The sequence below is a fragment of the Halodesulfovibrio sp. genome, assembly GCF_025210605.1.
GTDB lineage: Bacteria > Desulfobacterota > Desulfovibrionia > Desulfovibrionales > Desulfovibrionaceae > Halodesulfovibrio.
On sequence record NZ_JAOARI010000022.1, the window covers coordinates 1 to 57,671 of the forward strand.

Genomic DNA, 57,671 nt, shown 5'->3' on the forward strand with positions numbered 1-57,671 from the left:
AGAAAAGCGCCTTTCGGCGCTTTTTCTACTTTCCGCAGCGTTTGCAGCAAGTACAAATGGTTCCGCAACCAACTTCTGCGTAAGTTACGTCTACCAAAGCATTCTCAATCTTTTTCCAAGCACTCATTACGTATTTCATTTCGTTTTCCTCCGTTGAGAGAGTAACTATGCTTCGCGGCTTATAAAGTAAAATTCAAAGAATTCACTTTTTTCATGAGTTTTTTTTATATAATGATTTTCTACAATAAAAACAGAAGGAAACAGAGTAGAGCATGAAAAAAACCATCAAAATTCATAAAAAAAGAGACCGCACACCAGTTGCACGGTCTCTTTCTACATTACATACGGGCTTGCCTTACAGCAAAACGAAGCACCCGTCGAACATCTTTATCTAGCTGTTCATCCACAAAACGATGTGTTCCAGCTCATGCAGGGTATTCGCAATAATTGCATTTCCCTCTTCGGTTGGATGAACACCATCAGTCAGGGTATTTAAATACGGCTCATGCTGAGAAAGTTTGGTAAAAATATCTACATACGTAATATTGTAGTCTGCGCACATATCCAAATACGCAGCAGACAATTTGCCGATACGCTCACGGTGCTCAACATTGGTTACAGGAAACGGGCTGACCATTACAATATTCTTTTTACCGTAGGTTTCCACCGCATCTATTAATATAGTACGCGCATTCTCGACAGACTCTTCAATCGTCAGATTCTGCACTCCGGCAGGCGCTGCCATATCAACAACACCAAAGCTGAACATCAGGCGCGGTTTACTCTCTGGAATAAGTCTGGCTTCAACTTCACTTTTCCAACGCTTTGCGATTGCCTGACTTGAATGTTTACGAGCACCTAAATTATAAAACGTAGCAGGAGGAACCGGCACGCCGGACGCCAAGCTTAACTGACCAACCCAACCCTTTAATGACGGGTCGCTTACACCGAGAGTTAAAGAATCGCCAAAAAAGAAAAATGTTTTCATACTCTCTCCTGTTCCATACCTACTTCAAAATGTATGCAATCTCACCAGCAACGACAGTATATCACTTAAATTTTAGAACACACTGTTGCCACTGTTATTAGTATATAAATCCAACAGTCTTTAACCACCGGACACGTATTACAAAGATACGTTTTACGCAGTGGAGACTCTCCGATACTGTAGTTAACGCTATTCCCGATCAATTGTCTAGCTCGATAAGAACAACCATCAATTTTTATTGACCGTTATAGCAACGTTGCGCACTAAATTCTCCCATACAAAAAGAGATCATACTGCAATTCATCAATTCCACAAAAGAATGTACTACTATCGCAAAAAAAGCAGCACGGCATTAGTCACCACTGTAGCAGCTCTTTTTCAGAATATTTTTTACTGTATATCCATACTCAACAGGAAGGGATTTAAGCTATACGAATGCTGCAATAAGTTACACATTTTTCATTAATATTCTTTAACGCATATTTTGAAATATTTATGGAATTCAAACGGTTCTCACATCAGTCACCTCTTGACAGCACACGTCAAAATACTTACCTGAATGAGCGGGATTATATCCCGCCAAATACTCTTTCAGGACATCAAAATGAGCGAACCAACAGAAGAAACTATTAAACGCGTGCGTAACTACGTTGCAAAATATTGCGATAAAACAGGTCTTACAACCCACTCAATGCCAGAAGTAACTGACGCGGTAGTACTCGGACTTGCAAACAACATCGACACGCTGGGTAAACCTCTCTGCCCTTGCCGCTTCTATCCGGACAAGGCAGAAGAAATTAAATCCCGAACATGGCTCTGCCCATGCAAGGACATGAAAAGCTACAAGTACTGTCACTGTATGTTGTTTGTTAACAAAGACGGTATGCCTGTAACCGAACATCTGCCGGAAGACCATGAAGGTATCGCCACTTACGGCATCACAAAAGACCCTGCACCAGAAAAGTACAACCCGCCAAAATAATTTTTTATGCGCCAAGCTAAGAACCCCCAATAGTCATGCAGCTATCGGGGGTTTTGTGTATTTGGTGGATAGAATAAAGAATCCAAAAATGCGTTATTACAAAACGGTGCTTAGAACAAAAAAGAGACTCCCATCACAACGATGGGAGCCTACAAACCATATGATAAGCGGCAGACACTTTTGCCGAAATAACCTGTTCGCTTTGCAACCAAGCGGACTTCGTTGCGAGCAGGGCTATCTAAAACTTGCCGCGTCCATGTTAAGGCGAGCCAAAATTTTCTGAAGTGCTACACGGGATAATCCTGACACACGCGCAGCTTCAGAAATATTTCCTTTAGTGCTTTTAAGCAGGTCAGAAACATACGCTTGCGTAAAATCATCAATAACCTTGTTTTTTGCTTCCTTGTACTGAGTAATCCCTGAAGAATCACTTTCAGGAGCAGCTACAGCCGTCAACGTGCCACTATCTACAAGCCGGACAACATTCATATCGACTGTTTCACCAGAGCAGAACACAGTTAATCGGCGCACATAGTTTTGCAGCTCACGCACATTGCCTTGCCATTGTTTTGTGGAAAGGTACGTCAGCACATCCGGCGCAATTCCCTTCTCCTGCAGCCCCATTTCCGTACAAGATTGTCGTAAAAAATGGTACGTGAGCAACGGGATATCGGTAACTCTCTCCCGAAGAGGTGGGATTGTCACCGTAAGAACATTTAAGCGGTAGTACAGATCTTCACGAAACGACTTATCCTGAATGTGCTTTTCAAGCTCCTGATTGGTCGAGGCAACCACACGGACATTAACATGCTCATTATGGTTTGCACCAACAGGACGCACTTCGCCTTCTTGTAAAACACGCAACAGTTTTGTCTGAACTTGAAAAGAAATATCTCCAATTTCATCCAAGTGCAGGGTTCCACCATCAGTTGTAGCGAACAACCCTTTATGATCTTTATCTGCACCGGTGAATGCGCCTTTCACATGCCCGAAAAGTTCACTTTCAAGCAACTGCTCGGGAATCGCAGGGCAGTTGACGCTTAAAAACGTTTTCTCATTACGGGTACTCAATTGGTGAATCATTCTGGCAACCATTTCTTTACCAGTCCCAGATTCTCCACGCACGAGCACAGTGTAATCAGAGTGTGCTACAGCTTGAATAGAGAGCTTCAACTGCTGCATCGCCGGAGATTCACCGATAAGCTCATCTGATGTACTGAATGAACGCACCTGCTCTTTCAGCAGTCTGTTTTCATTCATCAAGGCAGCGCGTTCCTGACTTTTGGCAACAACCCTGAAAAGCTCTGACGGCTCAACAGGTTTAGTTAAAAAGTCATACGCACCATATTTCACTGCTTGTACGGCTGTTTCAATAGTGCCATGAGCCGTAAGCATTACCATAGAAAGATCAGGGCGCAGTTCCAAAGCAAGAGGTAACAGCTCCATACCTGTCATACCGGGCATGAGCATATCTGTAAGCATGATATCAACATGAGTTGACTTCAATACATCGAGAGCCGCGTTTCCTGTATGAGCAAGTAAAACTTCCATATTCGGAAATTTACGCACAATAAGGCGCTGCAAACCACGCGCAAAATCCTGCTCGTCATCTACCAGCAGAATAGTCTGTTGTACTTCACCTTGTTCCATTACTCTTCTCCAAGGTCACACGAAGTAGCAATTGGAAGCGTAATAACAAATTTTGCTCCGCCGAAATCGGTACTGCTTGTTGCTTCCACTTTACCACCAAGGTCTGTCACCATTCCGTACACAATAGCAAGCCCGAGTCCGGTTCCGGAACCGGGACCTTTTGTTGTAAAGAATGGATCAAAAATTCTATTCATATTTTCCGGCGAAATGCCTTCACCGTTATCTTCGATGCACACCTGCACCGAATCATTTTCATGGACAGCACTCAAGTGAATCTGCCCTTTATTTTCTTCCACAGCATCAATGGCATTAATCACAAGGTTGGACAATATTTGTTCCAATTCCTGCTCACCCATTGCAGCAAGAACATTTTCCGCCATGACAGATGCTGTAAGTTCGACCTTTTTCGCCGCAGCCTGAACGGAAAACACTTCTGCAATACTGTGCACAACCTGAGCTGTATCTGCTGTGCCGGTATGCGATACTTTAGGACGGGCGAAATCAAGCAGATCGCGCAAAACACGCTGAGCATGGCGTGTGTGGCGCAGAATAATATCAATATCCTGCGTTTGTTGTTCTGCTGCTGCATCATCTTTTAACAGTTCAGCATAACAGAGAATAACACCCAGTGGGTTGTTGATTTCATGTGCAAGCCCTGCCGCGAGTTTACCAATGGTTGCCAGCTTTTCATGCTGCTGCATTTGCGCAAGCATCCGCTTTTCGCGTGTTGTTTCACGCACATGAACAACGACTCTGTCAGGAAGATTCCCTCCCTGAATAACAGGATAAATCCCCATAGCAAAGGTACGTGCATCATCAACCACAACTTCATCAACAAACGGAACCTTGCGTGAAAGCGCAAGTTTCATAGAACAGCCGTCCGCAGCATTGTAGTCGGAAAGCATGGTCAAAATATTTCCGCTGGTATCGCGTCCTGCGCTGAACTCAGCAGAAAGGTTACATGCCGCCTTATTCGCTGTAAGCACGTTACAAGATGCATCCATCAGAACAAGAGGATCTGTAATACCTTCAACAATTGTCTGGAGTGTCTGCATCTGCCGCATCATATTGTCAAGCGCTACAAGGTTTTCAGCCGCTGCCCCTAGCTGCCTGCCAAGAGCGCGCATTAATCCATGATCCTGCAACTGCACAAACCGCGGATCATCCCAATAAAGAATGAGAAGCCCTTCCGCGTTCCCCGCGCTAGATTCCACAGAAATAATGATGCGGTTGCTCTCAAATTTGATGCCGCTTTCTGTAATGATATACAACCAGTCTTCAGGAAGCGTTTGTGATTCTGCACCACTCGGCCATGAATAGCTTGTATTGGATGCAAAAGTACAAATATACGTCACAGTTGTTGCCTGAAAACGATTGCCTATTTCCGGCATAGCAAGATTTAGCAACTCTCCTCGAGAACGGCTTTTCTGCATAAGAGAAAGCAAGGTCACAAACAATGCAACGTCTGAACGGCGCTGTAATGCTTCGTGAGTCAACTCCTCTGTACGTTCATCAACCATTGTGCGCAGGTTTTCAGCATATTCTTTCAGCTGAGCACGCGCCATAAACAAATGGTTGTTTAATTCAAGCAGCCCTGTTTCAAGCTCTTCAATCTCATCCTGCTCTTCAATACTATCAAGCAGTTCAATGCCTCCGGTTTCCTCAAGATTTTCACGGAACACGGAAGAAATACGTTTAATATTATCAACAACAAGAACTTTAAACAGCACGTTCGTTGTTGAAAAGAAGACAATTGCGCCGACAACAAAAAATGCGAAATATCCAATAATAGTTTTCTGCAACTGCCCCAAACTTGCCATGACATTAATGCCTACCAAGTCTACGCCGCCAATAGAATTAACATCCTTATCAAAGCCACGTTCACCATACTGCTGAACAACTTCTACAGGCGCATCATTAATATCACCATGGCATCGCATGCAACTTTCAGTGTATGTCACAGGACGAGCCATCACATAGTAGCGCTGTCCGGCAATCTCTTTGTAGCCTTTCCAGATAAGTTCTTTGGGGTGCTCGCGGAAATACGAAATAAATTTACGTTCAAGCGTGTTAGCTTCAGAGTGTGGATTACGCGAATTAATGGATACACGACGGTACAGATACCCGTCATCGCCTTTAAAATGATCCATTACGCTGCGCGAAATATAGGAAGAACTCATTGCTTCAATGACGAAAGTGTTCGGCATCATTTCGAACATTTTAGGGCGCAACACTTTTCGCACGTAATTTTGCACGGCATCCACTTGTGTAAAAGTCAGAGTTGCTTTCGCCTCAACTTCATCTTCCAATACTGTACGCATATGAATGTAGAAGCCGATAGCAAAAATCACCCCAAGCACTAGCGATGCTAACGCAAGTCCACTTAAGAACTGTTTTTGCAAAGAATACGGTTTACGGAAAAGCATAATGCAGGAGTTTCTCCCAAGTAAGTTTGCGATTTTCTTATGAATATATCAGCCTGAGTTGTTTACATACGGGCTGTTATAAACAATAGAAAAAAGCACCGTAGCGCAGAACTTGTAGTGGTACAACCGAATACAAAACAAATTTCCACAGATAAAGGTAAACACATAAAATGTATAAAGACCCCGTAGAGTGTGCACTACGGGGTCACAGACAAAAAACAAGCCAAGTAAAAAAATCTACTTCACTGCTACGTTCATTGAGCGAGGCATATGCTCAAACGTCGAGCGGGCACCTAGGTCGGCTTCGCCGCACACTTCAATATCAGTGTAGTAAAATTCACCTGTTTCAATACCGCTGTCATCAATAAATTTAGCCATGGTAGTAAAATCTTCAGAACTTGCAGTAATGGCAGGACAAATAACGTAGGTAAAAGACCAAAAAATTGCGAGGCCCACAAAAAATTTGGTCCATCTGTAGAAAGCACTTGTCTTATTAATTGTCATCGTCTCATTCCTTACACAGTGGAGAGCACTGGACAGGGTGATTGCTTATAAAGCGGGAGAGAGCCTGCCCTCTCCCGCCTTTGTATGCATTTAGATCTTAGCAGTAATCTCAGGGAATACTACGTAGAACATGATGTACGCCATTGTAAGAGTCAATACCAAGTTGAGGGACTGACCACAAACGTACAGGATAAGCGGCTTGCCGCCTTTGAAGTAGCCTGCAAGCTCGCGGAAGTTAGTAGCAAGACCAATTGCTGCGAAGCTGAGGCAGAAGAACCAACCGCGGAAGATTTTGGAGAAGCCGCGGATTACACCGTGGTCAACCATTGCAAAACCTGCATCGGAACCAAGGCTGGTGTAGATAGTAGAGAAGATTACAGAAGCGATAACGAAGCCGATAACGAATTTAGGGAAGCGGTGCCAGATTTCCATCCAGCCAACTTTCTTGCCTGCTTCAGCTTCAACTTTGGTGCACCAGTAAACAGCTACGCAGAATGCAGTTACACCAATAAGAACGTTCTGAATCATTTTAATGGTAGCAGCAACAAACATAGCTTTCTCAGAGAGGAAAGCACCCGCAGCAGCTACAGCACCAGTTGCGTCAATAGTACCACCCATCCATGCACCACCAAGAACGTGTGGCATTGCAGTTGCTTTAATAACTGCTGGCATCACGATCATCATGATGGAAGTAAACACGAGGGAGAGACCGATGGAGAGAGTAAGTTCTTCTTTTTTAGCGCGACATGCAGCAGCGGTAGCAATAGCAGCAGAGGTACCACATACGGACATATCAGCAGAAATAACCATGTTCAAAGACTTGGAAGGCATCTTGATAACTTTCTGACCAAAAATAAATGTAGAGATCAGAACTACAGGAGTAACAACCCAAGCTACGAAGATACCAGGAACACCAATCGCGATAACTTTGCTGAAGAGAACTTCTGCACCAAGAAGTACGAGACCGGTTTTAATGAAGTATTCAACTTCCAGAGCAGGTTTGATCCACTTAGGAGTACCGATTGTGTTCGCAACAAGCATACCGATAGCGATAGCCCATGCTGCGTAGCCGATACCGTAATGTTTCATGGTTGCCTGGTAACCCATGAGGTACGCAAATACACCAACTGCGAATACTGCGAAGAAACCTTTGAGGAATCCACCAGCATCTTTACCCATAACTTTGATACCCAGAGAGAACATTACTGCCATTACGAGGCAAAGTCCGAGAAGGGATGGGAACAAGTTGTAAGGCTTATGTTTAATTTTCTTTTTAGCTTTTTTGGAAGCCTGACGAGCTTTACGCCATGTAGCGATTTTAGAAATAGCTTCGTCGTTAAGAGCAGCGTTTGTGAAAGTTGCCTGTGCAGCAGCTTCCTGTGCTGTAAGAGCAGCCATTTTAGCAGCTTTTGTTTTAGCAGCAGCAGCTTCATACTTAGGCTTGTATTTAGCATTTAAAGCATCTGCGCCTGCCTGATCCATGTAGAAAGCGTCAAGCGGGTTAGATTTCCATTTCTTAGGCTTGCTAGTCCAAGACTTAATTGTTTTACCAATTGAAGAGCTAGTAGCTTTAAGCTTGCCTTTGCTATCCTGAGCTTCGTAGTAAGCAACAGTCTTAAACGGTGCGTACTCAGCCTGCTCCTGCATAATGGAGTTTGCTTTCGCAATTTTAGCGTCAAGACCTTCTGGAGCATTGTTAAAGTAGATAAGACTACCAACAAGCAAAATTACTGCACCAAGCCAGATAGCCCAGTAATCTTCCTTCAGCCATAAATCGGAAATACTAGATTTCCCTTCGTCAACCACGATATTTTTGTCTTCAGCCATTATGCATTTCCTCCTTTGCAAATCGGCAATTCCTTCCTCGTTACAGTCTACGAGTAGACCTGTAGACTCAGCATTCTAATAGCAAGGACAATGCCACTTTTTTCACAAATAAGAAAAATAGCTATTTCAATATATTACAAAAACTCACAGAATATTCACGCAATTCACATAAACAAAAAGTGCATACTTAAGTTTACACTAAAGTATGCACCTAAAATCAACACATCCTTGATAACTGCCTAAAATCAACACATTACGCCGTTGTAAACAAAACTTTACAGCACACTAAAATGTGGTCTTCCTCAAGTATGCGCCTGCTAAAAAAAGCATAACTGTTTGGAATAATTACTTGTGACGCATATAAAAGACCCGCAATTGACCTATCGGAAAGTTTAACAGTGCTTTTACGAGCCTGTCATTTGCGGCGGGTCTGGTACTTCCGGTGTAAGATTAAAATCAACTTTCGAGGCTTTAATACCATGGCGATTGAAGATCTTGATAATTCTGGAGCGGACTTCATGTCCTAGTTGCCATGCTGAAGGCGGATTATCTGCCCATGCAACCACCCAACACTTAAAGTAGCGCTCATCCATACTGATTACCCAAAATTGCGGGTCTTCATAATCGATAAAGTTATCGCAGCATACAACTTCACGCTTTACGAGCCTTTCAATTTCATCCAGATCACAATCATATGAAACAAAAAACTCAACATGTACCCACTGGTAGCGGTCTGCTTTGGTGTAGTTGATTACTTTTTGAGAGAGCATCATGCTATTGGGAAAAATTACCCTCTTCCAGTTCCACAATTTAAGCACCGTATGAATAGTCGTGATATCTTCGATTGTTCCATAATGACCATCAACTACGACCGTGTCGTTAATACGGAAAGGCTGCGAAAAGGAAATAACCATTCCTGCAATTGTGTTCTCAATTAATGGGCGCGCCATCATACCCACAACCACACCGATGGATGCAGCAAACACCGATATATATGTTGCAGGGATACTACCGACATACGGAAAGACAAGGACAATGACCCATGCAAATATTAAAAAGAACAGAGCGATGCGGCGGATGATAGTAAACCGGTGCTCAATAGATTGCAGCGCTTTTTTACGCGCACGCCGGTTAGGACGATCCACAGGCGTGTCCGTATTCTTTGCAAGGAATTTATCTAGATTGGAAATACGCTCCTGACGTTGCGACTCTGTGTCGTCAATTTTTTTCTTAGCCCATACAATAGTGAGCACACCGAAAAATGCTGTCAGCATAGTAGCCAAGGGTAATTCTTGTAAATATAATAGTAGTTCTTCACGCATACAGCACCTTACTGTCAGGCAAAAGCATGTGCAACCTCTTTCCAGTGGTACATAGCCATTGACCTCTTTGCTGCGCTCCACTATTTTTTAGTGCTTATGAGACGCAATATTTTAGTAGTTGATAAAGATAACGGTTCACTGGCTGCCCTTCCAAAACTTCTCCGATCAGCAGGATATGAAGTAATACACGTTCATAACCACAACGAAACACGCTCCGCTCTTGCGCGGGAGCCGTTTTCTGTTGTCATAGCCGGTCTGGAAGAGCACCACGCGCAAAAACAAAATCTGCTCAAGACTATCAAAGCAGACACGCCGGACACGGAAGTCATTCTTGTATCACGAGCAGCTCGTGTTGATGCTGCGGTACGTGCTATGCAAATGGGTGCGTTTCATTTCCTCTCGTTACCAGAAAATCCAGCCGACCTGCTTGTCATCATCGAAAAAGCAATGGAGAAAAACCAGCTTCAGTCCGAAGTGAATGAGCTGCGCCAGATTCTCCAAAAGCAGCAAGCCATGCCTACCCTTATCGGTAAAAGTGCGGCTATGCAGGAGCTGAAAAAAGAAATTGCCCGAATCGCGCCGCTCGATTGCACCGTTTTGATTCAAGGCGAAACGGGGACTGGTAAAGAGATGGTTGCGAAAATGCTCCACAAGTTAAGTGCCCGCGCTAACAATCGCTTTTATGCGACCAATGCTGGTGTCTTTAGTGCAGAGCTTCTGGCAAACGAACTCTTCGGACACGAAAAAGGGGCATTTACAGGTGCTCAGTCCACCAAGGAAGGTATTTTCGAAGCGGCAAGTAAGGGGACTCTTCTTCTTGATGAGATAGGCGAGATGCCAATAAATATGCAAGTTCAGCTGCTGCGAGTCCTGCAAGAGCGCACAATTACCCGCGTCGGCGGAACCTCAGATATATCCATTGATGTGCGTGTGATAGCAGCAACACACCGCAATCTTGAAAAACTCGTAGAAGATAACCAGTTCCGGCAAGATTTATTCTACCGTCTCAATGTATTCACGCTTCGCATTCCTGCATTACGCAAGCGCCCTGACGACATTCCCTTGTTCTGTAATTTCTTTATGCAAAAATATAGTAAAAATTTTAATAAAGAAGTTACCTCACTGTCTGAGAATGCCATGCTGGCTTTGATGCGACATTCATACCCCGGCAACGTTCGTGAACTGGAAAACATTATTGAACGTGCTGTGGTGTTATGTGACGGTGAAACCATCCACCTGAAACACTTGCCGCAAGAATTTTCTAAAGGCAGCGAAAAGTCGCGCCATGTTCCCACTAACAACATACACAGAACTCTCGCCGATGTTGAACAAGAACATATCACTCAAGTTCTGGAATCTGTTGATGGCAGTAAGGCTGCTGCTGCAAAAATTTTGGGAATTGACCGCGCAACGCTGTGGCGCAAATTAAAAAAATTTTGCGCATAACATCTGATAATTACTTTTTATTTTCTGGATGTTGCACAATGCAACACGTTGCATTGTGCAACATCTGCCGTGCATCCCGCCAAATGACAGCCATTTTCAATACCGACCTTCTCTAACGTTGCATTATGCAACACCCCATCCCTTCACCCCACCTATTCCTCTCTAAATATAAATTCAAACATATCAATATATTATAAAAATTCCATCTTTTGGCACGGCATTTGGATATAGAATAGCAACAGTAACTGGTTCATCCGAACCTCCTCCATTTGTCTAAAAGCGAACGTAACTCGTCGGCAACCGGGGTACGTTCATCAGCACATAGTGCTCCTCTCATAAGGTTTCAGTGTCGCTCGGAGGACCCACCTCCTCTTCCACCACCATCCATCATACGACACTGGGACAGAAAAGGCTTCATGATGTCAGCGCGTCATGAAGCCTTTTTTGATTTTCAAATCCCTGTTAAGCAGGTATCATCTTTTCACCACAACATTTTCTAATTTTTTGTATCACTTGTGACGGTAACGGACACAACACAATCCGGAGGCTTCATGTTTTCTGCTGCTACGTATGTTGAACGACGCAAAACGTTATGCGCTCGTCTTACAGAGCGCGGTGAAAAAGGTCTGCTTTTATTCCCGGGGAATTCAGCTTCTCCGATGAACTACACAAATAACGCGTACCCGTTTCGTCAAGATTCCTCATTTCTGTACTTTTTCGGGCACAACCATGAGGGCTTAACTGGTGTAATTGATCTTGATGCAGGCGAGTCATGGTATTTCGATCAAGGCTTTTCAATGGACGACATCATCTGGTCTGGCGCGCTTGCCACACCGGAAGAGCTTGCCGCTCGCTGCGGTGCAGAACGGTACGGCAACGAAGACACGCTTTCTCAGATGATTTCCGATGCACGCAAAAAAGAACGCCCTGTACACGTACTGCCTGTCTATCGTGCTGACACACGTATGCGTCTGGTGCAATTACTTGACTGTGGCATTATGGAAGCAGATACGTTTATCTCCACACCATTTATTGAAGAAGTTGTGAACCTGCGTTCCATCAAATCCATTGAAGAAGTCATGGAGATTGAGCTGGCTTTAGAAACTTCCTACGCCATGTATGCCAACGCACTTTCAGCAGCACGTCCCGGAGCATCTGAACGACAGATTGTATCTGTTCTTCACTCCACCCTTGCGCTTGCTGGCACTTCTCCATCTTTTACTCCAATATGCACAGGTCGTGGTCAAATTCTCCATAATCACGAATACAGCCATATGCTTCACTCTGGAGACTTGCTGCTCATTGACTCCGGTGCTGAATCAGCAAACCATTACGCTTCTGACATAACTAGAACATTTCCTGTTTCCGGCACATTTACCGAACAACAACGCGATATATACTCCATAGTACTCGCCGCGCAGGAAGCTGCTATTTCTCAATGTGCACCTGACATTGCATTTTTAGATTGCCACCTCACCGCAGCCACAACCATAGCTTCCGGTCTGAAAGACTTAGGTATCCTTAAGGGTAATGTTGAAGATATTGTAGCAGCAGGAGCACACGCCCTCTTCTTCCCGCATGGGTTGGGGCATATGCTTGGTCTGGATGTACATGACATGGAAGGACTCGGCGAAGACTTTGTTGGCTACGATGATACGATTACCCGTTCTGACCAGTTCGGACTTCGTGGTCTGCGGCTTGGTCGCAAATTACAGCATGGATTTGTCATCACAGTCGAACCGGGCTGCTACTTTATCCCTGCTCTTATGGAGCAATGGAAAGCAGAAGGCACTTGTAAAGAGTTCATCAACTTTGATGTAGCAAGCCAGTTCAGCGAATTTGGCGGTATCAGAATTGAGGACGATATTTACATCACACGCGAAGGGCACAGAGTACTCGGACAACAGATTCCTAAAACAATTGCAGGAATCGAAGGACGCATGCACGCAAGTTCACAACGATTATATCAACGTGGTTAACGCCCAACAATCATAGGCTTTTTCTCAAACACTGCGGTACAGTTTTCTCCAAACAACAAAGAGATTGTGTCAGCATGCTGACCTGTCGATACCTTTATAGGAGAATTCTGTATGAGCAAGTCTGACAAAGAAGCCCGTCGTCAAAAAGTTATTGATGTACTGAACAAAGCACGCAGCATGGAACTGCACGCCATTACCCAGTACATGAATCAACATTACGGGTTGGACGACATGGACTACGGGGAGCTTGCAAAGCAAGTCAAACTTATTGCTTTGGATGAAATGCGCCACGCAGAAATGTTTGCTGAACGCATTAAAGAGCTTGGCGGAGAACCGACGGCTGACCTGTGCTGCCCAGTGGAACGAAAACAAGCAGTGGAACGCATCTTTCCTTTTGATGCACACCAAGAAGACGACACCATTGAGCAATACAACCAATTCCTGATTGTCTGTCGAGAAAACGGTGACAGCGGAAGCCAAAAAATATTTGAGACTATTATCGAAGAAGAGCAAATGCATTACAACTACTTCGACTCTATCTCAAACCATATTGAAAAGCTCGGCGATGTGTTCTTAAGTAAAATTGCCGGAACTCCTGCTTCCACAGGACTCGCTCATCAAGGCTATGCAGTCACCGAAGGTGGCGAATAATTTTCCATTCGATATCTTACAAATAAAAAAGGCTGCCCATAACTCTATGGGCAGCCTTTTTTATTTGAAAATTACACCGTAGCATGAAGCCAGCGCAGGGTAAGCTACTTGCTTTCAATTACCGCGTATGCACTGTGGTTATGGATAGACTCAAAACTTTCCACTTCCACTCTGTACCAATCAATTTTTTCATGATCGCTCAATTGCTGCGCAACAGCACGGACAACATCTTCTACAAATGTAGGGTTTGCAAAAGCATATTCTGTCACATACTTTTCATCTTCACGTTTCAGCAATGAATACACTGGTGATGAACCTGCGTTATTCGCAATTTCAATAAATTCTTCAATCCACGCAAAGCCGTTCATATTGATCTGAAGCCGAATTTCAGCACGCTGGCTATGAGCGCCTTCATCAGAAATAGCTTTTGAACATGGGCACACTGTCATAACTGGTACACACGCTTCAAGCATGCAACTCATTTCATTTTCTTCAAGCGCACCTGTAAGAGTTACCTCGTAATTCATACGGCTTTTACGCTTAGTAGCTGGAGACGACAGCGTCATAAAATACGGGAACGTAAATGATATAAAAGCATTACGAGCGCTCAACCGTTCCTGAATCTGCATGAGCAATTCTTTTAAACTGTTGTAGTCTAACTTTTCGCCAAAGCTTTCAAGCGACTCAACAAAACGACTCATGTGCGTGCCTTTAAATGCTGCCGGTAAATCAACCCCGACTTCTACATCAGCAACGGTATGCTGCGCGCCATTTTCACGATCACGCACAGAAAGAGGAACCCGAAGATTCTTAACCCCTACACTGTCGATAGGAATAGCCACCTCAGACGTACTCATCTGAATATCTTGCAGCTTTTTAGGCAATGTCTTGTCCTGTTGTCGTTAAGTTTAATTTACCGTGCTTAACTCCTTTTGTGGAGGTAAGCTTTTGAGCTAAGGTGCGAATCTTAGCTCCACTTCCTTTTAGAACAAGAACTTCCAGACAATTGTCATGATCCAGATGAACATGCATGGAAGTAATAATCATGTCATGAGCATCATGCTGAATCTCTGTAAGTCGCTGTGCAAGATCACTTTTATGGTGGTCATACACAAGCGTCAGCGTTCCAGCTAACTCTTTATCATCCTGCTCCCATTCCTGCTGCACAAGAGTATTACGAATCAAATCGCGTATAGCCTCAGAGCGGGTCTGATAACAGCGGTCATCACATAAATCATCAAACTTTTCTAACAGTTCAGAATCAAGGGATACGCCGAAGCGAATTGTACGTCCCATATCACCTCCAGACTTCCCGAAATTCTAGCGGGACAGTTCCCAAAGATTAACAGTCACTTTTGATGGCTGCTCATAGATTGCAGATGTTTTCTCGGTGCGCAACTTTCGGGATTTCCATCCCCTTTTATCAAGCTGCGCTTTAAATTCGTTGTACACATTTCTATTAGGTTCTGCCACCCATGCACAGCCGCCAGAAACAAGGCAATGGTCAAGAAAAGAAAGCACCGGTTCAACAAAACGTGTCTCGTACATAATGTCGCCGCCCCACATAACATCGACTGACTTAGGACGCACTGCGGGAAAACGCCAGTCCATAAGGGTCCACTGCGGTTGTACAACATTATTGAGTGCCGCATTCTTTCTGGCAAAACGCAGCGCTTCAAATTCATAGTCCATTGCGACGACATGCGCACCAAGCCACGATGCTATAATGGCGGTCAAACCAAGCCCACACCCAATATCCAGACAGTTTTTTCCAACTATCATTTCTTTGTGTGCAAACAAATGTTCGCCGAGCACCAGACTAGAAGGCCATAACTCTGTCCAGTACGGCAGGCGCTCATCGTCATCAAAATCATCATCCACCATGGATTCCCATAGTGTTTCCAGATCAGCGGCTCTATCAAGCGTCCAGTCTCTGCCGCACAGAGAGACTTCCAAACGCGGTGTATATTCAGAAAGTTGGTTCATTAATTGAAACTACCATTGATTTTTGCAGAAAAACATTCAATATCGCACCTTGTTTCATCCGTCCACCAAAGAGACATGACTCTTAGTGCAGATATATGCAATTCGCGCTATACTAGCCTGACTTGTAGGCTTTGCACTTCCTCGGTACTATATCTTTCAACATGTTACTCAAAACAAGTACCCTTGCATCAGCAAGGTACCTCACAACATATGCACTGGCTGCAATACCGCAGACAGAAAATGGTAAGGAAACAATATGCAATCATCACCACTTACAGGATTGCACAGACAAGTATGGATTGCCCTGCTTGCTGCGCTCATTGCTGTTGGAGCACTTATACAAATCCCCATCGGTCCTGTGCCGGTAACCCTGCAAACCTTTTTTATTGTATTGGCAGGATTTATTCTTGGACCTGTAAATGGTGCAGCGACCATGCTTTTGTACATACTCGCCGGAGCCATCGGGCTACCTATTTTTGCAGGTGGCAAAGCAGGCTTTGCTATTCTGTTCGGTCCTACTGGCGGGTACCTGATTGGATTTGTGGGAACAGCCTACATTGCAGGGATGGGAAAGCATAGCAAAAACGACATTATGCCTCTGGTCTGGGGGCTTCTCGGCTTAGCCTTTGTGTACCTTGTTGGTTTTGTACGATTAAAATTCGTTCTGGATATTTCATTTACAAAAGCAGCGGCTATCGGGATAGCACCTTTCATATGGGGTGATCTTGTCAAAGTTGCAGCGGCTGCAATTGCGCTACGTTTTCTACGTAAGCAAAGGTTACTGCCCGAATGATAACAGCGGAAAACCTTTCTTTCACATATCGGGGGAACACAGCTCCTGCGCTGAACAATATCTCTTTTTCTATCCCTAAAGGAGAGCTTGTTTGTCTCTGCGGTACAAACGGCAGTGGTAAATCAACGCTATTTTCCCTTCTTGCCGGACTACAGACTCCTTCTGCGGGAGAACTGGCTGTTGATGCTATCAGTGCTAAAGGTAACGAAAAACAGCTGAGAGAGCGAAGTGCACTTGTTCTACAAGATGCAGATTTGCAGATCATCGGTGCAACTGTTGCTGAAGATATGATGCTTGCATTTCCACCAAACGATACGGAAGCTGAAGCAACCTGCCAGACAATGGCAGAACGCTTTTCCTTGCTTACTCATTGGGATTCAGCAGTACATGCTCTTTCGTACGGACAAAAACGCAAACTTTGTTTAGCCGTGTCGCTCCTTTCGACACCTTCATTGCTATTGCTGGACGAACCGTTTTCCGGTCTCGATTATCCAGCAATGCTCGAAATGCGGTCAATCATGAAGGCAAATAAGGAACAAGGGTTGACGCAAATCGTTTCCGTGCACGACTTAGAGCCGGTTATCGATCTAGCAGATTCTATGATCGTCCTCCATCAAGGCGAACTAAAGGGAACCGGAGCACCGGAAAGTCAGCTTGACTCGCTCTTGCAATACGGTATTCGTCCCCCCTACTCGTGGTTACGTGAGCACACAATTTCCCCTTGGGACTAACGCTAAAAAAGCTGCTGTGAACAATCACAGCAGCTTTTCTTATGTATATGAGCCTTCGCACATACAATATGTGCGAATAAATCTAATTCATTTTTCCATCTGTCGGCAATGACTTCGCAAGACCTTCCCACAAAATCAAGAGCGCGCCACAACTTTTTCAGCTACACAAAATGAAATTGCGTAATGGGAGATGCAAGGAGCTTCAAGTCCCTTGCCCGCCGGAGATACTTTCTAAAAAACACCGACATAACTTTTGTGTCTAAAATGACTCTTCGAAAATAGCAGTAACTTCTGCTTCAGAAGTTTCAACCGGCGTACAGGCAAACAGTACACCCATTGTTTCCATGGCATTCTTTGCCATTTTTGCGCAGTCTTCTTTCTTTACACCGTACTCTGACAGCGAAAGCTTACCCATGCCAATATTGTTGATAAGCCTATCAAGCGCATCAACAAAGGCGAATGGACGTTTATCTTCCGGCAATGCGTCAACATCTACTTCCATAAAATATGCTAGATCAACCATGCGCTCCGGCATATGCGGTGTGATATGTTTGAAATACGCGCGTGAAAGCATAATCAAACCAGCACCATGAGGAATTTCTGGATAGAATGCAGAAAGCGCATGTTCCATAGAATGCAAAGACATACAAGAAGACAAGGACTGACACACACCTGCGGCTGTGGATGCCCATGAAACCATAGTACGAGCTTCTATGTTCTGCCCTTCCGCTACGATTTCCGGCAAGAAACTATAAATCAAATGTACTGCCTGCTGCGAAAGCAAATCACTAGTTGGCTGACGCTGCGCAGAAAGGTATGTTTCTACTGAATGGAAAAAGGCATCCATACCTGTAAATGCAGTAACTTTAGGTGGCACAGTCAGCGTAAACCAAGGGTCGATAATAGAAACAGTTGGGTATGTTGAATCGTTACCCCAACCAATCTTTTCATTGGTTTCACTATTGGTAATAACTGTCCACGGGTCTGCTTCGGTTCCTGTGCCAGCAGTCGTCGGGATAGCAACAATTGGTAACGCAGGGTTTGCAGGAATTTTTTTACCGCCTGTGCCTGCCTGCATGTAATCCCAATAGTTCCCTTCGTTATTTGCCATGAGCGCAATTGACTTTGCAGAATCAATAGAACTGCCGCCACCAAGTCCGATAACAAAATCGCACTCATGTTGCCTCGCAAGCTTTGCGCCTTCCGTAACATGGTCTAAAATCGGATTTTCCTGAATTTTATTGTAGACCACGCTTTCAATATTATTATGATTCAGCATGTTCTGCACAAATGTCAGGTAGCTGTGGCGAATCATGGAGCCGCCGGAACTGATAACAATAAACGCTTTTTTACCGGGAACATTTGCCGGATCAGCCAACTCTTTCAATTTACCGCTACCGAAGATCAATTTGGTCGGCATATGAAACATAAAATCAAGCATATTCTGACTCCTTGCGACGTTACGCAGAGTTGCGACTACATATAACGACTCGACGCCGTTTGAGATTATTAACAGTGTCCCCGAATTTCAGCTTTCGAGAACCTTCAGCACAGGGCTTGCTGATATAAACCGCAATGCTCTGTACATCACTTCACAAAAAAATACTCCGCGGGGCTACCTGCTCACTGATTTTCAATTGGAATCGTCAGAAGCAGGTGTCGCTGTTCGCAAACAACTTCCTGCAACCAACGCCGTAAAAGTAAAAAGCGATGGGAACACGTCCCATCGCTTAGTCATATTATTTAGCTTCCAAAAAAGCAGAAAATGCTTTCATCGTTGCATACAAATCAGCTTTGCTTGCCAACTCAAACGGGCTGTGCATTGCCAGCAGCCCCGGTCCGAAATCAACAATATTCATGCCGTACATGGCAAGGTACATTGCAACAGTACCGCCACCACCATGGTCAACCTTGCCAAGTTCTGCCATCTGCCACGGCACACCGGCGGTATTCATAACACCACGCAGCCAGCCTAAATATTCAGGGTGCGCATCGTTGGCTTCGTACTTGCCACGATGACCAGTAAACTTGCAGAAACAAGGACCGTATCCGAGAGTAGCTGAGTTTAATTTCTCATGCACTTCCTGATAATCAGGGTCCAATGCACCGTGTACATCGGAAGAAAGAGCGCGGGTTGCAAGCATTACCTGACGGAAACGAACATCTGGGTTCCATGCTTCAATAATATCTTCAATGCAGTATTCAAAGAAACGGGACTTCGCGCCTGTGGAGCCTTCTGAACCGATTTCTTCTTTATCCCACAGTACAATAACCTGAGCGTAGTCTGACGCTTCAGTTTCGAGCAATGCTTCCAACGCAGTAAAGCAGCAGATACGATCATCCTGACCATAGCCACCGATGATAGATTCATCCAACCCAACCATACGGGCAGAACCAGCAGGAACAGCCTGTAATTCAGAAGAGTATAAATCTTCCTCGTTGATGCCGTATTTCTCGTGCAGAATATTTAATACACGCTGCTTAATTTTATCTTTTGGAGCATCCTTACTTTCTTCGTCTTCCACTTCTACCGGACGATGCGCGAGGATAATATTTAATCGTTCTGCTTCGAATGCTTCTGAAAGAACTTTTTTAGACTGATCCTGTGCCAGATGCGGAAGAAGGTCTGCAATTGTGAACACTGGATCAGATGCATCTTCACCGATATTCACGATAACTTTTTCACCGTTTTCTTTTACCACAACACCATGCAGTGCAAGAGGACGAGAGAGCCACTGGTACTTACGAATTCCACCGTAGTAATGTGTTTTTGCTTGTGCAACACCACAAGTTTCATACAGTGGATGCTGCTTGAAATCGATACGAGGGGTATCGGCATGTGCGCCAATAAGATGTACGCCTTCTGCGAGTGATTTTTCACCCTTGCGGGCTACGAACAGTGTCTTATCCTGAAGGACGGTGTAATACTTTCCAGTAGAAATATCAGTTGAAAAACCTGCTGCTCCAAGACGCTGAACCGCATAAGCAATGGTCTCACGCTCAGTTTTGCACGTTGAAAGAAACTCCACGTATCGCGCAGCAAGAGAATCCATTGCAGCCAGATCGCTATCACTATTATATACTTCCCAGCAGCTTTTAGGCTCGCAGGATAAGGAATTTGAACTCATACTCTATATCTCCAATGCACACAGTTCGTGCAATTTTATTACTCATCAATATTAAGAGCTTGCTGAAGTGCGTCGATGACCAGACTGAATTCTTTATCGCTCAGCGTGCGAGGGTCTAAACAAAAAGCCTGATGCTCAATTCTGCCTACTAAAGGTGGTGTTGTATCAAGCAGCGCCTTTTTCAGCGCTGTTTCAGAAATTGCAGACGGAGTAATTGCAACCAGTGCTGTAGGCAAGTCACGTTCTGGAAAAGAGCCGCCGCCAACACGGGAATTACCATCCAGCACAGAGACTGACACCTGATTACCACACGCCTTTTTAATACGATTTGCAAGGCGACGCGCACGTTGTTTCAATGTTGGCAACTCTGCAAACATCATCGCGAGTGTTGGAATTTCTGTACGGGCAAGTTCCGGCTCACGATACAAACGCATTGTGGCTTCCAGAGCAGCAAGTGTCATTTTGTCGATACGTAATGCACGGTTCATCGGATTACGTTTAATCATATCGATATATTTCTTTTTACCGACAATAATGCCTGCCTGTGGTCCCCCAAGCACTTTATCGCCTGAGAATGTAACCACATCTGCACCTGCTCCCACAACATGCTGTACAGTCGGTTCTTCACCAATTCGCAGAGAAGAAAAATCTGTAAAGCTGCCGCTACCAAGGTCTTCAATCACTGGAAGGTCATGTTTTTTGCCAAGAGCAACCATTTCTTCCAGCGTTACCTCTTTATGAAATCCAACAATGCGGTAATTTGAAGTATGTACGCGCAGCAATGCACCAGTTTCCTCAGTAATTGCCTGCTCATAGTCTTTCAAATGCGTACGGTTTGTTGCACCGACTTCCCGCAACTTCGCTCCGCTTTTTTCCATAACTTCTGGAATACGGAAACTGCCGCCAATCTCGACAAGCTGTCCTCGAGAAACAGGGACTTCCTTACCTTTGCATAGCGTATCTAACACAATCAGCACTGCGGCGGCGTTGTTATTGACCACAAGTCCGGCTTCTGCACCGCAAACTTTGCATAACAACTCTTCAACATGACTGTAACGGCTGCCGCGTTCACCAGTGGTAAGATCAAATTCCAAGTTGGAATAATGCGCGCACGCCTCGGTAACAGCTTCGACAGCCTTTTCTGCTAAAAGGGAGCGCCCAAGGTTCGTATGTACAACAACGCCTGTGCCATTCAGCACTCTTCTAAAGTGAGGGCGAGACTGAGCACGAATGTACGCCTGCATTCGGGGCAAAATTATTTCCAGAGCAAGCTGCTCCGGCTCTGTAATTACGTTCGCCCGAATTTCTTCACGGCATACATCTAAAAAGCCGTTTACATGTTCTCGAACTATAGAACGAGGGATTTCGATAAATTCACCCGAAGAATTCAACGCATCGAGTACTTTATCTACTGATGGCAAAGCGCGGAAAAGAATAGACACGCACGGCTCCTTAGCGCTGTAAAAATTCTGGATACAGAGCAAAAAACTCTGCAAGCAAGTAGAGAGAACCGCATAAAAGCACAGGGGCATCACCTACAAGTTCTTTGCTGCGGGTTAAGGCTTCCTGCAACGATTCACAGACCTGTGCACGATCATCAAAATGAGTGGCGAGACGTTCTGCCGGTTCAGCTCTATCCATTTCAGTAAATTGAGGAAGGAGAATAGCACCTTCTGTAAGCCCCTGCACTTTGGGCACAAGAGTTTGAATATCTTTGTTTTCCATACAACCAAAGATAACTACAGCTGGTTTTATCGCCTGTTCCTGCAATGTATCTGCAAGCACCGCAAAAGCAGGGACGTTATGAGCGCCATCAAGGTACAGTTCCGGCAACATGTCAGTAGCGGCTATATGTTGGAATCGTCCAGCAATCCATGCATCAGCTACACCGATCTCTTTTACATCGTCCCAATCCATAATATCCGCAGGAGACCAGCCATATTTTTCAACAAGCTTTCTGAATGCTGCAAGCGCGAGCAAGGCATTTTCTTTTTGGTGCTTTCCTGTCAAGCCGATGCGGGTCGTCGAAGGCAAGGTCACAGTACCTTCTGATGTTACAAGAGCTGCTCCAACTTTTTGCGCTTCGTCTTTCAGCACAGTCATGACACTTTTTTCCTGAACGTGGGTAATTGCAGGAAGGTCTTTTCGCATTGCCCCAGCTTTATCACGGGCAATATCTTCTACTGTTGCACCAAGGACATCTGCATGATCCAGTCCGATAGGAGTATACACTACTAAATCGCGCTCAATAGCTGTTGTAGCATCATGCGTCCCACCCAAGCCAGCTTCGAAGATGCCTAAATCAACCTCATAGTCCGCAAAAAAGAATACTGCCATGACTGTAAGCAGTTCAAAATAGGTGAGCTCCTTGCCACCGCATTCCATAACATCGTTGGCAACATCGCACCATTCTTCTTCATCCAACATTTCACCGTTGATGAGAATACGTTCACGCGGAGTGATAAAGTGCGGGGAAGTATATAGCCCGACAGTTAAGCCTGTCGCTTGTCCAAAAGCAGAAAGAAACGAGCTGGTGCTGCCCTTTCCATTTGTCCCGATAACCTGAGCAACAGGATAGTCCGGTCGTTTTAGTTCTGCTTCATTCAGCACAGCATCAATTCTGCTGTGTGCTAAATCCATGTGAAAAAGACCAAGCTTCTGTAAATGCGCTTCAAAGTCTTCATACGTTGCAAAAAAATTTCGTTCTGTTTCGCTCATGCAGTCGCCTTAGAGTATGATTACTTACAGGTCAATGCTTTTACAGCACCACCCTTCGCTATACCAATCAGTTTGTGGCACAATTTGTACAGGGCGTATTTTGCAGCAACTTTGATTACTCTGCAAAGTAATTTTGCATTGTTATTATTATCTATTTACAACCACGTTTTTAATATGTTGCGTTGGTTATCTTCAAAAAACAATTTTTTTCTCTAAAAACGCAACAAATTACATTAGAAGACTTGACCATATTTCACTGTTCAGATAAACATCAGCCCTCAACGCGCGCCAGTAGCTCAGTTGGATAGAGCAACGGCCTTCTAAGCCGTCGGCCGAGAGTTCGAATCTTTCCTGGCGCGCCATTTGATACCAAGGGTTTAGCGGTAATTCCGTTAAACCCTTTTTTCGTGGCAGATAAGTTATGGGTAAGTACCTAAGGCATTATACTAGAATCTACCATGAGGGCTCACCTCTTATACTAACCAATATTAAGCCTTTTTAAACTTTCCATTATCTATACAGAAGTCATGACACGTACTCCCATTTGAGATCTGAAGCACAAATACAAAAGCCCGACAAACGCATGTTTGTCGGGCTTACTACTAAAGTAAACTAACCCTCTTGCTGTAACTATTTATTATCAATCCAGCTATAAGTTACTCCTGAAGGTCGTCAATAATTCTGCGAAGATCATTAGTGAGTTCTTCCATGTGGTTCATTGTGGCTCCAGCAGCAGTTGCAGCAGAAGCCATTTCTTCTGCAAGGCGGCTCACATCTTCCACACTTTGGTTTATTTCTTCACTGGTTGCAGATTGCTGTTCTGAAGCTGTTGCAATTGTTCGTGCCATATCCGCAGAACCTTCTATTAACTGCATCATAGAATTAAGCACTGTCCCTGCATCATTCGCTAACACAGTACTACGTTCAACAGCCTCATTTGTTTTATTCATGGCTTCAATATTGTCCTGCGTGCCATGTTGAATCGCCGACACAGCCTCGCCGACTTCTCGTGTTGCCTGCATGGTTTTTTCTGCAAGCTTGCGAACTTCATCAGCAACAACAGCAAACCCTCTGCCAGCATCTCCAGCACGAGCAGCTTCAATGGCAGCATTCAATGCGAGTAAGTTTGTCTGGTCGGCAATGTCGGTAATGACTGTCATAACCTGCCCAATCCCTTGAGCCTGCTCACCAAGCTCACCTAATCGAGATTTCATAATAGCAGATCGCTCATCTACGTCATGAATAGCGGCAATTACATCCTGTACAATTTCTGAACCTTTTTCAGCCTGTTCTCGCGCATTGTTAGAGTGACTTGCTGCATCTGAAGCACTTCGCGCAACTTCTACAACGGCAGCATTCATTTCTTCCATTGCTGTTGCGGTCTCGCTGGTTCGAGCTGCCTGATTTTCTGTACCACGACGGGTTTGACTTATCTGCTCTGCAAGTTCACTTGAAGCAACAGATGCGCCAGAAACAACAGCTTCCAATTGACTTATAGCCTGCATTACACCTTCACGACGAGCACCTTCAGCTTCTTGTTGTGCTCTTTCAACAGCCTCAAGTGCATTCGATGCTGCAAGAGTTTGTTCTTCAGCTTCTTTACTTTTCTGCTCTGCAACTCCAAGTGCCTCCATCAAACTATCTACCATGGCACTTAAAGAATCATTCAATTCGAGAAGTTCACCACTAAATGAACTATTATCGACTTTTACATTATAATCGCCATTTCTAATAGAATTGGCAGCAGCAACCATAACATTGAGTGGCGCCACAATTGATCGGGCAAGAAAATACCCCGCAAAACCAATAAGTATCGCAGCGGCAATGCCCACCATGCCTATCAGCTTTGCAGCCTCTTCAGCACTTTCTAGCACCTCACTTTTATCCATAAAGAATAATAAATTATAGTCCTTACCATTCTCTGTATACACATACACAATTTTTTCAATACCATTCATTTCGATTTCGTAAACGCCTTCACTCTTACCAGCAAGCGAATCCAAGCTAGTTAGAGAAGTCTCACCCAGTTTCTTCATCAAAACATCTTTATTGTCAGGGTAAGCAAGAATAGTACCGTCATCTTCGAGCAGCGCAACGCGCCCAGTGCGTCCCATTTTAATCTGATCCATCAACTCAACAAGCGTGGACAATTTCAAGTCAAAGGCAGTAGCACCAATCACTTCCCCTGCAGTATCGTGCACCCTTGCAACGACACTGGCAACTGGGTAGCCCAATGTAGACATGTACGCTTTTGTAAGTGATACAGCCTTAGTAGATTGTAACGCTTGAATCATCCACGGTCGGTTACGCGGGTCGTACCTAGCTCCTATAGCGTTGTCAGGATAATGAATATAGCTACCATCTTTCATTCCCATAAAAACCACACCATAATGAGAATGAGTTTCTGATAATTCTTTGAAAACAGATGTAATTTCGCGTTGCTCCGTCGTCATATTCTTCTGCGCAATAAACACTTCTTTTGGAGAATCATAGTACGCTTCGAGCTTACCTGCAGAAGCTTTCAGCACTGGATTGCTTACTAACTGCAGCATACTATTTTCCGATGACTTAATAAAAAATGAAAGATAATTGTCTATTAAGTGAGCACTTACTTCTGATTCTTTGCGAAATTCATCCATCGCGCTCTTCTCCAGAATCACATATGATATCACTGCCACGGCTGTAATTGATATCAAACACGAAGCAATTAGCGCCGCTGCAATCTTAGATTTTACTGTTTCAAACATGCGTGTCTCCTCCTCGACTTTCATTGCCTGCACATGAAAAGCACTTGCCAGCTAGCAAGCAGCATTTCTACCTAGACAGTTCCCCTTGGCTACAAGCACAAAACTCCCTTTTCTAGTTAGACTCATATCGGTAATTTTCTTTGAACCATAAACTTCTCAACAAATAAAGTGCAACATTTTCAAACCATTAAGAAAGAAACACCTTTTGTATTACAACTTTCTTTTTTGAAAAAAATTTAGTTCTATATATTCAATATGTTAAAACTTAAAATTTTTTTTTACAATTTTTTCAGCAGGTAAATATTTTTCATTTTTTTCAGATGGAAAAAATAGAATAATGTAAAAAAATCTACACATTACCTAAGTGTTAATCTCACTTTATTAAGTTACCCTCACTAAAATAAACGAAAAAAAGCACCCGATAATCATAAAAATTATCGGGTGCTTCATTTAATTTTGTTCAAAACATTAGCTGCATCTATTCTTGCAATTCATCAATAATACGCCGTAAATCGTTTGTCAGTTCGCGAAGGTGATCCATAGATCGTACTGATTCTGCGGCAGAAGAAGCCATGTCCTCTGCAAGAAGACTCACTTCCTCTACACTTTGATTTATTCCTTCACTCGTTGCAGACTGCTGTGCAGATGCGGTGGCAATTGTTCGCGCCATATCCGCTGAACCTTCTATCAAAGGCACCATTGTTCCCAGCACAGTTCCAGCCTCATTTGCAAGAGTTGTACTATGCTCAACAGCCTCACCTGTTTTGTCCATAGCATCTATATTATCCTGTGTACCGCTTTGAATAGCTGAAACAGCCTCGCCGACTTCTCTGGTTGCTTGCATGGTTTTTTCTGCAAGCTTACGAACTTCATCTGCTACGACAGCAAAGCCTTTGCCAGCTTCCCCAGCCCGAGCAGCTTCAATGGCAGCGTTCAAGGCAAGCAAGTTAGTCTGATCTGCAATATCAGTAATGACAGTCATTACCTGCCCAATCCCTTCTGCCTGCTCCCCAAGTTCGCCCAATCGGGATTTCATAACTGTTGACCGCTGTTCAACATCATTAATAGCTGTAATTACATGCTGAACAATTTCAGCACCCTTTTCAGCTTGCTCACGTGCTTTATCTGAGTGATTAGCAGCATCTTCTGCACTTTTAACAACTTCCGTAACGGCAGAGTTCATTTCTTCCATTGCGGTAGCAGTTTCGCTTGTTCGTGCTGCTTGATTCTCCGTACCGCGTCGAGTTTGATCTATCTGTCCTGCTAGCTCATCAGAAGCAACTGAAGCCCCTGCCACAACCGCTTCAAGCTGATTAATAGCCTGCATTACACCTTCACGACGCGCACTTTCAGCTTCTTCTTGCGCTTTTTGGGCAGCTGCAAGTGCTTCAGAGGCAGCAGCACTCTGCTCTTCAGCCTCGCTTGTTTTTTGAGCAGCAACCCCCAAGGCTTCGGTCAAACTGCTTATCATTGCAGACAGTGCCTCATTCAACTCTAACAACTCACCACTAAATGATTTATCATTTGGTACTTCATCATAATTACCATTTTTAATAGCATGAGCAGTAGAAACCATAACATTTAACGGTGCTACAATATATCGAGCTAACGCATACCCAAACCCACCAAGGAATATCGCGGCAATTATTCCGGCAATACTTATCAAACCGGCGGTATGTCGTGCACTTTCATATATTTCGCTTCTATCCTGAATAAAAATCAATTTGTATTTATACCCTTTTACAGAGTAAATACACACCAACTTATCTATGCCGTTAATAGTGGTATTATACACCCCATCATGTTTACCCGCGAGAGAATCTAAACCGGGGAGCGAAGTGTCACCAAGGCGTTTCATTAAAATATCTTTGTTGTCAGGATAGGCAATAATTGTTCCATCCTCTTCAAGCAAAGAAACTCGCCCAGTACGCCCCATTCGAATTTCACCCATAACACGAACCAGCATAGAAAGGTCTAAATCAACCCCAACTACCCCAATGAGTTCTTTGGCATCATTATACACTTTTGCCATGGCACTTGCGACAGGGTACTTGGAAACTGACATATAAGCCTTCGAGACTAGAGATCTCTTGGTGGACTGCATTGCCTGGCTCATCCACGGACGCTTTCGAGGGTCATACCCAGCAGGAACTTTAGCGTCGGGGTAATGAATATAACCGCCGTCTGTCATTCCCATAAATACAACCCCGTAGAGTGAATGAGTCTGTATCAGATCTTTAAAAACTTTCGCTATCGCCTGCTGTTCCACTGTTTCATTGCCACGAAAAACAAAGGCTGGCTGAGTAGAATTATAAAATACATCAAGCTTACCACCCGCACTTTTTAGGACGGAATCGTTAGCTAAGTGAACTGCATTATTCTCCGCAGACTGCATAAAAAAAGAAAGATAATTATCTACAAGATGAGCACTTAACTCAGCTTCTTTAACAAAATCTTCCTTTGCACTTTGCTTCAGAATCACAAAAGACATAGTTGCTACGGCAATAATCGATATCAAACACGACGCTATAAATCCTGCCGCAATCTTAGATTTTATGGTTTTGAACATTGCACCTCCCGACAAAAGTTGTCTCAAACTAGTAGCTGATTTCAACGACTAAAAATTGCTCACTCTCAATGCCCCCCTTGCCTCAAGCACAAGCAACACCCCATATAACCATTTATAATATCGGATATTTTTTCATAAGCATAAATATTTTGGTAAAGAAAAAGTAGCATCTTCAACAAATACGTACTGAAAGCGTTTGTCGAACCAATATATATGAATATCAAATCAATATTGAAGGAATGTACTATAATACAACCTATTATGAGTACAGAACAATATTTCCACCATACATTTATTGTGGGTGCAAAATGGCAGTAACGAAGATATTTTTGCTGTTATGATACGTCACTATACAATAAAAAAACGTCCAATAACCTTTCAGTCTATTGGACGTAATGTCTTTATCAAGTCACATACTCAATAAATAAAGTACCACTACAGTGTTAATTCTTCTATAATCGAATATGATCATCAGGCTAAAGGGGGAAAGGGAATTGGATTACACAATACAATAAGCCGCCCCGTTATATCTGGTTCACCCCAGCAAAGGCACAAAAAAAGCGTCTGACAACTATGCCAGACGCTTTCGCATTCGTATGGATGCGTGACCTACAAAATCTTACGGTAAATTGCCATAATATCTTGTTTAGTCATATTGCGAGGGTTAGTTGCCGCACATGCATCTTTCATTGCGCTGTCTGCCATGGCGGAAAAATCTTCAGGGTTAACAGTCTTACCATACTTTTGTGCAAGCAAGGTAAGGCTTGATGGAATACCGATATCCTGAAGAAGATCGCGAATTGCCTGAATCATATTGGTTGCAGCTTCACGCTGTGTGCGTGCTGTGGCCTGCACACCAAAGAAACCAGCCATTTCTGCAAAACGATCCATTGCAGAAAGCATGTTAAACTCACATACATGTGGCAAAAGAATCGCGTTACACTCACCGTGCGGTAAGTTAAGGAGACCGCCAAGCTGGTGTGCCATTGCGTGAACATATCCAAGCCCAGCGTTGTTGAACGCCATACCAGCCTGATACTGTGCAAAGCACATTGCTTCACGCGCTTCTATATTACGACCATTACCAACTGCACGACGCAGGTATTTAGCAATTAACTTGATTGCTTTTTCTGCGTTTGCGTCTGTCAGATGTGTTGCTTCTGTAGAAACATATGCTTCCACAGCGTGTGTCAGAGCATCAATACCTGTTGCTGCGGTAAGGCTTGGTGGCATGCCAACCATGAGTTCTGGATCATCAAGAGCAATACTTGGGGTCACACGCCAGTCCACAATAGCCATTTTAACTTTGCGGGTGGTATCTGTAATAATGCAGAAACGTGTCATTTCAGACGCAGTTCCCGCAGTGGTGTTTACGGCAATAAATGGCGGCATTGCTACGCGTGCTTTATTAACACCTTCGTATTGGTGAATTGTGCCACCATTAGTAGCCACAATACCTACGCCTTTACCACAATCGTGGGCACTGCCGCCACCAAGGGTAATAATGCAATCGCAACCGTTGTTGGCGTATTGTGCAAGTCCGTCATTAACGTTCTGATCTGTCGGGTTAGGCACGGTTTCATCGTATACAGCGCACTGCATACCTGCTGCCTGAATAATCTGTACGATAGAAGCGGTCACGCCAAGCTGCGTCATTCCTTTATCTGTTACGAGTAAAGGCTTGGTACCTCCCAAGGACGCAAGTTTTGCAGGAATCTCTTTAATTGCGCCAGAACCGATAACTGTAACTGGCGGCATGTAAAATTCGACAGGTGCTACTGTCTGCTGTAAACTCATCTAAATTCCTTCCGGTGATGAAAGTTGCTGTTTGCACCAAATTAGATTTAGTAACTAAATAAACTGTTATGCCTTTTTCAGAGCAAGTCACTACCCCAGTGACATGATACGTTGGTATTACGTAAGCCCCGAAAAGCAAAAACAGCACAGAGGCTGTTTTTTATGTCTTCGCCAAAGAAAGTTACCTTGTTCAAAAAGTAACAAGCTATTTTTAGCAATAAATATGCAAACAACCAAGAGCTGATTTGCAATTTTCAAAAATAAAACCTGTTACATTTTTATATACATATTTTTCAAACACTTACCAAGTCGAGACTTTATAAAAAAAAACGATTGTTATGCGTTACACCCATAACAATCCTACATGATATATAGAAGATTCAATCCTGCCGCAGGGGCACTTATCGTTTTTCCTATGCTAAAATAACGTTAAATAGCACTGCCGTTAAATTGGGCGAATATAGCCTCCAGTGCTGCACCACGCACAAACAAAAAGTAGCCCTTTATTCATCTTTTTTTCAAAAATTGATATGGCTGCATCCAGTGATTGTATCTAAAACTCTAACAAGCACATCTCAGGCAAGCCGAGCTATTTCCACGCATTATGTCATGCAATTAAGAAAACAAGAAAGCATGGAATATTCACAAGTTAGAAAACTCACTCGCCCCCTCTTCAACGCTTACCTTCCATAATGTCAATTTCTCTTGATAGATACTATGGAAGTTTAAATAATTTGACATCCAATTCCCGACCTACTAATTTCCACTAGATTTTTTGCGTATTATCCAGCCATACATAAGCACACTCGTGTTGTGCTTATTCTTCCCCATAACAATTGATCGATTTTAGCAACGGATACCAACTTAGAATGGCATACAAAGAAATAGTACTCACAAAATGGAACAGCATCACGCAGGCACAGATACACACAGCACTTGTGTACCTATTCTGCTTCTACATGCTGTTCTTTTCTTTTGGACGCATTTTCATTCAAATAGGTCAAATAGGCTCGATTCTTCTTCTTGCAGCCTATTATGCAAAAGGATTTCGCAACACCAACTTGCATAATTTCGGTGGCAAAAAATTCTTTTTGATCTTTTTCGCATACCTTGCGCTCAACATCCTGCTCTCTGAATGGCCTGCGCAATCGATCCGAGCAATCAGCAGTAACTGGTGGAAGGCATTTTTAATACCATTCATTGCAATGGAGTTGGTTACATCAGAAAAAGATTTGCAAAAACTCATCGTTGCCTTTTCCGGCGCTGCTTTCCTTCAAGGACTTGACGGTATATGGCAATATTTCACTGGGTTCGACCTTATTCATCACACTGCTATCTATTATGATAGACTGACAGGGTCTATGAAAACGCCTCGTGTCGGGAACTACATGGCGATCATTTTGCCAGCAGCTTGCGGGATACTCTATTTCACCAAGCAGCAAGGGTATAAGTGGGGCAAAAGCATTTGCGCTACGCTGCTAATTCCAGCAGTCTTTTTATGGATATTCAGCCTCACGCGAAGCGGGTATGCAGGAGCATGCCTTGCATCGTTTACGCTTTGGGCTTTTGTCTGGCCACCATTCCGCTGGTATAAGCTTGCGCTTCCAGCAGCTGCTGCCAGTGCACTCCTGGTACTTGGACCTTCAAGAATATCCTTAGAACGCCTCATGCAAGATTCGCGATGGGAAATCTGGTCCTTTGCACTCAAAATTTTTGACCATTTCCCTATCTTCGGTGCCGGGCTAAAAACATACGCTCCTGCTCGCGACATGCTGGGATTAAAACAGATTAAAACGCACGCAGGAATTCCCCACCCACACAACATCTACCTGCAATTCCTTTCAGATGGTGGAGTAATTGGATTTGCAGTCTGCATGCTTTTCCTCTTTGGGTTACTGTATTACGCATTCAAGGCAATCCGCCCTAATGTCGTGCAAGAAATGCAGAGTCGCTCTTCAAGCTACTACTGGCGCTACACTGCGCTTTTCTGGGGTGGCTATCTGGCATATCTCGGCACTGGAATTTCAGCTCACGACTTTTTCCGGACATGGTGGCTGACCATCGGCATGGCAATGCTCGGCATTACTCTCGGCGCTTGCACATATGGTGTGAACACACCGAAATCACAGACTTCTATTTAAACATTACCTGAGGTTAGGAATGAAGATAGCATTTTTCAATGCTACTGCCGGTTGGGGCGGTGTAAAAACATGGACCATCGATGTCGCAGAAGAGTTGCAAAATCAAGGTCATGAAGTTGTCCTCATCGGTAAAGATGATCGTTTTCGTAACCGCGCAGTTTCTAAAAACATGCGTGCATTCACTGTTAAGTTTGGTGCTGATTTCAGCCCGATCAGCATCGTTAAGTTCATGCAGTTTTTGCGAAACGAAAATGTAGATGTAATACTTATTAATGTTAGCAAGGAATTACGTACCGTCGGAATCAGTGCAAAGCTTCTAGATATTCCTATCATCCAGCGTATCGGTCTTCCAAAAGATATGAAGCGCTGCACAAAGGTTAAGCTGCTGGATGCCGCACTCACCCCCCATTATCTTTTTCCATGCAACCATAATCGAGACGGGATGCTTGAACATTTGCCGTTCATACCCAAAAATAGAACCTCTATTGTATACACTGGTAAACATGCCCGACCTACCGAACCTGCGACAAGCGCTGGTCCTATCCAGTTTATCACAACCAGCCAGCTAAACGGTTTGAAGGGACATAAAGAACTTATGGACGCCATGCATATTCTAGCAGAAAAAGGTGTTCCATTTCACTGGCATGTTGTTGGTACCGGAACTGAAGAAGAGCTTTTAAAAAAGCAGTGCAAAGACTTAGAACTTTCTGCCCACATAACTTGGCACGGATGGGTTCAGGACATTTTCCCTTTACTCGAAAAAGCAGACTGTTTCGTACTTCCATCCTATTTTGAAGGACTTCCCAATACACTGCTGGAAGCAATGTCATGTGGTCTTATTCCAGTAGCACGTGATGTGGGAGGGGTTAACGAAGCATGGCCACCTCAATTCGATCAATTCCTTATTCCGGAGTCAAAGCCTGCCAGCACGTGGGCAACGCATCTCCAACACATTGCTGAACTTCCAAAAGCAACTCTTGCCGCGCAAAAGCAAATAGTAAAGCAGCACTGTGAAGCTAACTTTACTATTACCGATCAAGTTAGAAAACTTGCAAAAGAAATCGAACAGATAGCGTACGCAAAATAGTAAAAATACACTTTTACAAAAGCTGCATATACTATGGAAGCATATGCAGCTTTTGTATTGCACATTCATTGCACACTCAAACAGTGCACACAGCCACTCTATATACCTTTTGATAGACAACACAGCACTGCAACACCTTCATGCAGGTTTCTTTTGTAAAGAATGAAAAACTCCTCAACTGTAAACGCTCTCACTGTTGCATTTTCAATATTTTGTGTTATGTAGCACCATCACATTTTAGAGGAGTTTATTATGAAAAAGTTGCTAACATTTTTTATCCTTGCGCTCATGGTATTAGGCGCAAGCTCTGCATTTGCAGGTTCTGAAAAAGTTGTAATCGCCCACCGCGGTGCTTCCGGCTACCTTCCAGAACACACCCTTGAAGCTAAAGCTGCTGCTTACTTCATGGAACCTAACTACATCGAGCAGGACTTGGTAATGACCAAGGACGACAAGCTTGTTGTATTGCATGACCACTACCTTGACCGCATCACTAACGTTATGGAAAAATTCCCAAAACGTTTCCGCATGGTTGACGGTAGCAAACGCTGGTTCGCAATTGACTTTACACTCGCTGAAATCAAATCTTTGAAAGTTACTGAAGGCTTCAAAATTGTAGACGGCAAAAAAGTACAGGGCTACAGCGCTCGTTTCCCAATGTTCACATCTTCTTTCGAAGTTCCTACTTTCGAAGAAGAACTTCAGCTCATTCAGGGTCTCAACAAATCTACTGGTAAAAACATCGGTATCTACCCTGAAATCAAAGCTCCTTGGTTCCACCGTGCTGAAGGCAAAGACATCAGCGTAGCTGCTCTGAAAACTCTGAAAAAATACGGCTACACTTCTAAAGAAGACAAAGTATACGTTCAGTGCTTCGACCCAATCGAAACCAAACGTATCAGCAAAGAACTTCTTCCTAAACTCGGCATGGACGTAAAAGTTGTTCAGCTTATCGCTGAAACTAGCTGGAATGAAACCATGGTTCTCAAAAACGGCAAATTCATTCCTTACAACTACGATTGGATGTTCGAAAAAGACGGCATGAAAAAAGTTGCTGAATACGCAGACGGCATCGGTCCTTGGAAACCAATGCTCGTGAAAAGCGAATCTACAAGCGACAACCTCATCATCACAGATATGGTTAAAGACGCTCATGCAAACGGCATGGAAGTTCACCCATACACATTCCGTCTCGATAACGGTCGTATCCCACAGTACGCTGCAAGCTACGAAGATATGCTCGACATCTTCTTCTACACAGTTGATGTAGACGGCGTATTCACTGACTTCCCTGATCGTGCTGTTAAATTCCTCCGCCGCGCAGAAGCGCAGCGTCAGGGTTTATAGAAGACTTGCTGTCACCCGATCACATACTAGAAAAGCCCGTCTCGTTTGAGACGGGCTTTTTTTTGCTAAAATACATTTATTCACGTTACAGCATCAGCTGCTATCTACTTATCTAATGCAAGCTTAACGTCGCGCAATCTGTTTGCAGTAATATCAAGTTTAGAAGCCAATGCCTGAACCTGGTTCGGTGCCATGGAGTCACCAATTTTGTTCCCACCGGCAAAAACATACAGCGGATTAAACAATGCAATGATGTCTAATGTTTCTAAAGCAACTGTAATGTTCTGTTTACCACCGCGGTTCATGAGTTCAGGGTAAGCACGGGTAACTGTATTCAATACATCCCGCACAACTAAACAAACACCTTTTGCAAAATAGATAGCGTCATCTGCTTCAAAGTGTGATTTAACACCTGTTTTCAAACGAGACTGCGGCATTTCAATAAGTGACTCAAGGGTATTCATAAGAACATACAAGTCGTCAGTTTTGACATTAAAAACTGCTTTGTCATTTTCCAAATCTTTCAAATACGAATTAATAGATTTAATACCTTCTTTGTAACGGCTCTCAGAAGAAGCAAACATCCAAACATCTTCCGCATAAGGAAAAGAGGAGGTCTGCGCTTTCAACAAATGCTTGTTTAGTTCCTCACCGGAGCCACTGCGGGCAAAGTTGGTCGTAAAAACATTGATAATACCACGAGTCGCAAAAATGATTCCCCGCTGTAAGTTTTCTTTATTATCAAACCAAGCCGTCGGCGAAATCATCAGGTCATTAGGAACCCAGCCCACCGCAGAGTCATTCAACTCTCTTTCCAGCGAAAAATACGCTGATCTGAATACTAACGGCGCAATTTCTGCATCATTTGCAATTTCACCACTCACTGGCATTACCTGCTGATCGGCAACTTGAGTTCGAATTGCGGTAACACCTACACCAGCCAGAAGCACAAGAATCACAGCCATAACCACTAGTGCTCTCGAACTGTTTTTATTCTGAATAAGCTTTTTTAAAGAAGAAATTCCAAAACGTGACATCAACAATCTCCAATTATTATGTGTTAGCAACCATATTGTTTTTTAGAAGAATATTTCTACCTGCTCTAATAGATCATGTTTTTGCGCATTGTCTACAACATCTGCGGAGAAGAACTATTTGTTTTCATAACTAAAAAGTAAAGCCCGTCTTGCAATAGACGGGCTTTATGTATCAAAACTGCATAGCATCGATAGAAAAACGGCACAAATATCATACATAGTGGCAACTAGATGCTTACTACATCGTACAACATTCTTTAACTCTAAGATATTAGCCTGCATACCTGCACCACGTAAATCCGTACTGGTTATTCTGCGGCTCAGGCAAAAACATCGCATTTACAAGCACAACTTCTCTGGTATGCTGGAAGCACCTTTTAGAAATCCCTGACACGTTCGTATCGGAGATGTTGTATGAAATATATTGAACTGCCATCAGGTGACCATATGCCCGCATTGGGACTAGGAACGTACCTGAGTACACCGGATAAAATAGAACGCGCAATCACCCACGCTCTGGAGGTGGGGTATAGACACTTCGACTGCGCTGCCATTTACGGTAATGAAGACGATATTGGCGCTACTCTTTCAAAATCATTCGAGAAATATCCAAGAAAAAAATTATGGATCACTTCCAAGCTCTGGTGCGATGCACACGAGCCAAGCGCAGTTCTCCCAGCGTTACAACAAACCCTTGCAGACCTAGGTGTCGATTATCTCGATTTATACCTCATGCACTGGCCTATTGCGCTCAAACCGAAAGTAGAGCTTCCCCAAAAACAAAAAGATTATTTCACACTGAAAGAAGTGCCTTTGATCGACACATGGCACGCTATGGAAGAATGTGTTGAACGCGGACTTGTACGCAACATTGGTGTCAGCAATTTCAGTACACACAAGCTTGGGGTACTTATTGAAGATGCAAACATACAGCCAGCCGTAAACCAAATAGAAATGCATCCTTACCAACAGCAACGCGAGCAAGTGGCTTTTGCTACAAAGCATAATATCGCGATTACAGCGTACTGCCCTCTCGGTTCCATAGGAACCCCGATAAGCACACAGGACGGAAGAGTTCCGCCACCGCTGCTTAAGCACCCTCTTATAGCGACCATTGCTAAAAAATATGGGTGCACAACTGCGCAAGTCCTCATTGCTTGGCTTCTAAAACTCAACATCGTCGCTATTCCTAAATCTGTAACTCCCGAACGCATCGAAGAAAACTTTCGCGGTTCTGAAATTGTGCTTGATACCGCCGATATGGCAACAATTGCAGAGCTGGATATTCACGCGCGCATTATCGATGGAAAAATATTCACGCTGCACAATTCGCCATACACAGTGGAAAATATATGGGATGGAGAGTAGCATGAAAACATATGCACTCTGCACGGGAAGAAAAATGCCTGCACTCGGCTTCGGCACATGGCATATTCCAGAAGAAAAGCTAGAGACAGCCATTGCTGAAGCGCTACGCATAGGGTTCAGGCATTTTGATACAGCAGCCATCGACGGTAACGAAGTCATCATCGGAGCCGCATTACGAAAAGGAATGAAGACGCATCCACGCAAGGAACTATGGATTACATCAAAACTCTGGTGCGATGCACATAAGCCGGATGATGTTGTGCCTGCTCTTAAAAAATCGTTGCATAATCTGAGACTAGATTATGTTGATCTGTATCTGATGCATTTTCCCATTGCACTTAAACGAGGTACGCAATGGCCTGCAAGTAGCGAAGACTACTATACATTAGAGGAAGTTCCACTTGCCGAGACATGGCAAGCAATGGAGCGATGTGTCAAAAAAGGACTCGTCCGCGATATTGGCACAAGCAACTTCAGCACAACGAAGCTGAAAGATTTGATGGAAACGGCACATATTCAACCTGCTGTAAACCAAATTGAAATGCACCCATACCAGCAGCAACATGCACAACGGGATTACGCCAGACGCCACCATATACAGCTGACAGCCTATTATCCACTTGGCGGCAGGGATACGACACTACGGCATCCTGATGGTTCGGAACTGCCGCCACTGCTCACACACCCTATCCTTGCCCAGATTGCAAGCGAACATACGGTTTCCACCGCACAAGTGGTATTAGCATGGCTTCTTGCACTAGAAGTTTCTGCTATTCCAAGTTCTTCTACGCCACAAAGAATACAAGATAACTTCGCCGCAAGCTCGTTGGTGCTAACACCACAAAATATTGCGGCAATATCGGAGCTTCATGCCAAGGTTAAACTCTTTGATGCAAAAGAATTCACCCGGCATGACTCCCCCTATTCCCTCGAAACAATTTGGGATAATGAACTTTTTACTTAAGCACGTTTGAGTGTGTGCAACGTAATTTCCGGTGGAACGGTAAACCGCATAGGAGGGCCCCAAAAACCGGTTCCCGTATTCACATACAACAGGCTATCCTCTACGGTGTAGCTGCCTGCCACATACTCTTGGAAGAGGTGGATAGCATATGTCCACGGAAAATACTGTCCACCATGCGTGTGCCCTGACAACTGTACATCGTACTTTGCCTGCACGGCTTGGTAGATATTTCGAGGGTTATGCGCCAGCAAAATAGAAACATCATGCTCCGGTGCGTTAGCTTTGGCTGCAAACGGGTCTGAAGTATACTTTGTTCCAAACCGTGCACCGTGGTAATCCCACACACCTGCTACCAGCATTGCGCCGCTACCTTTCTGCACAAGCGTATGCTCATTATTCAGCACAGTAAAATCAAGGGCGCGCATCTGCTCAACCCAAGGCTCTACACCTGAATAAAACTCATGGTTGCCTGTTACAAAAAATTTTCCAAGCGGAGCAGTCAACGTCTCCAATGATGCAAGCTCTTTTCCGACGCGGGAGACTTGACCGTCAATAGCATCGCCAGTCAAAACAATCATATCCGCATACAGCCCCTGCACTTGCTGCATAATAGAATCTACCCATGTCTTATCGAGAATAGAACCGACATGTAAGTCAGAAATCTGAGCAATGGTTATTCCATCAAGATCAGGATGCAACCCTGAGATTGGCAACGGATTCTTTTTTACAACGGGCGTCTGAAACGCTTCTTCAACTGCAAACGCAGTTATGGGCAACGCTGTAGCCATAACAATAGCGTTCCCTGCGTTATGCAGAAAAGCACGGCGAGCACCGTTCACAGAACCTTTCGGCGCAATAATTTTTCGTCCCCAAAGCTGCAAAATTTCTTTCGCTATCAGAAACGGCATTACCAGAAAGACAAAGCCAAAGGAAAGGTAGCCTCCCCACCGCACAAACGCAGGCAGTTCAACAGGAAGCCCCTCACGAACATACATGCGGGTAATCTGATGCATAACAAGCCCAAGTAATAGCGTTCCTGCTAACAACACCTTTGTCAGGCGACGCACTTTGAGCGGCATAATCATGCGCCAGCATATTATTGCCCATGAAATGAGTACAACCGATGTGACTAGAATGGAAAAATATGTCATTTGATCTTTCATGTATTGGCAGTACCAAAAAAGCACTGCTATCTACAAGAGCAATAACCGCCGCCCATTCCGTTCTTACTGAAAACCATTTGCCATAATTGAATATCCCGCGCTCTAAAAGCACCAGCACAGGAAAGCAGATAATACCGCCACATTCTGTAAAAACGATCCCCAAGTTCATCTTTAAATTGCGGCCATGCTTCTTCGAACCGTTCATGCCACGCCATCAGCGTAGTATCATAGTCAGCGCCAAAATTATGCAAATCTTCAAGAACAAACAGCCCTTCCGCTGCTTGCGTCAACCATTCAAGCGCTGGAACCTGTCCTACAGGAAAAATGTATTTGGAAATAAAGGGATCAGGCATAGATGTGCTCAGTCGCTTTCCGATTGTGTGCAATAAAAACAAACCGTCATCCTTCAAACATTCGCACGCTTTCTTCATATATGTTCGATAATTCTTACGCCCCACATGCTCACACATTCCAACACTGACTACACGGTCAAAAACCTCGGTTTCTTTCCTGTAGTCTTTCAGACGAAATTCAACAGGCAGCCCTTTGCACATATCTCTTCCTAGCTTAACCTGTTCTGCGGAAACAGTTAGCCCCACACATTCTACGCCGTACCGCTCTGCCGCATACCGCATAAAACTGCCCCATCCGCAGCCTATATCCAGCACACGCATTCCCCGTTCCAGCCCTATTTTACGGCAAATCAATTCAAGCTTTGCTTCCTGTGCCTGCTCAAGTGTTGCAGCGTCCTTCCAGTATCCGCAACTGTACGCCATGTATTTATCGAGCATGGACTGATAAAATGTATTTCCAAGATCGTAATGGAATTCACCTATCCGCTTTGCACGTTTCACTGTCTCGAGATTCAACAATTTAAAACGGGCTGAATGCCAAAGCAGCTTAGCCGGTTTAATTCTATTTTCTACCCCGCATTTGACGACACGGTAAAAGAATTCATCAAGCTTTGGGACATCCCATAGATTATCCATATATGCTTCACCAAGCCCAAGATTCCCCTTGGCAAGTACCCGACTGATGACCTCTGAACTATAAAATTGCGGGTCCCAGTCGTTAGTGCCGTTAATGGTTACGCCTGTGCCTTGAAGCAAATTGTCTATAATTTCTTTTTCGGATACGCCCACGGGGGCAGCCGCTTGTGGTGCTACCGAAACATCCTGTAATTCCATAACGCTCTCCTGCGGTACAAAAGCAGACTTGCTCCTTATGTCCACCAGCTATTCTGAGGTGAAAAATGCAGAGCAGTCGATACAAAACACTTCATGATAATGTCCCTGCCGTGAGCTTTATAGTCAAATATTTTTATGTCTCGTATGCCCCTATCAGTCACCAGAAAAAGGCTCTCCATCTACCGGAATGTACACCACAAACAATTCAAATTACGTAGCCCGAAACACCTTTGCAGCCATGCAAAAAATACCAACATCTAACTTTCCCACGAAAAGACAAATAGATAGAAACAAAACAGCACAGCACTCATTCTCTTCTTTACAAAAAACAGAACATATGTGATTTGAATGTGTGGCAGTACGCCAAATGATTAATCACATACAACCATACTATTTTTTCAATGCTCAATGCCATCCGCGCACGTCGCATCCTTACTATGGAAGGCCATAATACTTCCCCCCGAACAGATTCGGGGTATTATTCTTTTCCTGATGTAATTGAAGACGGAGTTATCGTCCACAATAGTTCAACTATTGTGGACGTTCTTTCGTTCAACGACTTTTCAAAACAATACACAATACCAGCAGAAGATTTGGGCGATGTGACTCTGACCCCCGCTCTTATCAACTGCCATAACCACTTGGAGCTTGCGCACCTTAAAGGCAAAGCTACATTCGGCGAAGGATTCGAAACATGGATTGAATCTGCCTTGCCGCATATGGCAACTCCTGTTGACGCCCACAGCCTTGATTCCGCTGTTGCAGAAATGAAGGAAAGTGGCACAGCACATATTGCTGATGTTAACGGACGCGCCCCGAAAGCTGTCTTTGATGCAGTTACGGCACAGAACCTCAGTTGCCATATTCAATTGGAAGTCTTCGGATACAATTTCCCGAATCTTACTGACGGCACCTTATCAGCTGATGACTTATTCCCTCCTGCATCTGCTGCATTGCCACCCGAAGCTAAAGATCGATGGATGACTCTTTCCGGTCATGCTCTTTATTCAACCAGTCCTGATGCTTTGGTTGTTGCTAAACAATGGTGCCGCTCTCATGAGCGGTATTTTTCTGTCCATCTGGCAGAACATCCGGGCGAAGATGAGTTACTTACGAAAGGTACAGGACGCTTTAAAGAACAGCTTTCGCGCAGGGTCTTGCCAAAAGACTTTGAACCACCACGGATGAGTGCAGTCCCGTATGCACAGCATCTTGGCTTGCTGGATGAAGCAACTCTTGCGGTTCACTGCGTTCACTGTTCAAAAAATGACATTTCGATTTTGCAGAAAGCCGGAACAACCGTATGTCTGTGCCCACGCTCTAATGAACTTATCGGAGTCGGAACAGCGCCTGTACGTAATTTTTTGGAAGCTGGGCTCCAGATTACCATTGGTACAGACAGCCTTGCTTCCAACCATGACCTGAACCTTTGGAATGAAGCGCGCTACCTGCGCGATAATTTCGATATACCTACCGGTGCTCTTTTGCGTATGCTTACAATAGCAGGTGCAAAAACGCTGGGCATTACGAATGAACTTGGAACGTTGTCGAAAGGCAAACGATTCCAATACGCTATTTTGCCGAACGACTTTTAGTCATTCAACAATCATGGGCGTTGCCCGCAAACCAGAGAACATGAAATGCCACAAGAAAAACACTTCATCTGGCCGCACAAAGACCTTTTGGACGTTAGTCAGCTGTCACTCGAAGAAGTCTCTCATCTTCTCGATACAGCCGAGCAATTTCACGAAATCAACCAGCGCCCTATTAAGAAGGTTCCGACCCTCAAGGGTAAAAGCGTTGTGCTCTTCTTTGCAGAGCCTAGCACGCGGACAAAAACTTCATTCGACGTTGCAGGCAAGCGTTTGTCTGCCGACACATTTTCACTTTCCAGCAGCAGTTCAAGTCTGACAAAGGGTGAAAGTCTTAAAGACACTGCCCTCACTCTTGAAGCCATGAATCCGGATGTTATCGTCCTTCGCCACAGAGCAAATGGTGCTGCACAATTCATTGCAGAACGTCTCGACTGCGCTGTCGTAAACGCCGGAGACGGATGCCATGCCCACCCTACACAGGCGATTCTGGATAACTTTACGCTTCGCAGAGCATGGAACAACGAGTACAAAGGGAAGACTATTCTCATCCTTGGCGACATTAAGCACAGTCGTGTTGCCCGTTCCAACATCAACCTTTTAACCCGTCAGGGTGTTAAGGTTCGATTATGTGCTCCGCGAACCTTACTTCCACACACGGTGCACACATGGCCTGTAGAAGTTTTTCATGACATGAACAAAGCTGTGGAAGGAGTTGATGCAGTTATGTGCCTTCGCTTGCAGCTGGAACGCCAGCAAGCAGGGCTTCTGCCTGATCTTAGTGAATACGCACGCATGTTCTGTCTCACAGCAAATCATATGGAATTAGCAAAAGAAGGCGCTAAAATTCTTCACCCCGGCCCTATGAACCGCGGTCTCGAAATTGCCTCCGATCTTGCTGACTGCAAAGACAGCCGCGTACTTAATCAGGTCTCCGCAGGTGTCGCCACCCGTATGGCTATCCTGTATCTCCATGCAACCAGAAAAGACAAAGGAGCATAGCCGTGATGAATATATGTATTTCCAATGCTCTGCTTCGCGGAAAGCCTGTAGACATCCTTGTTTCCGGATCGACCATCGTATCAGTAACACCGCATGGCGAGTCAGAAACACCTGAAGATTGCCAAATTGTAGATGCATCAGGTCTCATCGTATTTCCAAGTTTCTACGACTGCCACGTACACCTTCGTGAACCTGGTTTTGAGTATAAAGAAGATATTGAATCCGGTCTTGCTGCTGCGGCTCATGGTGGCTTTGGTGGTGTTATGGCAATGGCTAACACCAACCCGACGAATGATTCTGCATCAGTAACCGAAGCAATGTTACAGCGGGCACAGCTGACATGGCCGAATGGTCCATATCTCTACCCAATCGGCGCAGCAACTATCGGTCTGAAAGGCAAAGAGCTTGCTCCAATGGGAGAACTTGCAGAAGCTGGCTGCGTTGCCATCTCGAATGATGGTGTCCCAGTGGGCGGTGCAGAAATGTTTCGGCATTGCATGGAGTATGCTGCAACCTTCGGGCTAACCGTTATCGACCACTGCGAAGACCCGACTCTTGCCAAAGACTGCCACATGAACGAAGGCGATGTCAGCGAAGCTATCGGAGTAAAAGGTCAGCCAGTCGTTGCAGAGTCCATGCAGGTTGCACGCGACATTCTTCTGGCAGAATTTTTACATCTTCCAGTACACCTCGCACATATCAGCTGCAAACAGTCTGTAGATCTCATCCGCTGGGCAAAATCCAGAGGGGTAAAAGTTACTGCTGAAACATGCCCGCACTACCTTCTTCTCACAGACGAATCACTGCAAAACTACTCTACTGCTGCAAAGGTAAATCCTCCGTTACGCAGTGAAGAAGATCGTCTTGCAATGAAAGAAGCGGTCAAAGACGGAACCATTGATATCTTCGTCACCGACCATGCCCCGCATGCCGACCACGAAAAAGAGCACCCAATCGAAGGTGCTCCAAATGGTATTTCCGGTATGGACAGCGCAGTAGCTCTTACATGGACACAGGTAGAAGACGGCACCATCACTGAAGATGATTTCATCAAGCTGTGGGCAGAGAAGCCTTCTGAGATATTCAACCTTCCGTTGAACACCTTTGCTGAAGGCGACATTGCGGACTTTTTCCTTTTCGATCCAAACGAAGAATGGACTCTGACCGAAGATGCCATGCAGTCAAAAGGTAAAAATACGCCATTTCTCAACACCACTCTCAAAGGGCGTGTAAAAGCACACTGGATTGGTGGAACAAGAATTGTTTAAGATAAAACAATGCAAAGCGGTATAGCGCGTCACTTACATTGAGTTTCCTTTTTGAAGTGACGCAGCAATATGCCTGCTTGGCATTCTTCAAGATGCCTACTTGGCTTCAACTGCCGATGAAGCCAAGTAGGTGCAGTGCAAGAAACAAGAAAAAGCCAAGATCGAAGTGTAGTCAAACCTACATGAGAGTTTGGCTTTTTTGAAGTGACGCAGCAATGTGCCTGCTTGGCATTCATCGGGATGCCTCCGGCGGGCAAGCGGGCGCTGCCCCTTGCAACCCCGCGAGAGGGACGCCCTCTCGACTGCGATTACAACTCCCCTGTAATGTCACTTTGAAAGTATTAGAAAATGCCTCCAAATATCTCTTTAAAAGATACTTGAAAGTATTTTCCATCACCAATATTCGTTTATTACTATTATCTTTTTCTCTCTCTGCCCTGTTTTTATTGCAGGCAGGTTACCGAGTAAAACAAAAAAGAAAGGACTACCTGAGCAGGTAGTCCTTTCTTTTTGAGTTTTCCATATATTACAAAGTAAATTCTTTTGTCCAAAGATCATGCAGGTTACAGAAACTTGTTGCTATGTACTTACCTTTTTTCTTCAATACGGCTTTCGAAACCGGATCATCTTTCCAGCTGAATGTTCTTGCGTGGACGACTTCACCATCTTCTGCAACTATTGTATGACGCACAATGTAGTGTTCTTCGCTCATTGGGTGCGGTGTAGTTATAACTACATCCATATCTTTAGTATCAATAATAGGAACATGAAGCTTCTGCTTTCCTTTCCACATTCCTGTTTGATCTTCTGTATAAATAATACCTTTATCCATTGTAAAATCCCAAGCATACGCTGGAACTGCCTTAATCACAGATGCACCGGCAACAACTGCTGCACCGGCTAAAAATTGTCTACGAGTACTCATAAAACCTTCCTGTCTTAATTTTGCATCAGCAATCACTGGTGCATGTAAAAGAAACGGACTGTCCTAGGGTATATTTATACACTGTATCACGCGGGTGCTAGGCTTTTTTTGCTTATAACGCACTAAGGAAAAAAATATTACGGAAGCATAAAATACAATATAGAAACATACCCTAAATTAAAATCCTGCAACTTTGCAGTAAATTAAATGATATATTCTTGCTTATAAGCATCGACTTTTGCATAAACACAATGTAGTGCTCATCAGCTTGCTGTGGCTGTATTTTTTCGCAAGAAAAATACACACTTCTTGCGTACAACAAGCTGGAGACTCTATGAAAAAAAGTTATAAAGACTGCAATACACAATTGTTAAACGATACATCTGGATCTAACCAAAGCTCTCAGCGCAAACCAACCTCAACAGTTGGAAGATTTTTACTTAAAATCTTCCTTTTTTGTGTCCGCCTGCTTGCGGTGCTGATTGGACTATTTATCATTATTAACCGTGGTGGAGCCTTTGCAGCCACAGGGAATGCAATATCTCTTTTGCTTATTCCTGTGGGTATTGCCCTTGTATGGTTTGGTGTAGGAAAAACATTTTTATCCAGCGCAGCCACATCTGTTAAAAAACTTATACACAAGCTTACTGTTCTGCTTGGTCTTCTCATGCAGGTTGGCTTCTTTGGCACAATATCATCAGGAGAAAGTTCAAAGTCATTTACCTGTCTTGCCTTAGGACTTTTATTTTTTATTGTTGCCTATGTAACTCGCACTCCTAAGAAAAAATCTAAAGAGACTGAACAGGCTAGCCAGTCTAAAAAGGCTGAAGAAAAAGAATCAGAAGACTTTGATCGTGAAGAGCTTGAGCAAGTTATTCCAGAACTCATCAAAACAGCTTTGCAGCAAACTCATCCTGAATTAGTTTGCACAGATGTGCCTTCCATCACGTACGAAGAAGAACGTCCTCAGTCCGCTGAAGTTGTTCTCAATACTGGAGAAAAAATTCAAATTGGAATTGAAGTTATCGGCAAAGATAATTTCAAAATTACTCTTCCAGAAACTCTTACTTCCACCACACCTCAGGCTACTGACGCTGCTGTATAGTAATAAAAAAACCGGACAACACCATGTTGTCCGGTTTGAATAACTTTTTTGATTAACGCAGCGTTGCGCTAGTCTAGCGCAATAATCATCTACATTTTGTATTCGCGTACAAACGCAATCGCCTCTTCAACAGAAGTTACTTTGCCTTCAATCTGAGCTTTGAGCAGTTCTTCACGCAACAGTCCAACATGTGGACCAGGTTTAAGGCTAGTAGCTTCCATAATTTCGTTACCGTTCAAGAACGGCTCAACCATCTGCTCAGGAGTATCTGCACGTTCAAGCCATTTCATGTTGTGGTTGAATGCAGTAAAGGCAATTTCACGAGCTTTAACGTCAGCACGCGCCATTTCAATAAGGCGCGGGTACTCGTTAAGAGCACGGAATCGACGGATACCTTTATCAGTAAGCATACTGTGGAAGAACTGGTGATGCTTAACAAGATGGCAAACAAGATCGATATCCTGAGGCAGGAAGGACAAACGTCCCATAATTTTGCGGGTAACTTTTGCACCAACACGGCAGAACTGGTTGAAAGTCCATGTTTCGTCATTATATTCAGCTGTGTACAATTTACCTACGTTGCTGAACAGAATTGCAAAGGTGCCAAACCAGTCATACGGCAGCTCTTCTGGGTAATGACGCATAGTATCGATGGTATGCTGGAATACGGTCTGCTCTTCGCCAGTGTCTTCATTTTTAATCTGAGTACAACGAGAGAGTGCAGCCAATTCCGGAACCAGACCATGCAGCAGCATGGAATCAAATAACAGTTCCACAAAGCGCCACATGTTTTCTGCTTCTACCTTACGCCATTCTTCCATAATACTATGAGACGGCACATAATCAAGAATACGGGATGTTCCCTTAACAATGGCAATCCATGTATTTTTCTCAACCGGCAGATCATAGTTAGCAGCAAAACGTAACGCACGAATACCGAGAAGGTAATTGCGGCGCAGAGTTTCATCTGGAATTCCGGAAAATTTAATAACGCCAGTAGCGAGGTCTTCAAAACCTTCCTGCGCTTCGGCACCCGGAACATACGGACAAGCATACTGAGTAGGAATGCTACCGTATTTTTCTTCCATACGCTTAAGCAGATGTGGTGTAATGCGGGCAATGCTTTCTTCTGGATGAGAAGCATCTTCTACATCAGTAGGATAAAAACGATACGTAATATCAGCTTCTTTCAGTACAGCAACAACGCCGCGCTCAGAGCCAGCAGTTACGTTAGGGAACATGCGCTGGATTTCGTCAAACGGGGCTTCGCACGCAATATCCAGTTCAGTTTCGTTAGCACCTTCAAGCAGTTCACGCTGAAGCTGTGCGTTTACAACATACGCATCGAAACCGTTACGCATAATAGTTTTACAAATGCCAATGGCATCTTTAAAAGGCTGAGTCATTCATCCTCCCATTGTAGACCCGATAAAAAACGGATCATATAGTCTCATATGATATGCTATCGTCAGGACATAGCGTTTTTTTAATTTAATACGTCAAGTTATATTGTGAAATATAACACATGCCCACTAGACACGCAAACAGCCATTACAACAAGGTTGTTGGCGATACCCGTACCTTCGGATTGAAATACGCTTATGAACAGCTGCTTGAAAAAGGCTCGGCACAAAATCGGTAGCCAGCAGGTCTACCAACTTTTTTTCGCAATGCCGTTTCTTCTTTCTGAACTGCGGTCAATCTTTCGAGCGGGTGCGGCAGCAATAGGCACCTGATACAGGTAATTGTGATTCCGCAGTTTGTACAGAGAAGTGTTAACACTTTTCACTTTTTTCAAATCCAGCTAGCAGCCTGATACGCTATCCCTCACGAAAGCGTTATAAAATCAACGGGACAAGTGTAATTTTGCTACTTTTTCAAAAGCGTCGGTGAGCATCATGATATGTCGCGTCTGCAAATTCCAGCAATGCCAGTAGAGACGTACTGTCACAGAGTAGTCATGGACTATTGGTACCAGTTGCTCATTTTTCAGTTCATCTTCAATTTGCAAACTTGGAATCATTCCATACCCAAGTCCTTTTTTACACATATCCACGAACATATGTGAATCAGGAACATAGTGTGTAGGAAATTCCCCTGCTCGAATGCCGTACCGCATCAACATTTCGTTGTTCATTTCGTCCGTGCGATCATAGGTAAGGATAGGAGCAGCGCGCACAGCTTCCGGCACAAAACCTTCAGGAAACCAATGGGCGGCAAAGTCCGGCGTGGCGCAACAAATATAGACCATTTTACCAAGGTATACTGTTTTGCAGCCCTGCATAGGACCAGGCTGCGAACTGACACACCCCACCACTTCACCATTTTTCAACATATCGTGCGTCTTATCCTGATCTCCCAACCTGATATCCACAAGAATGTTCGTTGTGGTCAAAAGCTCCTGCAAGGTATCCGGTATCCACGTTGCTAGACTGTCGGCATTAATCCCGACAGGTACGGTTATATAGTCGGCAACAGTTCTTCCCAGAGTATCTTCAAACAGATCATGCTCCATAAGGCTTACCTGTTTGTAGTGCCCTAATAATTTTTGTCCCATAGCTGTAGGCTGAACCGGAGTAGAACGCACAATGAGCATTGCGCCGATTCTATCTTCAAGTAATCGGATTCGCTGCGAAACAGCAGATTGCGTGATGTGCAGCACAGTTGCGGCTTTTTCGAACCCACCATTTTCTACTACGGAAGCAAAGGCTTCAAGCTGTTTGTAATCAATCATGAACCTACATTAGCAAAACTTATGTAACATCAAAACAATGAATTTCACTTCTGACATTTTTTCTTCTACATATATATCCGCAAACAGGTTCCAGATGTAATAGCGGGGTGTTGAGCGCATCCTGCTGTCACAGCGCTCACTGACCTTCCCATGTTTCTGCTGAAGGGACGCCTTCTGCATTTTCAGATTGATTACGAACTACTAGCTTAAATGCAGCTAAGGATTGGGAAAGCTATGCTCGCTCCGTTTTTTCAAGGATTTGGTACTTGTGGTGGTTTAATTATGGCGATTGGGGCACAAAATGCCTTTTTACTCTCACAGAGTGTTCGCAAAAACCATCACCTTATTATTGCACTTATGTGCATTGCATCCGACATGCTCTTAATCGGGCTTGGTGTGTTCAGCATTGGACAAATTGTTGCTTCGTCACCGGAAGTAAAAATGTTTGCCACTTTTTTTGGCGCTGCGTTTTTGCTCTGGTATGGATTCTGTGCTTTCAGGTCTGCCTGTAAACCGGGGGCGCTCACAACAACATCAGATGCAACTCGCTCTTTGCGCAGTGTTATACTGACAACACTGGCTGTTACATTCTTAAACCCGCATACCTATCTGGACACTGTTGTCCTGATGGGATCACTTGGCGGACAATTTATTGGTAACGGCAAACTATATTTCTGGATCGGCGGCGTTTGCGCCTCCGCAATCTGGTTCGGCGCTCTTGCTTTTGGAGGACAGGCTCTTGCACCATTATTCCGCAAGCCTTCTTCATGGAGAGTTCTCGATGGCACAGTCTGCATTATTATGTGGCTGATTGCTGCGGGGCTTATTAAGCAAGGAATTGCTCTTTTATAATGAATCCTAAGGACGCTGGTAGCTTCCCATACCGGTATTAAGCAATACACCGCGTGTTTCCCTACGCTTCCAGACAAAAATTTTGCTTATTACACGTCCTATCCCATAATTAAGCGCCTCTTTTCCCGAAGAGGCGTTTAAAATGCACCGCACATCCGTTTGTACTTGGAGAAAAAGAACTTCGTACCTTCCTTTTTCCCCTAGTTCAGACGGATGTTTTTTTATTACTACCCAAAGAGTCTCTTCGATTGCCAGCACAGCCTTGCACCACATACCGTTACAGGCTACCCTGCCTGCATATCCTGCTCACTTTTTTGCCAAGTCCGTATACTGCTGAGTTAGTCAATGCCAAAGCAGCGCAGGATAGGTAGAGTACAAACCAAAATTCGCACCTGCTGGTGCAATTAGATGACCCTGAGGTCTTATCTGCCAGTAGGGATACTATAGATACAAAGTCTGTCACCAAACTGTTGCGCATGTTTCACCAAGCTGTCCGCGCTGTTACAACTGACCGAGGATTTATTATGAAAAAAGATTTCTTCAATGTGCTTAGCGTTCAAGAATTCATTCAAGCACTCCACTCTTTCTCACCTTTGCAGACGCGAACTGTTTCTATTGAAGAAGCAGATAACAGCGTACTTGCGAACGATATTATCGCAACAGAAGACTTACCGCTTGCCAGCCGCTCATGCATGGATGGTTACGCAGTAAACGCTTCCAGTGTCTTTGGCGCATCAGAGGCAAATCCGGCATACCTCGAATCAGTGGGCGACATCGATATTGAAAAGCCAGCATCGTTTACACTGCAAAGTGGAGAATGTGCGGGAATTGTTACTGGTGGCATTCTACCTGACGGCGCCGATGCTGTTATTATGGTAGAGCACACCGAATCCCTCGGTGCTGGAACTATAGAAATCCGCAAGTCGCTTGCCCCATATGAAAACGTCATGCTCAAAGGCGAAGATGCCACCACAGGAAACTCCGTACTAGCAGCAGGAACCCGTATGCGACCTCAGGAGATCGGCATGCTTGCCGCGCTCGGCATCCAGAAGGTTGCTGTTACTACGTCTCCTAAAGTCGGTATTATCTCAACGGGGGATGAGCTTGTCTCGATAGAAGAAACACCCGTTGTTGGACAAGTGCGCGATGTGAACAGCTACACTCTTGCAGCTTGTGCACGCCGTGCAGGTGCAACCGCTACTGCCTATGGACTAGTTGAAGACCAGCTTGATTCGCTACAGGCCGCGCTTGAAAAAGCGCTAGAAGAGAATGATGTTGTATTCCTTTCCGGTGGTAGCTCTGTCGGTGTGCGTGACCTTACCGTGAGCGCTATCGAAAAAATCGAAGGCGCAGAACTCATCAACCACGGTGTTGCAATCAGTCCGGGGAAACCGCTCATTCTGGCGAAATGCGGCAACAAAGCTATATGGGGACTTCCGGGGCAAGTTGCCTCTGCACAGGTTGTCATGTTTATCCTCGGCATGCCATTTTTACGATACCTCGGTGGGGACACAGCCTCCTTCGACCAGACACGATGGGCATCAAAACAGGCAATTATCAGCCGCAATGTAGCGTCTAAACCGGGACGCGAAGACTATGTGCGCGTCAGTGTCAGCGAAAAAGACGGCACAACGGTAGCGACTCCAGTTCTTGGAAAATCCGGTCTGCTGAAAACCATGTTGCAAGCTGATGGCGTTGTCCGCATAGGTGCAGATAGTGAAGGTATCTACGAGGGTACACCTGTTGACGTACTCTTTTTTTAAAGTATAGGAAACCTCATGCGAATTTTATTTTTCGGTGACATTGTAGGCAAACCGGGCAGGCTTATCCTGCGAAAACGCCTTGCTTCTATCAAAGAAGAAAAAAAAGCAGACCTTGTGATTGCTAACGGAGAAAATGCTTCCGGCGGCATCGGGCTTTCTGGCGATACCATGCGCGAACTGTTTAATGCAGGTATAGACATTCTTACTTCCGGCAACCATATCTGGAAACACAAAGAGATGTATAACCTGCTCAACACAGAGCCGCGACTCATCCGCCCTGCCAACTACCCGCACGGCGCTCCCGGTCATGGACTTGTTATTCATGAACTGGATAACGGCAGCAAAATTGCGGTAATGAATCTGCTCGGGCGCACTTTTATGGATGACATAGACTGCCCGTTCAAAAAAGTAGATGAACTTCTCGCATCAATCCCAGACGATGTGTGCATCCGCATTATCGATTTCCATGCAGAAGCTACAAGCGAGAAAAAAGCACTCTCGTTTTATGTAGATGGCAAGGTTTCCTGCGTGATTGGTACGCATACCCATGTGCAGACTGCCGACGCTATGATTCTGGAAAAAGGTACTGGCTACCTCACAGATGCCGGAATGTGCGGCGTTGAAGAATCATGTCTTGGCATGGAGCCGAAAGTCATTATCGAGCGATTTATGACAGGATTGCCGCAACGCTTCAAAGTTGCAAAAGGGACACCGCATATTAACGGTCTGTACCTTGATATTGATGATGAATCAGGACTATGTACAGATATTGAACTTATTCGAGAGTAACTCAGACAAGTTCTTTTCCAATAATCTACTGTCATTCTGTTATGCTTCTGCCCTGAGGAAAGAACGTGCACTCTGCATCTCATGGTAGAACCGAAGGCTCATACTGATATAACAATTTTGTGAAGTTTGACAATTCACAAATTCTCTGTAAGAGACACCAAGCTACAACATATTTTTTTGTAAAAGAGAGAATTATGGATATTCAAAAACAGCTCGAAATCATTCAGCGTGGCTGTGCTGAACTTATTGATGCTGACGAGCTTAAAAAGAAGCTCGAAAAAGGCAAACCTCTGCGCGTAAAAATGGGTTTTGACCCGACTGCTCCTGATCTGCACCTTGGTCATAGTGTTGCTATCCACAAGCTGCGTCACTTTCAGGAACTCGGACACACCGTTATCTTCCTTATCGGTGACTTCACCGGCATGATCGGTGACCCGTCCGGTCGCTCCGACACCCGTCCTCCACTCACTCGTGAAGATGTTCTCGCTAATGCGGAAACATATAAAGAGCAGGTATTCAAGATTCTTGATCCTGAAAAAACTGAAGTTCGCTTCAACTCCGAGTGGTTCGACAAATTCAGCGCATCAGACTTAATCCGTCTTGCATCCCGCTCTACTGTAGCACGTATGCTTGAACGTAACGATTTTGAGCAGCGTTATAAGGGCAACACCCCTATCGCTATCCATGAATTCCTGTATCCACTTGTTCAGGGTTATGACTCCGTTGCACTTGAGTCTGACATTGAGCTTGGCGGTACTGACCAGAAGTTTAACCTGCTCATGGGTCGTACCCTACAGTCTCAGGAAGGTCAGGAGCCGCAGTGCATCATGACTATGCCTATTCTCGAAGGTCTCGACGGTGTGCGTAAGATGTCTAAATCCTACGGTAACTACGTAGGTATTGACGAAGCTCCAAAAGATATGTTCGGCAAAATCATGTCTATTTCTGACGAACTTATGTGGCGCTACTACGAGCTTATTTCTCTGAAATCCCTCGAAGAAATTGCAGACCTCAAAGCTAAAGTAGAGTCCGGTGAACTTCACCCGAAAGTCGTTAAAGAAGAACTCGCTGAAGATATCGTATCGCAGTACCACGGTGCAGAAGAAGGCGCTAAAGCACGTGCAGGCTTCAACGCTGTATTCGCAAAAGGTCAGCTTCCTGACGAGATGCCAGAGCATACTTGTGAATCCGGTGACGCTTCGATGCCTCCTGTATTCCTTACAGATGCAAAGCTCACCAAATCACGCGGCGAAGCACGTCGTCTTATGAAACAGGGTGCACTCTCCATTGATGGTGAAAAGTGCAACGCTGAAGACGCTCTTCCAGCCGGTGAATACGTAATCAAACTTGGTAAAAAACGTTTCCTCAAGCTTTTTGTAAAATAGCGTTTTACCCTGATAGATAATGCAATGCCCCGCAGTTTTGTGCTGCGGGGCATTTTTTTACATGTCCGGTTTTATATCCCAGATTTCATCCATATATTCTTTCACAGCTCGATCACTGGAAAAGAATCCCATTCCGGCTGTGTTAAGAATCGATTTTTTAATCCATAAGTCCCTGTCACCAAACTCATGAGCGATGCGTTTTTGTGTTTCTGCATACGCCCGATAATCTGCCAAGACCATAAACCGATCACCACCGCTAAGAAGTGAATTAAAGATACTGCTGAATGCTGTCGGGTTACCCGGAGTAAATTGATCTGAATTAATCATATCCAGCACTTCACGAATCTCACTGTCATTCTTGTATATTTCCCACGGATCATATCCACGGTTGCGCATGTCGATAACATCGTCTTCACATAAGCCGAAGAGGTAAATATTATCTGCGCCGACCCGATCACCTATTTCGATATTAGCACCGTCTCTGGTTCCCACAGTAAGCGCACCGTTCAGGGCAAATTTCATATTACCAGTACCGGAGGCCTCAAAGCCTGCCGTTGATATCTGTTCAGAAACATCTGTGGCAGGAACAAGCATCTGTGCCAGCGAAATATTATAATTAGCTAAAAACACTACCTTCAAATAGTTACGTGTATGCGGGTCAGAATTTACTCGTCTGGCAACGCAATTAATAAGGTAGATAATATCTTTTGCCATCCAATAGCTTGGTGCTGCCTTGCCGCCAAAGATAAAGGTACGCGGCTGCATCTTAACTTCAGGGTGCTGACGGATATGATTATAGAGCGAGATAATATGTAAGATATTGAGAAGCTGCCGCTTGTATTCATGGAATCGTTTCACCTGTACGTCGAAGATACTATGTGGGTTGACCGTAATGCCGTTCATCTTTTCAATATAGTCCGCAAGACGCTTTTTATTTGTCAGTCGGCACTGATCCCAGTCATGCCTGAATCCTTCATTTTCTGTGAGATCACGAATACGCTCTAACTGCTCAAGGTCTTTTACCCAGTCGCAACCACAATTCAAATGCTCGCTCAACAACCATGACAACGAAACATTGCATTGCCGCAACCATCTGCGCGGCGTCACTCCATTTGTCTTGTTGTTGAATCGATATGGGAAGATTCGGATGAAATCATGGAACACACGATCTTTCAAAATTTTGGTGTGCAGTGCAGATACACCATTAACACTAAAGCTACCAACGATTGCGAGATGACTCATCCGAACATTCTGCACGGGACCGTCGGAGATCAGCGACACGCGGGACGGCAAGTCTGGTTCATCTCTAAAATGAAGCCGGACTTCTTCGAGGAAGCGCCTGTTTATTTCATAGATGATCTGCATGTGGCGAGGAAGCAACCGTGTCATCAAATCAACCGGCCATGTTTCCAACGCTTCCGGCAAAATAGTGTGGTTGGTATATGCGAAAAGTTTTTGACAAATGAACCATGCCTCTTCCCAGCCTAACAATTCTTCGTCCAGCAGAACGCGCATCAATTCAGGAATGGCTATGGAAGGATGAGTTTCATTAAGATGAACGACATTTTTTTCCGGTAACTGATCCCACGGCTTACCAAGTTTTTTAAAACGACGGATAAGATCGCGGATAGTTGCCGCCACAAAGAAATACTGTTGTTTCAGACGCAGTGTCTTGCCTTCGGGTGCATCATCACTAGGATACAGCACCATCGAAATATTTTCGTCTTTAATCTTTTCCTGCACCGAGCCAATATAATCACCAGCATTGAAACAGCTTAGCACAAACTCTTTGTACGGACGGGCTTCCCACAGACGGATGCAGTTAACGTGTCCATTTCGATACCCCGGCACATACAAATCATTTGCCATCGCCATGACAATATCACCACCGCGCCAATCGTGCCGGAGAACACCTTCATCATCCAACCACTCATGCACTTCACCATAGAAACGGATGGGATATAGACCATGAGGGCGCGGAATGAGCCAGTGGCTACCTTCATGCAGCCAGTTGTCCGGCAACTCCACTTGATGCCCGTTGCGTATTTCCTGCTTAAACAAACCGTATGAATACAATATACCGTATCCATATGCAGGTAGTCCTAACGTTGCCATTGAATCCATATAGCATGAAGCGAGCCTGCCTAGACCACCATTACCCAGCCCCGGCTCACATTCGACATCGACAACCTGATCGAGCGAGAAACCTTGCTCACGTAAAAAATCGTGCGCTTCACTCTCTAAGCCTAAAGCAAGTAAGTTTTCCCGTAAAAATTTACCGGGGAGAAACTCAAGCGAGAGATAGTACAGCCGCTTGTCATCATTCTCATAATACTGCCGTTGTGCCACTGCCCACTTTTCCAGCATACGGTCTCGTACTGCCAGCACAAGCCCCCAATAACACTTGCGTTTATCTGGATTCGTATTATCGCGCCCTAGTGAATACAATATATGCCATAATGCATCTTCACCCAGCGAAGAGTTACGAGCCTGCGGTGCTTCTGCTTCATTCAACGGTTTATCGAGCAAGTGCAAATAATCTTTGACTTCTTTAGGCATGAGACCCCCGTTATATCAGGAAAACTTTTGATATCATTCGTGTGCAGCACAAAGGTGCCAACGTTTAATAATACGAAGATGCTCACACCGCAGACATGATAAGGTAGGTATTGGCGCACGCTCTGAGCGCGATCATTTTTCATTTGCGGGTAGGAAATGTTTCTTATACTACCTTGAACACCAAAAAGAGATTTTGCTTACGCTTCAATGCTTCTTCTCATGAAAACACGTCACTGCCCTGTGCGTTTTTCCTCATTACACCAACTGACTCAGAAAAAGTGCTTAAGCAGAATTTACATACAAATTTATGCCGCGATAACCATAAAGGATTTCCATGACCACGCCCGAAACAAATTCCAATCCCCTTGAAGAAAGCAGCCCTGCCAACGAACATACTTTTGACCAATTTTCCTTCGATCAGCGAATCTGTTCCGGTCTCAACGCATGCAAATTCACTACCCCAACTCCAGTACAGCAGGCAGTCATTCCTGTTTTATTAGACAGACAGGATACCATTGCTCTTGCTAACACCGGCACAGGGAAAACCGCAGCCTTCATTCTTCCTTTGCTCCAATATTTAGCTACAAACGATGCCTTAAAACGTGGTCCTGTTCGCGCTCTCATTCTTGCTCCGACTCGTGAACTCGCACTGCAAATTCAAAAAACTTGCATTACGCTCGGACAGCAAACAGGCTACCGTTGTGGAGCAATTTACGGTGGAGCAGGAGCAGCCCCGCAGAAAAAAGCCGCCAAAGCATCTACTATTATTGTAGCGACACCGGGGCGACTGCTCGATTTTATGGATCAAAAAGAAATTCGGCTCGGCGGAGTGGATACCCTCATCATCGATGAAGCAGACCGCATGTTCGATCTCGGATTTTTGCCGGACATTCAGAAAATATTAGACCGCGTTCCATCCAAACGAACCACAGCATTCTTTTCTGCAACAATGCCGAAACCGATTGAACAGCTTGCGTGCACCTATACCAAAGACCCTAAAGTGATTGATGTACGGACAGAAGAAGCAAAGCCCGACATCGCACATGAAATTTTTACTGTTCCGCCGCACCTTAAAAAGAAGCTGCTTCTGGCACTTATGCCACTGCTGATGAACGATTCCGACGACCTTGTTCATAAGCAAAAACGTGCAGAACATAGC

Annotated in this window: 43 protein-coding genes and 1 tRNA gene (1 of these 44 running past the window's edge); 21 read left to right on the plus strand and 23 right to left on the minus strand. The window is 44.5% G+C overall.

Annotated elements, in window-relative coordinates; all coding sequences use genetic code 11:
• Window positions 1-391: 391 nt before the first annotated feature.
• Window positions 392-988, minus strand: coding sequence for a GDSL-type esterase/lipase family protein (locus N4A56_RS08610; RefSeq protein WP_295546562.1), 597 nt, complete (start codon window positions 986-988; stop codon window positions 392-394).
• 604 nt (window positions 989-1,592) lie between these two features.
• Between N4A56_RS08610 and N4A56_RS08615 the strand changes: the two genes are divergently transcribed.
• Window positions 1,593-1,970 carry a ferredoxin-thioredoxin reductase catalytic domain-containing protein gene (locus tag N4A56_RS08615; protein WP_293670172.1) on the plus strand — a complete coding sequence of 126 codons (378 nt, stop codon included), beginning with the start codon at window positions 1,593-1,595 and terminating at the stop codon, window positions 1,968-1,970.
• Between the two features lie 234 nt (window positions 1,971-2,204).
• On the opposite strand, the gene N4A56_RS08620 is transcribed toward N4A56_RS08615, so the two are convergent.
• From N4A56_RS08620 to N4A56_RS08640, 5 genes are all read right to left on the minus strand, one after another.
• Window positions 2,205-3,620, minus strand: a complete 1,416-nt coding sequence (locus N4A56_RS08620) for a sigma-54 dependent transcriptional regulator (RefSeq protein WP_295546565.1) — start codon at window positions 3,618-3,620, stop codon at window positions 2,205-2,207.
• Window positions 3,620-6,046 (minus strand): DUF3365 domain-containing protein, encoded by a 2,427-nt coding sequence (locus N4A56_RS08625; protein ID WP_295546566.1) that lies wholly within the window; start codon window positions 6,044-6,046, stop codon window positions 3,620-3,622. Before N4A56_RS08625 ends, N4A56_RS08620 begins: the two co-directional genes overlap by 1 nt.
• A gap of 237 nt (window positions 6,047-6,283) precedes the next feature.
• A complete protein-coding gene (locus N4A56_RS08630; protein ID WP_295546569.1) occupies window positions 6,284-6,550 on the minus strand; it encodes a hypothetical protein in 267 nt (88 codons plus the stop codon).
• A gap of 90 nt (window positions 6,551-6,640) precedes the next feature.
• Window positions 6,641-8,377: a putative sulfate exporter family transporter gene (locus N4A56_RS08635; protein ID WP_295546571.1), complete on the minus strand. Its 1,737-nt coding sequence runs from the start codon at window positions 8,375-8,377 to the stop codon at window positions 6,641-6,643.
• 404 nt (window positions 8,378-8,781) lie between these two features.
• The gene (locus N4A56_RS08640; protein ID WP_295546573.1) at window positions 8,782-9,699 is read right to left on the minus strand and encodes a mechanosensitive ion channel domain-containing protein; all 918 of its coding nucleotides are present in this window, start codon (window positions 9,697-9,699) and stop codon (window positions 8,782-8,784) included.
• Window positions 9,700-9,795: 96 nt separating this feature from the next.
• Here N4A56_RS08640 and N4A56_RS08645 point away from each other — a divergent pair, with 96 nt between their 5' ends.
• The 3 genes from N4A56_RS08645 to N4A56_RS08655 all read left to right on the plus strand — a co-directional run bounded on the left by N4A56_RS08645 (window position 9,796) and on the right by N4A56_RS08655 (window position 13,775).
• Window positions 9,796-11,145, plus strand: coding sequence for a sigma-54 dependent transcriptional regulator (locus tag N4A56_RS08645; protein ID WP_295546575.1), 1,350 nt, complete (start codon window positions 9,796-9,798; stop codon window positions 11,143-11,145).
• A 551-nt stretch (window positions 11,146-11,696) separates the two neighbouring features.
• A complete protein-coding gene (locus N4A56_RS08650; RefSeq protein ID WP_295546578.1) occupies window positions 11,697-13,124 on the plus strand; it encodes an aminopeptidase P family protein in 1,428 nt (475 codons plus the stop codon).
• A 111-nt stretch (window positions 13,125-13,235) separates the two neighbouring features.
• Window positions 13,236-13,775: a ferritin-like domain-containing protein gene (locus N4A56_RS08655; protein WP_293670185.1), complete on the plus strand. Its 540-nt coding sequence runs from the start codon at window positions 13,236-13,238 to the stop codon at window positions 13,773-13,775.
• 104 nt (window positions 13,776-13,879) lie between these two features.
• On the opposite strand, the gene folE2 is transcribed toward N4A56_RS08655, so the two are convergent.
• From folE2 to N4A56_RS08670, 3 genes are read right to left on the minus strand one after another with little or no spacing between them, the layout of a single operon-like run.
• Window positions 13,880-14,647 carry a GTP cyclohydrolase FolE2 gene (gene folE2 / locus N4A56_RS08660; protein ID WP_293670215.1) on the minus strand — a complete coding sequence of 256 codons (768 nt, stop codon included), beginning with the start codon at window positions 14,645-14,647 and terminating at the stop codon, window positions 13,880-13,882.
• A 4-nt stretch (window positions 14,648-14,651) separates the two neighbouring features.
• On the minus strand, window positions 14,652-15,071 hold the full coding sequence (gene nikR / locus N4A56_RS08665) for a nickel-responsive transcriptional regulator NikR (RefSeq protein ID WP_293670186.1): 420 nt from the start codon (window positions 15,069-15,071) through the stop codon (window positions 14,652-14,654).
• Between the two features lie 24 nt (window positions 15,072-15,095).
• On the minus strand, window positions 15,096-15,761 hold the full coding sequence (locus N4A56_RS08670; protein ID WP_293670188.1) for a 50S ribosomal protein L11 methyltransferase: 666 nt from the start codon (window positions 15,759-15,761) through the stop codon (window positions 15,096-15,098).
• A gap of 256 nt (window positions 15,762-16,017) precedes the next feature.
• On the opposite strand from N4A56_RS08670, the gene N4A56_RS08675 reads away from it, so the two are divergent.
• Complete coding sequence (locus N4A56_RS08675) at window positions 16,018-16,554, plus strand: biotin transporter BioY (RefSeq protein WP_293670189.1); 537 nt, start codon at window positions 16,018-16,020, stop codon at window positions 16,552-16,554.
• A complete protein-coding gene (locus N4A56_RS08680; protein WP_295546582.1) occupies window positions 16,551-17,285 on the plus strand; it encodes an ABC transporter ATP-binding protein in 735 nt (244 codons plus the stop codon). Before N4A56_RS08675 ends, N4A56_RS08680 begins: the two co-directional genes overlap by 4 nt.
• A gap of 259 nt (window positions 17,286-17,544) precedes the next feature.
• Here N4A56_RS08680 and N4A56_RS08685 read toward each other — a convergent pair whose 3' ends face one another.
• From N4A56_RS08685 to N4A56_RS08700, 4 genes are all read right to left on the minus strand, one after another.
• The gene (locus tag N4A56_RS08685; protein ID WP_295546585.1) at window positions 17,545-18,726 is read right to left on the minus strand and encodes an iron-containing alcohol dehydrogenase; all 1,182 of its coding nucleotides are present in this window, start codon (window positions 18,724-18,726) and stop codon (window positions 17,545-17,547) included.
• Between the two features lie 298 nt (window positions 18,727-19,024).
• Complete coding sequence (locus tag N4A56_RS08690; RefSeq protein WP_295546588.1) at window positions 19,025-20,413, minus strand: aminopeptidase; 1,389 nt, start codon at window positions 20,411-20,413, stop codon at window positions 19,025-19,027.
• Between the two features lie 38 nt (window positions 20,414-20,451).
• Window positions 20,452-21,855, minus strand: coding sequence for an L-seryl-tRNA(Sec) selenium transferase (gene selA / locus N4A56_RS08695; protein ID WP_295546590.1), 1,404 nt, complete (start codon window positions 21,853-21,855; stop codon window positions 20,452-20,454).
• A 10-nt stretch (window positions 21,856-21,865) separates the two neighbouring features.
• A complete protein-coding gene (locus N4A56_RS08700) occupies window positions 21,866-23,131 on the minus strand; it encodes a Mur ligase family protein (RefSeq protein WP_295546592.1) in 1,266 nt (421 codons plus the stop codon).
• A 285-nt stretch (window positions 23,132-23,416) separates the two neighbouring features.
• On the opposite strand from N4A56_RS08700, the gene N4A56_RS08705 reads away from it, so the two are divergent.
• Window positions 23,417-23,493: transfer RNA gene (locus N4A56_RS08705), tRNA-Arg, on the plus strand.
• A 294-nt stretch (window positions 23,494-23,787) separates the two neighbouring features.
• Here the strand turns inward: N4A56_RS08705 and N4A56_RS08710 are convergent.
• The 3 genes from N4A56_RS08710 to N4A56_RS08720 form a co-directional block, all read right to left on the minus strand.
• Window positions 23,788-25,902, minus strand: coding sequence for a methyl-accepting chemotaxis protein (locus tag N4A56_RS08710; RefSeq protein ID WP_366519908.1), 2,115 nt, complete (start codon window positions 25,900-25,902; stop codon window positions 23,788-23,790).
• A gap of 454 nt (window positions 25,903-26,356) precedes the next feature.
• Window positions 26,357-28,447: a methyl-accepting chemotaxis protein gene (locus N4A56_RS08715; protein WP_295546594.1), complete on the minus strand. Its 2,091-nt coding sequence runs from the start codon at window positions 28,445-28,447 to the stop codon at window positions 26,357-26,359.
• A 609-nt stretch (window positions 28,448-29,056) separates the two neighbouring features.
• The gene (locus N4A56_RS08720; protein WP_293670201.1) at window positions 29,057-30,244 is read right to left on the minus strand and encodes an iron-containing alcohol dehydrogenase; all 1,188 of its coding nucleotides are present in this window, start codon (window positions 30,242-30,244) and stop codon (window positions 29,057-29,059) included.
• A gap of 869 nt (window positions 30,245-31,113) precedes the next feature.
• Between N4A56_RS08720 and N4A56_RS08725 the strand changes: the two genes are divergently transcribed.
• The 3 genes from N4A56_RS08725 (at window position 31,114) to glpQ (ending at window position 34,819) form a co-directional block, all read left to right on the plus strand.
• The gene (locus tag N4A56_RS08725; protein WP_295546596.1) at window positions 31,114-32,385 is read left to right on the plus strand and encodes an O-antigen ligase family protein; all 1,272 of its coding nucleotides are present in this window, start codon (window positions 31,114-31,116) and stop codon (window positions 32,383-32,385) included.
• 19 nt (window positions 32,386-32,404) lie between these two features.
• On the plus strand, window positions 32,405-33,472 hold the full coding sequence (locus N4A56_RS08730; protein ID WP_295546599.1) for a glycosyltransferase: 1,068 nt from the start codon (window positions 32,405-32,407) through the stop codon (window positions 33,470-33,472).
• Window positions 33,473-33,724: 252 nt separating this feature from the next.
• Window positions 33,725-34,819 carry a glycerophosphodiester phosphodiesterase gene (glpQ, locus tag N4A56_RS08735; protein WP_293670207.1) on the plus strand — a complete coding sequence of 365 codons (1,095 nt, stop codon included), beginning with the start codon at window positions 33,725-33,727 and terminating at the stop codon, window positions 34,817-34,819.
• 104 nt (window positions 34,820-34,923) lie between these two features.
• Here the strand turns inward: glpQ and N4A56_RS08740 are convergent, their stop codons facing one another.
• Entirely contained in the window at window positions 34,924-35,856 is a 933-nt protein-coding gene (locus N4A56_RS08740) for a DUF2333 family protein (protein ID WP_295546601.1), read from the minus strand.
• Between the two features lie 414 nt (window positions 35,857-36,270).
• Between N4A56_RS08740 and N4A56_RS08745 the strand changes: the two genes are divergently transcribed.
• On the plus strand, window positions 36,271-37,224 hold the full coding sequence (locus N4A56_RS08745; RefSeq protein WP_295546603.1) for an aldo/keto reductase: 954 nt from the start codon (window positions 36,271-36,273) through the stop codon (window positions 37,222-37,224).
• Between the two features lies 1 nt (window position 37,225).
• Entirely contained in the window at window positions 37,226-38,188 is a 963-nt protein-coding gene (locus tag N4A56_RS08750; protein ID WP_295546606.1) for an aldo/keto reductase, read from the plus strand.
• Here N4A56_RS08750 and N4A56_RS08755 read toward each other — a convergent pair.
• The gene (locus N4A56_RS08755; protein WP_295546608.1) at window positions 38,185-39,339 is read right to left on the minus strand and encodes a metallophosphoesterase; all 1,155 of its coding nucleotides are present in this window, start codon (window positions 39,337-39,339) and stop codon (window positions 38,185-38,187) included. The genes N4A56_RS08750 and N4A56_RS08755 overlap by 4 nt on opposite strands.
• A gap of 38 nt (window positions 39,340-39,377) precedes the next feature.
• Entirely contained in the window at window positions 39,378-40,538 is a 1,161-nt protein-coding gene (gene cfa, locus N4A56_RS08760; protein ID WP_295546610.1) for a cyclopropane fatty acyl phospholipid synthase, read from the minus strand.
• Window positions 40,539-40,975: 437 nt separating this feature from the next.
• On the opposite strand from cfa, the gene N4A56_RS08765 reads away from it, so the two are divergent.
• The 3 genes from N4A56_RS08765 to N4A56_RS08775 are packed head-to-tail and all read left to right on the plus strand — an operon-like array spanning window position 40,976 to window position 44,400.
• Window positions 40,976-42,133 carry an amidohydrolase family protein gene (locus N4A56_RS08765; protein ID WP_295546612.1) on the plus strand — a complete coding sequence of 386 codons (1,158 nt, stop codon included), beginning with the start codon at window positions 40,976-40,978 and terminating at the stop codon, window positions 42,131-42,133.
• Between the two features lie 45 nt (window positions 42,134-42,178).
• Window positions 42,179-43,132: an aspartate carbamoyltransferase catalytic subunit gene (locus N4A56_RS08770; protein WP_293670832.1), complete on the plus strand. Its 954-nt coding sequence runs from the start codon at window positions 42,179-42,181 to the stop codon at window positions 43,130-43,132.
• 5 nt (window positions 43,133-43,137) lie between these two features.
• Entirely contained in the window at window positions 43,138-44,400 is a 1,263-nt protein-coding gene (locus tag N4A56_RS08775; RefSeq protein ID WP_295546643.1) for a dihydroorotase, read from the plus strand.
• A gap of 526 nt (window positions 44,401-44,926) precedes the next feature.
• Here N4A56_RS08775 and N4A56_RS08780 read toward each other — a convergent pair.
• The gene (locus N4A56_RS08780) at window positions 44,927-45,325 is read right to left on the minus strand and encodes a desulfoferrodoxin family protein (protein ID WP_295546615.1); all 399 of its coding nucleotides are present in this window, start codon (window positions 45,323-45,325) and stop codon (window positions 44,927-44,929) included.
• A gap of 334 nt (window positions 45,326-45,659) precedes the next feature.
• On the opposite strand from N4A56_RS08780, the gene N4A56_RS08785 reads away from it, so the two are divergent.
• Window positions 45,660-46,430, plus strand: a complete 771-nt coding sequence (locus N4A56_RS08785) for a hypothetical protein (RefSeq protein ID WP_295546617.1) — start codon at window positions 45,660-45,662, stop codon at window positions 46,428-46,430.
• 89 nt (window positions 46,431-46,519) lie between these two features.
• On the opposite strand, the gene N4A56_RS08790 is transcribed toward N4A56_RS08785, so the two are convergent.
• Window positions 46,520-47,836 carry an HD family phosphohydrolase gene (locus N4A56_RS08790; RefSeq protein WP_295546618.1) on the minus strand — a complete coding sequence of 439 codons (1,317 nt, stop codon included), beginning with the start codon at window positions 47,834-47,836 and terminating at the stop codon, window positions 46,520-46,522.
• Between the two features lie 440 nt (window positions 47,837-48,276).
• Window positions 48,277-49,164 (minus strand): LysR family transcriptional regulator ArgP, encoded by an 888-nt coding sequence (locus N4A56_RS08795; protein ID WP_295546620.1) that lies wholly within the window; start codon window positions 49,162-49,164, stop codon window positions 48,277-48,279.
• A gap of 234 nt (window positions 49,165-49,398) precedes the next feature.
• Between N4A56_RS08795 and N4A56_RS08800 the strand changes: the two genes are divergently transcribed.
• The 4 genes from N4A56_RS08800 to tyrS all read left to right on the plus strand — a co-directional run bounded on the left by N4A56_RS08800 (window position 49,399) and on the right by tyrS (window position 53,953).
• A complete protein-coding gene (locus N4A56_RS08800; RefSeq protein WP_295546624.1) occupies window positions 49,399-50,016 on the plus strand; it encodes a LysE/ArgO family amino acid transporter in 618 nt (205 codons plus the stop codon).
• A gap of 524 nt (window positions 50,017-50,540) precedes the next feature.
• Window positions 50,541-51,779: a gephyrin-like molybdotransferase Glp gene (gene glp / locus N4A56_RS08805; RefSeq protein ID WP_295546626.1), complete on the plus strand. Its 1,239-nt coding sequence runs from the start codon at window positions 50,541-50,543 to the stop codon at window positions 51,777-51,779.
• A 15-nt stretch (window positions 51,780-51,794) separates the two neighbouring features.
• Window positions 51,795-52,568, plus strand: coding sequence for a TIGR00282 family metallophosphoesterase (locus N4A56_RS08810; RefSeq protein ID WP_295546629.1), 774 nt, complete (start codon window positions 51,795-51,797; stop codon window positions 52,566-52,568).
• Between the two features lie 191 nt (window positions 52,569-52,759).
• Window positions 52,760-53,953 (plus strand): tyrosine--tRNA ligase, encoded by a 1,194-nt coding sequence (tyrS, locus tag N4A56_RS08815; protein WP_295546644.1) that lies wholly within the window; start codon window positions 52,760-52,762, stop codon window positions 53,951-53,953.
• Between the two features lie 57 nt (window positions 53,954-54,010).
• Here the strand turns inward: tyrS and N4A56_RS08820 are convergent, their stop codons facing one another.
• Entirely contained in the window at window positions 54,011-56,512 is a 2,502-nt protein-coding gene (locus N4A56_RS08820; RefSeq protein ID WP_293670847.1) for a glycogen/starch/alpha-glucan phosphorylase, read from the minus strand.
• Between the two features lie 334 nt (window positions 56,513-56,846).
• On the opposite strand from N4A56_RS08820, the gene N4A56_RS08825 reads away from it, so the two are divergent.
• Window positions 56,847-57,671, plus strand: partial view of a DEAD/DEAH box helicase gene (locus tag N4A56_RS08825; RefSeq protein WP_295546633.1) — the 5' portion only. 564 nt of this gene lie beyond the right edge of the window; the window shows 825 of its 1,389 coding nt (coding positions 1-825); it begins with the start codon at window positions 56,847-56,849; its stop codon lies beyond the right edge, outside the window.

Bases quoted from the DNA above. Each gene is read 5' to 3' on its own strand.
- cfa (WP_295546610.1), bottom strand. From the start codon at position 40,538: ATGGAATTACAGGATGTTTCGGTAGCACCACAAGCGGCTGCCCCCGTG.
- N4A56_RS08730 (WP_295546599.1), top strand. From the start codon at position 32,405: ATGAAGATAGCATTTTTCAATGCTACTGCCGGTTGGGGCGGTGTAAAA.
- N4A56_RS08745 (WP_295546603.1), top strand. From the start codon at position 36,271: ATGAAATATATTGAACTGCCATCAGGTGACCATATGCCCGCATTGGGA.
- N4A56_RS08675 (WP_293670189.1), top strand. From the start codon at position 16,018: ATGCAATCATCACCACTTACAGGATTGCACAGACAAGTATGGATTGCC.
- N4A56_RS08755 (WP_295546608.1), bottom strand. From the start codon at position 39,339: ATGACATATTTTTCCATTCTAGTCACATCGGTTGTACTCATTTCATGG.
- N4A56_RS08785 (WP_295546617.1), top strand. From the start codon at position 45,660: ATGAAAAAAAGTTATAAAGACTGCAATACACAATTGTTAAACGATACA.
- nikR (WP_293670186.1), bottom strand. From the start codon at position 15,071: ATGGGACGTACAATTCGCTTCGGCGTATCCCTTGATTCTGAACTGTTA.
- N4A56_RS08615 (WP_293670172.1), top strand. From the start codon at position 1,593: ATGAGCGAACCAACAGAAGAAACTATTAAACGCGTGCGTAACTACGTT.
- N4A56_RS08800 (WP_295546624.1), top strand. From the start codon at position 49,399: ATGCTCGCTCCGTTTTTTCAAGGATTTGGTACTTGTGGTGGTTTAATT.
- N4A56_RS08645 (WP_295546575.1), top strand. From the start codon at position 9,796: ATGAGACGCAATATTTTAGTAGTTGATAAAGATAACGGTTCACTGGCT.
- N4A56_RS08720 (WP_293670201.1), bottom strand. From the start codon at position 30,244: ATGAGTTTACAGCAGACAGTAGCACCTGTCGAATTTTACATGCCGCCA.
- N4A56_RS08655 (WP_293670185.1), top strand. From the start codon at position 13,236: ATGAGCAAGTCTGACAAAGAAGCCCGTCGTCAAAAAGTTATTGATGTA.
- N4A56_RS08810 (WP_295546629.1), top strand. From the start codon at position 51,795: ATGCGAATTTTATTTTTCGGTGACATTGTAGGCAAACCGGGCAGGCTT.
- N4A56_RS08670 (WP_293670188.1), bottom strand. From the start codon at position 15,761: ATGAACCAACTTTCTGAATATACACCGCGTTTGGAAGTCTCTCTGTGC.
- N4A56_RS08680 (WP_295546582.1), top strand. From the start codon at position 16,551: ATGATAACAGCGGAAAACCTTTCTTTCACATATCGGGGGAACACAGCT.
- N4A56_RS08620 (WP_295546565.1), bottom strand. From the start codon at position 3,620: ATGGAACAAGGTGAAGTACAACAGACTATTCTGCTGGTAGATGACGAG.
- N4A56_RS08635 (WP_295546571.1), bottom strand. From the start codon at position 8,377: ATGGCTGAAGACAAAAATATCGTGGTTGACGAAGGGAAATCTAGTATT.
- N4A56_RS08640 (WP_295546573.1), bottom strand. From the start codon at position 9,699: ATGCGTGAAGAACTACTATTATATTTACAAGAATTACCCTTGGCTACT.
- N4A56_RS08625 (WP_295546566.1), bottom strand. From the start codon at position 6,046: ATGCTTTTCCGTAAACCGTATTCTTTGCAAAAACAGTTCTTAAGTGGA.
- N4A56_RS08700 (WP_295546592.1), bottom strand. From the start codon at position 23,131: ATGAGCGAAACAGAACGAAATTTTTTTGCAACGTATGAAGACTTTGAA.
- N4A56_RS08775 (WP_295546643.1), top strand. From the start codon at position 43,138: ATGAATATATGTATTTCCAATGCTCTGCTTCGCGGAAAGCCTGTAGAC.
- N4A56_RS08750 (WP_295546606.1), top strand. From the start codon at position 37,226: ATGAAAACATATGCACTCTGCACGGGAAGAAAAATGCCTGCACTCGGC.
- N4A56_RS08790 (WP_295546618.1), bottom strand. From the start codon at position 47,836: ATGACTCAGCCTTTTAAAGATGCCATTGGCATTTGTAAAACTATTATG.
- N4A56_RS08630 (WP_295546569.1), bottom strand. From the start codon at position 6,550: ATGACAATTAATAAGACAAGTGCTTTCTACAGATGGACCAAATTTTTT.
- N4A56_RS08740 (WP_295546601.1), bottom strand. From the start codon at position 35,856: ATGTCACGTTTTGGAATTTCTTCTTTAAAAAAGCTTATTCAGAATAAA.
- N4A56_RS08780 (WP_295546615.1), bottom strand. From the start codon at position 45,325: ATGAGTACTCGTAGACAATTTTTAGCCGGTGCAGCAGTTGTTGCCGGT.
- N4A56_RS08795 (WP_295546620.1), bottom strand. From the start codon at position 49,164: ATGATTGATTACAAACAGCTTGAAGCCTTTGCTTCCGTAGTAGAAAAT.
- N4A56_RS08770 (WP_293670832.1), top strand. From the start codon at position 42,179: ATGCCACAAGAAAAACACTTCATCTGGCCGCACAAAGACCTTTTGGAC.
- N4A56_RS08820 (WP_293670847.1), bottom strand. From the start codon at position 56,512: ATGCCTAAAGAAGTCAAAGATTATTTGCACTTGCTCGATAAACCGTTG.
- N4A56_RS08650 (WP_295546578.1), top strand. From the start codon at position 11,697: ATGTTTTCTGCTGCTACGTATGTTGAACGACGCAAAACGTTATGCGCT.
- N4A56_RS08715 (WP_295546594.1), bottom strand. From the start codon at position 28,447: ATGTTCAAAACCATAAAATCTAAGATTGCGGCAGGATTTATAGCGTCG.
- N4A56_RS08685 (WP_295546585.1), bottom strand. From the start codon at position 18,726: ATGCTTGATTTTATGTTTCATATGCCGACCAAATTGATCTTCGGTAGC.
- N4A56_RS08725 (WP_295546596.1), top strand. From the start codon at position 31,114: ATGGCATACAAAGAAATAGTACTCACAAAATGGAACAGCATCACGCAG.
- N4A56_RS08610 (WP_295546562.1), bottom strand. From the start codon at position 988: ATGAAAACATTTTTCTTTTTTGGCGATTCTTTAACTCTCGGTGTAAGC.
- N4A56_RS08765 (WP_295546612.1), top strand. From the start codon at position 40,976: ATGGAAGGCCATAATACTTCCCCCCGAACAGATTCGGGGTATTATTCT.
- N4A56_RS08690 (WP_295546588.1), bottom strand. From the start codon at position 20,413: ATGAGTTCAAATTCCTTATCCTGCGAGCCTAAAAGCTGCTGGGAAGTA.
- glpQ (WP_293670207.1), top strand. From the start codon at position 33,725: ATGAAAAAGTTGCTAACATTTTTTATCCTTGCGCTCATGGTATTAGGC.
- glp (WP_295546626.1), top strand. From the start codon at position 50,541: ATGAAAAAAGATTTCTTCAATGTGCTTAGCGTTCAAGAATTCATTCAA.
- N4A56_RS08710 (WP_366519908.1), bottom strand. From the start codon at position 25,902: ATGAAAGTCGAGGAGGAGACACGCATGTTTGAAACAGTAAAATCTAAG.